The organism is Haladaptatus sp. QDMS2 (assembly GCF_029338295.1).
Classification (GTDB): Archaea; Halobacteriota; Halobacteria; order Halobacteriales; family Halococcaceae; genus QDMS2.
Map to the genome: position 1 here is coordinate 1040364 of NZ_CP119791.1, position 55530 is coordinate 1095893.

57 protein-coding genes and 2 tRNA genes (2 of these 59 running past the window's edge) are annotated in these 55530 nt (G+C 62.3%); 42 read left to right on the forward strand and 17 right to left on the reverse strand.

Going from position 1 to position 55530, the window contains the following annotated elements:
• The 3 genes from P1M51_RS05780 to P1M51_RS05790 all read left to right on the forward strand — a co-directional run.
• Positions 1 to 129, forward strand: partial view of a DJ-1/PfpI family protein gene (locus P1M51_RS05780; RefSeq protein ID WP_276247233.1) — the final stretch only. The gene continues 396 nt to the left of window position 1, outside the view; 129 of the gene's 525 nt are visible here — the last part of the coding sequence; the start codon falls outside the window, past its left edge; its stop codon occupies positions 127 to 129.
• Positions 130 to 316: 187 nt separating this feature from the next.
• Positions 317 to 1564, forward strand: coding sequence for a type III ribulose-bisphosphate carboxylase (rbcL, locus tag P1M51_RS05785; RefSeq protein ID WP_276247234.1), 1248 nt, complete (start codon positions 317 to 319; stop codon positions 1562 to 1564).
• 81 nt (positions 1565 to 1645) lie between these two features.
• Entirely contained in the window at positions 1646 to 2845 is a 1200-nt protein-coding gene (locus tag P1M51_RS05790; protein ID WP_276247235.1) for a CynX/NimT family MFS transporter, read from the forward strand.
• Here P1M51_RS05790 and P1M51_RS05795 read toward each other — a convergent pair.
• Entirely contained in the window at positions 2842 to 4614 is a 1773-nt protein-coding gene (locus P1M51_RS05795) for an acyl-CoA dehydrogenase family protein (protein WP_276247236.1), read from the reverse strand. The two genes, P1M51_RS05790 and P1M51_RS05795, sit on opposite strands and share 4 nt — an antisense overlap.
• A 182-nt stretch (positions 4615 to 4796) precedes the next feature.
• Here P1M51_RS05795 and P1M51_RS05800 point away from each other — a divergent pair, with 182 nt between their 5' ends.
• Complete coding sequence (locus P1M51_RS05800) at positions 4797 to 5048, forward strand: MTH865 family protein (RefSeq protein WP_276247237.1); 252 nt, start codon at positions 4797 to 4799, stop codon at positions 5046 to 5048.
• Between the two features lie 69 nt (positions 5049 to 5117).
• Here P1M51_RS05800 and P1M51_RS05805 read toward each other — a convergent pair whose 3' ends face one another.
• A complete protein-coding gene (locus P1M51_RS05805; protein WP_276247238.1) occupies positions 5118 to 5579 on the reverse strand; it encodes a metal-dependent hydrolase in 462 nt (153 codons plus the stop codon).
• Positions 5580 to 5649: 70 nt separating this feature from the next.
• Here P1M51_RS05805 and P1M51_RS05810 point away from each other — a divergent pair, with 70 nt between their 5' ends.
• The 7 genes from P1M51_RS05810 (at position 5650) to P1M51_RS05840 (ending at position 10657) form a co-directional block, all read left to right on the forward strand.
• Positions 5650 to 5778, forward strand: a complete 129-nt coding sequence (locus tag P1M51_RS05810; protein ID WP_276247239.1) for a hypothetical protein — start codon at positions 5650 to 5652, stop codon at positions 5776 to 5778.
• Positions 5779 to 5803: 25 nt separating this feature from the next.
• Positions 5804 to 6370 carry a peroxidase-related enzyme gene (locus tag P1M51_RS05815; RefSeq protein ID WP_276247240.1) on the forward strand — a complete coding sequence of 189 codons (567 nt, stop codon included), beginning with the start codon at positions 5804 to 5806 and terminating at the stop codon, positions 6368 to 6370.
• Between the two features lie 104 nt (positions 6371 to 6474).
• Positions 6475 to 7167 (forward strand): metal-dependent transcriptional regulator, encoded by a 693-nt coding sequence (locus tag P1M51_RS05820; RefSeq protein ID WP_276247241.1) that lies wholly within the window; start codon positions 6475 to 6477, stop codon positions 7165 to 7167.
• Position 7168: 1 nt separating this feature from the next.
• Entirely contained in the window at positions 7169 to 8401 is a 1233-nt protein-coding gene (locus P1M51_RS05825; protein WP_276247242.1) for a multicopper oxidase domain-containing protein, read from the forward strand.
• Positions 8402 to 9613 (forward strand): ZIP family metal transporter, encoded by a 1212-nt coding sequence (locus tag P1M51_RS05830; protein WP_276247243.1) that lies wholly within the window; start codon positions 8402 to 8404, stop codon positions 9611 to 9613.
• 3 nt (positions 9614 to 9616) lie between these two features.
• The gene (locus P1M51_RS05835) at positions 9617 to 10024 is read left to right on the forward strand and encodes a plastocyanin/azurin family copper-binding protein (RefSeq protein WP_276247244.1); all 408 of its coding nucleotides are present in this window, start codon (positions 9617 to 9619) and stop codon (positions 10022 to 10024) included.
• A 42-nt stretch (positions 10025 to 10066) separates the two neighbouring features.
• Complete coding sequence (locus tag P1M51_RS05840; RefSeq protein WP_276247245.1) at positions 10067 to 10657, forward strand: AsnC family transcriptional regulator; 591 nt, start codon at positions 10067 to 10069, stop codon at positions 10655 to 10657.
• Position 10658: 1 nt separating this feature from the next.
• Here the strand turns inward: P1M51_RS05840 and P1M51_RS05845 are convergent, their stop codons facing one another.
• Positions 10659 to 10856 carry a heavy-metal-associated domain-containing protein gene (locus P1M51_RS05845; protein ID WP_276247246.1) on the reverse strand — a complete coding sequence of 66 codons (198 nt, stop codon included), beginning with the start codon at positions 10854 to 10856 and terminating at the stop codon, positions 10659 to 10661.
• 55 nt (positions 10857 to 10911) lie between these two features.
• Entirely contained in the window at positions 10912 to 11700 is a 789-nt protein-coding gene (locus P1M51_RS05850) for a class I SAM-dependent methyltransferase (RefSeq protein ID WP_276247247.1), read from the reverse strand.
• 152 nt (positions 11701 to 11852) lie between these two features.
• On the opposite strand from P1M51_RS05850, the gene P1M51_RS05855 reads away from it, so the two are divergent.
• Together P1M51_RS05855 and P1M51_RS05860 are read left to right on the forward strand one after the other, a co-directional pair.
• Positions 11853 to 14417, forward strand: a complete 2565-nt coding sequence (locus P1M51_RS05855; RefSeq protein WP_276247248.1) for a heavy metal translocating P-type ATPase — start codon at positions 11853 to 11855, stop codon at positions 14415 to 14417.
• A gap of 147 nt (positions 14418 to 14564) precedes the next feature.
• Positions 14565 to 16592, forward strand: a complete 2028-nt coding sequence (locus tag P1M51_RS05860; RefSeq protein ID WP_276247249.1) for an LVIVD repeat-containing protein — start codon at positions 14565 to 14567, stop codon at positions 16590 to 16592.
• A 3-nt stretch (positions 16593 to 16595) separates the two neighbouring features.
• Here P1M51_RS05860 and P1M51_RS05865 read toward each other — a convergent pair whose 3' ends face one another.
• Positions 16596 to 17639, reverse strand: coding sequence for a succinylglutamate desuccinylase/aspartoacylase family protein (locus P1M51_RS05865; protein ID WP_276247250.1), 1044 nt, complete (start codon positions 17637 to 17639; stop codon positions 16596 to 16598).
• Between the two features lie 121 nt (positions 17640 to 17760).
• Between P1M51_RS05865 and P1M51_RS05870 the strand changes: the two genes are divergently transcribed.
• From P1M51_RS05870 to P1M51_RS05885, 4 genes are all read left to right on the forward strand, one after another.
• The gene (locus P1M51_RS05870) at positions 17761 to 18393 is read left to right on the forward strand and encodes a uracil-DNA glycosylase family protein (RefSeq protein ID WP_276247251.1); all 633 of its coding nucleotides are present in this window, start codon (positions 17761 to 17763) and stop codon (positions 18391 to 18393) included.
• A gap of 72 nt (positions 18394 to 18465) precedes the next feature.
• Positions 18466 to 19509 carry an NAD(P)/FAD-dependent oxidoreductase gene (locus tag P1M51_RS05875; RefSeq protein ID WP_276247252.1) on the forward strand — a complete coding sequence of 348 codons (1044 nt, stop codon included), beginning with the start codon at positions 18466 to 18468 and terminating at the stop codon, positions 19507 to 19509.
• A gap of 60 nt (positions 19510 to 19569) precedes the next feature.
• On the forward strand, positions 19570 to 19848 hold the full coding sequence (locus tag P1M51_RS05880; RefSeq protein WP_276247253.1) for a MoaD/ThiS family protein: 279 nt from the start codon (positions 19570 to 19572) through the stop codon (positions 19846 to 19848).
• A gap of 42 nt (positions 19849 to 19890) precedes the next feature.
• Entirely contained in the window at positions 19891 to 20886 is a 996-nt protein-coding gene (locus P1M51_RS05885) for an MBL fold metallo-hydrolase (protein ID WP_276247254.1), read from the forward strand.
• A 2-nt stretch (positions 20887 to 20888) separates the two neighbouring features.
• Here P1M51_RS05885 and P1M51_RS05890 read toward each other — a convergent pair whose 3' ends face one another.
• A complete protein-coding gene (locus P1M51_RS05890; protein ID WP_276247255.1) occupies positions 20889 to 21083 on the reverse strand; it encodes a hypothetical protein in 195 nt (64 codons plus the stop codon).
• A 206-nt stretch (positions 21084 to 21289) separates the two neighbouring features.
• On the opposite strand from P1M51_RS05890, the gene P1M51_RS05895 reads away from it, so the two are divergent.
• Positions 21290 to 21757 carry an ester cyclase gene (locus P1M51_RS05895; protein ID WP_276247256.1) on the forward strand — a complete coding sequence of 156 codons (468 nt, stop codon included), beginning with the start codon at positions 21290 to 21292 and terminating at the stop codon, positions 21755 to 21757.
• A 78-nt stretch (positions 21758 to 21835) separates the two neighbouring features.
• Here P1M51_RS05895 and P1M51_RS05900 read toward each other — a convergent pair whose 3' ends face one another.
• Positions 21836 to 23365, reverse strand: coding sequence for an aldehyde dehydrogenase family protein (locus P1M51_RS05900; RefSeq protein ID WP_276247257.1), 1530 nt, complete (start codon positions 23363 to 23365; stop codon positions 21836 to 21838).
• A gap of 81 nt (positions 23366 to 23446) precedes the next feature.
• Between P1M51_RS05900 and P1M51_RS05905 the strand changes: the two genes are divergently transcribed.
• The 6 genes from P1M51_RS05905 to P1M51_RS05930 all read left to right on the forward strand — a co-directional run bounded on the left by P1M51_RS05905 (position 23447) and on the right by P1M51_RS05930 (position 29216).
• Positions 23447 to 24163, forward strand: coding sequence for a helix-turn-helix domain-containing protein (locus P1M51_RS05905; protein ID WP_276247258.1), 717 nt, complete (start codon positions 23447 to 23449; stop codon positions 24161 to 24163).
• A 177-nt stretch (positions 24164 to 24340) separates the two neighbouring features.
• Positions 24341 to 25663: an ABC transporter substrate-binding protein gene (locus P1M51_RS05910; RefSeq protein ID WP_276247259.1), complete on the forward strand. Its 1323-nt coding sequence runs from the start codon at positions 24341 to 24343 to the stop codon at positions 25661 to 25663.
• 37 nt (positions 25664 to 25700) lie between these two features.
• On the forward strand, positions 25701 to 26633 hold the full coding sequence (locus P1M51_RS05915; protein ID WP_276247260.1) for a branched-chain amino acid ABC transporter permease: 933 nt from the start codon (positions 25701 to 25703) through the stop codon (positions 26631 to 26633).
• A gap of 17 nt (positions 26634 to 26650) precedes the next feature.
• Entirely contained in the window at positions 26651 to 27709 is a 1059-nt protein-coding gene (locus P1M51_RS05920; protein ID WP_369685119.1) for a branched-chain amino acid ABC transporter permease, read from the forward strand.
• Complete coding sequence (locus P1M51_RS05925) at positions 27706 to 28509, forward strand: ABC transporter ATP-binding protein (protein ID WP_276274876.1); 804 nt, start codon at positions 27706 to 27708, stop codon at positions 28507 to 28509. Before P1M51_RS05920 ends, P1M51_RS05925 begins: the two co-directional genes overlap by 4 nt.
• Entirely contained in the window at positions 28506 to 29216 is a 711-nt protein-coding gene (locus P1M51_RS05930) for an ABC transporter ATP-binding protein (RefSeq protein WP_276247263.1), read from the forward strand. The genes P1M51_RS05925 and P1M51_RS05930 overlap by 4 nt, the downstream gene beginning before the upstream one ends.
• A 24-nt stretch (positions 29217 to 29240) precedes the next feature.
• On the opposite strand, the gene P1M51_RS05935 is transcribed toward P1M51_RS05930, so the two are convergent.
• The gene (locus tag P1M51_RS05935) at positions 29241 to 30710 is read right to left on the reverse strand and encodes an HTTM domain-containing protein (protein ID WP_276274877.1); all 1470 of its coding nucleotides are present in this window, start codon (positions 30708 to 30710) and stop codon (positions 29241 to 29243) included.
• 110 nt (positions 30711 to 30820) lie between these two features.
• Here P1M51_RS05935 and P1M51_RS05940 point away from each other — a divergent pair, with 110 nt between their 5' ends.
• Positions 30821 to 31321 (forward strand): cupin domain-containing protein, encoded by a 501-nt coding sequence (locus P1M51_RS05940; protein ID WP_276247265.1) that lies wholly within the window; start codon positions 30821 to 30823, stop codon positions 31319 to 31321.
• 112 nt (positions 31322 to 31433) lie between these two features.
• Here P1M51_RS05940 and P1M51_RS05945 read toward each other — a convergent pair.
• Positions 31434 to 31506 (reverse strand) — tRNA-Arg (locus P1M51_RS05945).
• A gap of 62 nt (positions 31507 to 31568) precedes the next feature.
• Positions 31569 to 31913: a twin-arginine translocase TatA/TatE family subunit gene (locus tag P1M51_RS05950; protein ID WP_369685088.1), complete on the reverse strand. Its 345-nt coding sequence runs from the start codon at positions 31911 to 31913 to the stop codon at positions 31569 to 31571.
• Positions 31914 to 32057: 144 nt separating this feature from the next.
• Here P1M51_RS05950 and P1M51_RS05955 point away from each other — a divergent pair, with 144 nt between their 5' ends.
• The 7 genes from P1M51_RS05955 to P1M51_RS05985 all read left to right on the forward strand — a co-directional run bounded on the left by P1M51_RS05955 (position 32058) and on the right by P1M51_RS05985 (position 37494).
• Entirely contained in the window at positions 32058 to 32531 is a 474-nt protein-coding gene (locus tag P1M51_RS05955) for a redoxin domain-containing protein (RefSeq protein ID WP_276247266.1), read from the forward strand.
• A 50-nt stretch (positions 32532 to 32581) separates the two neighbouring features.
• A complete protein-coding gene (locus tag P1M51_RS05960) occupies positions 32582 to 33400 on the forward strand; it encodes an HD domain-containing protein (RefSeq protein WP_276247267.1) in 819 nt (272 codons plus the stop codon).
• Positions 33401 to 33460: 60 nt separating this feature from the next.
• The gene (locus P1M51_RS05965) at positions 33461 to 34426 is read left to right on the forward strand and encodes an ABC transporter ATP-binding protein (RefSeq protein ID WP_276274878.1); all 966 of its coding nucleotides are present in this window, start codon (positions 33461 to 33463) and stop codon (positions 34424 to 34426) included.
• Positions 34427 to 34428: 2 nt separating this feature from the next.
• Positions 34429 to 35193 (forward strand): ABC transporter permease, encoded by a 765-nt coding sequence (locus P1M51_RS05970; protein ID WP_276247269.1) that lies wholly within the window; start codon positions 34429 to 34431, stop codon positions 35191 to 35193.
• 39 nt (positions 35194 to 35232) lie between these two features.
• Positions 35233 to 36411, forward strand: coding sequence for a threonine synthase (gene thrC / locus P1M51_RS05975; protein ID WP_276274879.1), 1179 nt, complete (start codon positions 35233 to 35235; stop codon positions 36409 to 36411).
• Positions 36408 to 37052, forward strand: coding sequence for a cyclase family protein (locus tag P1M51_RS05980; protein ID WP_276247271.1), 645 nt, complete (start codon positions 36408 to 36410; stop codon positions 37050 to 37052). The genes thrC and P1M51_RS05980 overlap by 4 nt, the downstream gene beginning before the upstream one ends.
• Positions 37053 to 37113: 61 nt before the next feature.
• Positions 37114 to 37494, forward strand: coding sequence for a hypothetical protein (locus P1M51_RS05985; RefSeq protein WP_276247272.1), 381 nt, complete (start codon positions 37114 to 37116; stop codon positions 37492 to 37494).
• Here the strand turns inward: P1M51_RS05985 and P1M51_RS05990 are convergent.
• Both P1M51_RS05990 and P1M51_RS05995 read right to left on the reverse strand, forming a co-directional pair.
• The gene (locus P1M51_RS05990; RefSeq protein ID WP_276247273.1) at positions 37491 to 38261 is read right to left on the reverse strand and encodes a PHP domain-containing protein; all 771 of its coding nucleotides are present in this window, start codon (positions 38259 to 38261) and stop codon (positions 37491 to 37493) included. The genes P1M51_RS05985 and P1M51_RS05990 overlap by 4 nt on opposite strands.
• A gap of 377 nt (positions 38262 to 38638) precedes the next feature.
• A tRNA-Gly gene (locus P1M51_RS05995) sits at positions 38639 to 38709 on the reverse strand.
• Between the two features lie 205 nt (positions 38710 to 38914).
• On the opposite strand from P1M51_RS05995, the gene P1M51_RS06000 reads away from it, so the two are divergent.
• Positions 38915 to 39316 carry a universal stress protein gene (locus P1M51_RS06000; protein WP_276274880.1) on the forward strand — a complete coding sequence of 134 codons (402 nt, stop codon included), beginning with the start codon at positions 38915 to 38917 and terminating at the stop codon, positions 39314 to 39316.
• Here the strand turns inward: P1M51_RS06000 and P1M51_RS06005 are convergent.
• The 4 genes from P1M51_RS06005 to P1M51_RS06020 all read right to left on the reverse strand — a co-directional run bounded on the left by P1M51_RS06005 (position 39303) and on the right by P1M51_RS06020 (position 44311).
• Complete coding sequence (locus tag P1M51_RS06005; protein WP_276274881.1) at positions 39303 to 39947, reverse strand: class I SAM-dependent methyltransferase; 645 nt, start codon at positions 39945 to 39947, stop codon at positions 39303 to 39305. The two genes, P1M51_RS06000 and P1M51_RS06005, sit on opposite strands and share 14 nt — an antisense overlap.
• Positions 39948 to 39986: 39 nt before the next feature.
• A complete protein-coding gene (locus tag P1M51_RS06010) occupies positions 39987 to 42077 on the reverse strand; it encodes a type II secretion system F family protein (RefSeq protein ID WP_276247276.1) in 2091 nt (696 codons plus the stop codon).
• Positions 42074 to 43729 (reverse strand): type II/IV secretion system ATPase subunit, encoded by a 1656-nt coding sequence (locus P1M51_RS06015; protein WP_276274882.1) that lies wholly within the window; start codon positions 43727 to 43729, stop codon positions 42074 to 42076. The genes P1M51_RS06010 and P1M51_RS06015 overlap by 4 nt, the downstream gene beginning before the upstream one ends.
• A gap of 81 nt (positions 43730 to 43810) precedes the next feature.
• Positions 43811 to 44311 (reverse strand): hypothetical protein, encoded by a 501-nt coding sequence (locus tag P1M51_RS06020; RefSeq protein WP_276247278.1) that lies wholly within the window; start codon positions 44309 to 44311, stop codon positions 43811 to 43813.
• Between the two features lie 100 nt (positions 44312 to 44411).
• Here P1M51_RS06020 and P1M51_RS06025 point away from each other — a divergent pair, with 100 nt between their 5' ends.
• The 6 genes from P1M51_RS06025 (at position 44412) to P1M51_RS06050 (ending at position 51320) form a co-directional block, all read left to right on the forward strand.
• Positions 44412 to 44870, forward strand: coding sequence for a DUF5793 family protein (locus P1M51_RS06025; protein WP_276247279.1), 459 nt, complete (start codon positions 44412 to 44414; stop codon positions 44868 to 44870).
• Positions 44871 to 44920: 50 nt separating this feature from the next.
• Entirely contained in the window at positions 44921 to 46273 is a 1353-nt protein-coding gene (locus P1M51_RS06030) for a phosphopentomutase/phosphoglucosamine mutase (RefSeq protein WP_276274883.1), read from the forward strand.
• 63 nt (positions 46274 to 46336) lie between these two features.
• On the forward strand, positions 46337 to 47452 hold the full coding sequence (locus tag P1M51_RS06035) for a BMP family ABC transporter substrate-binding protein (RefSeq protein ID WP_276247281.1): 1116 nt from the start codon (positions 46337 to 46339) through the stop codon (positions 47450 to 47452).
• 66 nt (positions 47453 to 47518) lie between these two features.
• Positions 47519 to 49066: an ABC transporter ATP-binding protein gene (locus P1M51_RS06040; protein ID WP_276247282.1), complete on the forward strand. Its 1548-nt coding sequence runs from the start codon at positions 47519 to 47521 to the stop codon at positions 49064 to 49066.
• A 29-nt stretch (positions 49067 to 49095) separates the two neighbouring features.
• Entirely contained in the window at positions 49096 to 50250 is a 1155-nt protein-coding gene (locus P1M51_RS06045) for an ABC transporter permease (protein ID WP_369685120.1), read from the forward strand.
• Positions 50247 to 51320: an ABC transporter permease gene (locus tag P1M51_RS06050; protein ID WP_276247284.1), complete on the forward strand. Its 1074-nt coding sequence runs from the start codon at positions 50247 to 50249 to the stop codon at positions 51318 to 51320. The genes P1M51_RS06045 and P1M51_RS06050 overlap by 4 nt, the downstream gene beginning before the upstream one ends.
• A gap of 22 nt (positions 51321 to 51342) precedes the next feature.
• Here P1M51_RS06050 and P1M51_RS06055 read toward each other — a convergent pair whose 3' ends face one another.
• Entirely contained in the window at positions 51343 to 52098 is a 756-nt protein-coding gene (locus P1M51_RS06055) for an SDR family oxidoreductase (protein WP_276247285.1), read from the reverse strand.
• 353 nt (positions 52099 to 52451) lie between these two features.
• Here P1M51_RS06055 and P1M51_RS06060 point away from each other — a divergent pair, with 353 nt between their 5' ends.
• The 3 genes from P1M51_RS06060 to P1M51_RS06070 all read left to right on the forward strand — a co-directional run.
• On the forward strand, positions 52452 to 54293 hold the full coding sequence (locus P1M51_RS06060; protein WP_276274884.1) for a collagen-binding domain-containing protein: 1842 nt from the start codon (positions 52452 to 52454) through the stop codon (positions 54291 to 54293).
• 296 nt (positions 54294 to 54589) lie between these two features.
• A complete protein-coding gene (gene cdd / locus P1M51_RS06065; RefSeq protein WP_276274885.1) occupies positions 54590 to 54976 on the forward strand; it encodes a cytidine deaminase in 387 nt (128 codons plus the stop codon).
• Positions 54973 to 55530 carry the 5' portion of a nucleoside phosphorylase gene (locus P1M51_RS06070; protein WP_369685318.1) on the forward strand. It continues 261 nt past the right edge of the window, so 558 of the gene's 819 nt are visible here — the first part of the coding sequence; its start codon is at positions 54973 to 54975; its stop codon lies off the right edge, out of view. The genes cdd and P1M51_RS06070 overlap by 4 nt, the downstream gene beginning before the upstream one ends.

Genomic DNA, 55530 nt, shown 5'->3' on the forward strand with positions numbered 1-55530 from the left:
TGCACCGCCTACCCGGCGCTCGAACCGGAAGTCCGCTCTGCGGGGGGCGAGTGGGAAGACGGCGTGTCGACGGACGGCAACCTCGTCGCGGGGCAGGCGTGGCCGGACCACCCCGAGTGGCTCGCGTAGTTCTTAGACGTACTCGGGACGGAAGTCGAACACGCGAAACCTGCCGCGGCGGACGATTGAGCGGTCAATTTTCTCGTTTTTTACCGATGAGACGAGTCTCACGGCTCCGTTCACACCCAGGTTATCGGAGAAAAATGAGACAGCGTCGCAACAAACGCTATACACTCGGCGGTAGAATGTTAGGGGTATGACAGGGATTGAGTACGCAGACTTCCTGGATCTCGACTACGAACCCGTCGCAACCGACCTCGTCTGTACGTTCACGCTCCGTCCCGGGGAGGGGATGAGCATGGAGGACGCCGCCGGCCGCGTCGCCTCCGAGAGTTCGAACGGCACGTGGGCCGAATTACAGGTCGAAGAAGGCGTCACCGAACTCAGTGCAACTGCCTTCGACATCGACGGAAACACGATTCGCGTCGCCTACCCCGAGGCACTGTTCGAGGCGGGCAACATGGCCCAGATTCTCTCCTGTATCGCGGGGAACATCATGGGGATGAAGGCGGTCGATTCCATCCGCCTCGAAGACTGCGAGTGGCCGGAAGCCCTCGTCGACGGCTTCCCTGGTCCGCAGTTCGGGTCGTCGGTGGCGACGGAACTGCTCTCCGCCCACGGTCGCCCGGTCACCGCGACGGTGCCAAAGCCGAAAGTCGGCCTCCATACCGAATCGCACGCGCAAATCGGCTACGACGCTTGGATGGGCGGGGTCGACCTGCTCAAGGACGACGAGAACCTCACCGACCAGTCGTTCAACCCGTTCGAAGCGCGCGTCGCACGGTCGCTCGAACTGCGCGACAAGGCACAGGAGGAGACCGGCGAACGCAAGGACTACCTCGTGAACATCACCGCAGAGACCGACGAGATGCTCCGACGCGCGGAGTTCGTCGCGGACCACGGCGGCAAGTTCGTCATGGTGGACGTCGTCACCGCGGGCTGGTCGAGCGTCCAGACCGTGCGCCGGCGCTGTGAGGACCTCGGCCTCGCAATCCACGCCCACCGCGCGATGCACGCCGCCTTCGACCGCCACCCTAACCAGGGCGTCTCGATGCGCGTCATCGCGCAAATCGCCCGACTGGTCGGCGTCGACCACATCCACACCGGCACGGCAGGCCTCGGGAAACTCGAAAACGAGGACACTGCGGGTATCAACGACTGGCTCACCTCGGACCTCTACGGTATGAAGGACGTCCTTCCGGTGGCCTCTGGCGGCCTGCATCCGGGTATCATCGATGAACTCATCAACCGCCTGGGGCCGAACCTCATCATCCAGGCCGGTGGTGGCATCCACGGCCACCCAGACGGAACCGCAGCGGGTGCGAAGGCGTTCCGACAGTCAATCGACGCCTCAGTCGAGGGAATCTCTCTGCGCGAATACGCGGAGACCCACCCCGAACTGAAGGTTGCCCTCGAAAAGTGGGGCACACAGACGCCACGCTGACGCGTCTCCAGCCACTGACACACACCCCCGCCTGCCGCCAACCGCTCTTTGATTAGGCGAGCCTCCGAGGTGTGGATACGAATGGCACAGTCGGCCTCCACACGACGCTCGTCGCTGCTCCTCGCGCTCGGCAGCGTCGCCTACCTCGCGCTGATGTTCGTCTGGTTCTCCCTGCCCGCGTTCTTGCTCCCGATTACCGCAGACCTCTCCCTGACAACGGCGCAGGCTGGTTTCCTGACGGGTGCGATTCCGCTCTCGTACATTCCCCTCTCGGTGGCGAGTGGCGTCATCGTCGACCGCATCGGTCCTCGGCGGAGCGTCGGCATCGCCCTGCTCATCTTCGGCGTCGCGCAGATTGCACGGGGCTACGCGACTGATTTCTGGTCGATGTTGCTCCCGACGCTCCTGCTCGGCGTTGGGGGGACGGGCATCACGTTCGGTCTGCCGAAGCTCATCTCCGCGATATATCCGGCCGAACGGGTCGGGTCCGCCTCTTCGGTCTACATGATTGGGTCGTACCTCGGCGTGGCCACCGCCTTCTCGCTCGGGCGTGGCGTGCTCGGCCCAGTGCTCGGTGGCTGGCGACCTGTGTTTCTGTGGGGTGGCGTCGCCGCATTCGCGTTCGGCGGCTGCTGGTTCCTCGTGACTCTCCGGGTGGCTGGCGACGGCCTCGATGCGCCGCCCGAATCCGAGCGAACCGCCGCGGGAACGAACGTCCGCGCCGTGCTCACGACGCCCGGCATGGTGAGCGTCATCGTCATCGGAACGATGTACCTGCTCATCCTCCACGGGATTCAGGGGTGGCTCGCGACGGTTCTCGAAAGCCGAGGCGTCGCGCCCGCGATGGCCGCCACCATCACGAGCGGTATGGTCGGTGCGCAGATACTCGGCGCCCTCGCCATCCCGCTGGTCGTCTCGCGGACGAGTTATCGGGCAATCGTCCTCGGCTGTGGGGTGCTCGCGACGGCCGGCACGCTCGGTCTCTGGCTGCCAGGTCTCGGCGGTTCGGTTGCCGTCGTCGGGTCGGTGGTCGTCGGCATCGCCGTCGGCGCGCTCTCGCCGCTCGTTCGGGCGATTCCGGTCGAACTGGACGGCGTCGGACCGGAGCTGACTGGGACGGCCGTTGGACTGGTGTTCACCGTGGGTGAAATTGGCGGCTTCCTCGGCCCGTTCCTCATCGGGTCGCTCGAAACTACGACCGGGTCGTTCGCGCCCGGCCTCGCGCTGCTCACGGTGGGCAGCCTCGTCATCCTCGGAGCCGGGGCGACGCTCTCCACTTAGTCGTCTGCGGGCGCGGCGTCTACGAGCGCCGTCGGTTCGACGGCTCCGTACCTGACGATGGCGTCGAAGTGCTCGATGGCGAATTTGCTTCCCGAGGTGATGCCGCGGGCGGGTCGGGTGTCGAAGCGCGTCTCGACGAATCGCTCCGCGACGAGCGCCTTTCTCGCGTTGCCTTCCTCGTCGAGTTGCCACTGGGCTTCCGAGAGGAGGAGCGCGGCGGTCACCACGTCGAAGATGTAGTCGGCGAGGCGCTTTGCCTGGAGTTGGGCGTAGTCCTCGTCTTCTGTCGCGAGCGTGTCGAGCGCCGCCTGTAGGTGCTCAAATTCGGATTCGACGGTCGCTTTGAGGCCTTCGAGGTGGGTGTGGTCCACGTCGTCGAGCCACCCCTGAACCAGTTCGATGACGCCCTCGTGGGACTGCTCGCGGGCCATTCCGCGGAGCACGTCGAGCGAGAGGATGTTCGAGGTGCCCTCCCAGATGGGGAGCACCTGCGCGTCCCGGAGAAGCCGCGGGGTGACGAACTCCTCGACGTAGCCGTTGCCACCGAGCACCTCGCAGGCGTAGGAGGCGGTGTCGACCGCCATGCGCCCCGTCTTGTACTTTGCAATCGGAGTCAGCACGCGCAGGGCTTTGAACGCGGCTTCTGCTTTTTCCCCGTCGCTTCGTTCGCGAATGTCGAGTTGCCGGGCGGCCTCGAAGGCGAACGCGGCGGCCGCCTCGTGGTCTACGGCCATGTCCACGAGGTCCCGGCGCATGAGGGGGTACTCGTCGATGGTGGACCCGAACGCCTCGCGGTTCGCGGCGTGAATTTTGCTTTCGAGCAGGCACCGCCCCATCACGCCCACGGAGGCGAAGGCGTTCGAGAGGCGTTCTAAATTGAGCATCTCGGTCATGTAGCGAAAGCCCGATTCCGGCTTCCCGATGAGGTAGCCAGTCGCTCCGTGGAACTCGACTTCGCCCGTCGGCACGCTTATCGTCCCGAGTTTGTCCTTCAACCGGCGGTAGACTGCGTCGTTGAGTTCGCCGTCGTCGAGGCGGTGGGGGACGAGAAACAGCGAGAGTCCCTTCGTTCCCTCTGGTGCGTCCGGGCGGCGGGCCAGCACGAGCGTGGCCTGTGCGTCGATGTTCGAACAGAACCACTTCTCGCCCGTGAGTCGGTAGGTTCCGTCCTCCGCTTCCTCCGCGATGGTGGCGTTCGCGCCCACGTCGCTCCCACCCTGCTTTTCGGTGAGGAACATTGCACCCTCCAGCAGTTTCTCGGGGTCTTTGCTCGTCAGGCCTTCGTAGAACTGTTCTGTGTCGCCGTCGCCGAACTTCTGGAGGACGAGTGCGACCCCCGCAGTCATCGCCACGGGGCAGGTAAAGCCGGGGTCTGCGTACGACAGAAGGAGGTCCATCGTCAGGTTGTGGGTGAGGCCGAGCGCCGAGGTGCGTTCGTCTGGAGCCTCGAAGGAGTCGGCCACGATGCCTGCGCCGTAGGCGAGACGTTCGTTTTCCGCCTGTTCTGGGTGGTACTCGACGTCGTTTACGACCTCGCCGTGTTTCGAGAAGGTGTGGAGTTCCGGGCCGTGTTTGTCGATGACGTCTGCGTTGTCGGCGATCGTGTTCCCGACGACAGCGCCGAAGTCGGCGAGGCGAGGTTCGGCCCACTCGAAATCGGCGTCGGGATACGTCCGGCGGGCCTCGAACTGGACGGTTCGGTCCAGCTCCCAGTAATTCACGTGGCGACCCTCCTCGAGTTTCGAATAGTCGATGGGGGATTCGGGCATACGATATGCTACCGGGTGTGTTACCAAAAATCATGGTAAACGACTGTCGAGTTGTTGGAAATTCTGAAGATTCTCACGGGCGCTCTCGGAAGTGCGACGAGGGCTCGAAACAACTCGAATGAACGGGCAAAAGTGGGGTACTCGAATGTTTTTTCATGCGGGAGTGCCTCTGTGAAATTGCTATGGCTGACCGAGCAGAACTCAGACAGCAGATGATCGATGCGTTCGAAGGTGCAGACTACCCAATCTCCAGCCCGATGGAACTCGTCCCAGCGCTGCCAAACGGCCCAGCGACGAAGTTCGAATCCGGCGACTTCTCCATGACCGCCATGGAGCTCAACACGAAGATTAGCGGCGGGGACTTCCCGTACGAGAGTCCGGAAGCCTTCGTCGACGACGTCCTCGACAAACTCGAAGAACAGGACTACATCTGAACGCACCCGGGATTTCACGGCGTTCTCTCGATTTTACGACCACGAGCGGCCGTGCTCTCCGCCACCCGGTTACTGCAAGTAAAGCACCGAGACAGCCGTCACGAACACGCCGAGGCCCAACAGCAGGTAGTTCGCGACTGGATTCTTCGCCGTCGTCAGGTCGAGTGAGTACCTTCGCCGCGAGAACGGCCAGAACGGTTTGATTCCCATCGGCGTAATCCAGTCGGCGAGGAGGTGGGACGCGATGGAGAGGACGCCGACCCCGAAGGCGAATCCGGCGAGTATCGGCGTGGTGAGTCTGAGGGCGACCCAGCCGAGTCCCGCACCGACCAGCAGCGCGAACAGGATAGTGTGGGTCGGTCCCCGGTGGGGGATGAGCGGCGTCTTGATGTCGATGTCTGGCAGCGTCGAGAAGGCGAGCATGAGGCCGCCGCCGACCACTGCGAGTTCGAACTGACCAGAGAGCGTGAGGGCGACGCCGACGGGGGCGTACACCAACAACGCAGCACCATAGTGGCCAGTCGCGTACATACTCGCCGAGTAGTGCGTCACGAAGATAAATTTCCGGGCTGACTTTCACGCTGCAACCCAAAGCAGGCGTATGGCTGGCATCATCGAAACCATTCTCTCCACGTTCGGCCCCTTCGCGATTGCCGCCGCCCTCTTCGCCGGTGGCCTCCTCGTCTACGGGCTGTTGCTCGCTGTGAACCGATTCCGGGGCAAGGGCTAAGCCGCGCGCAGTTGGCAGTACGTGTATGCCACAGGAACCCATGACTCGGTTTCCGGTCCCGGACGAAACCGACCTGCCAGAAGACCTCCGCGAACGCATCGACGAAGAAACCGAGAAGGCGGGATTCACGCCGAACGTGTTCATGGCGTACGCCTACCAGCCAGCCCAGTGGCGGGCGTTCTTCGAGTACTACGACGCGCTGACGCAGGATACGGACCTCACCCGCGAGGAGATAGAGATGATAATCGTCGCCGTGAGCGGCGCGAACGACTGCTATTACTGTATCGTAGCCCACGGCGCGCTCTTGCGGTTGTTCAGCGAACAACCGCTGCTCGCAGACCAGGTCGCCTCGAACTATCGCAACGCCGATATTTCTGCCAAACACATGGCCATGCTCGACGTCGCCGTGAAACTCACCGAACGACAGGCCGAAATCGACGAGGCCGACTTCGAGAAACTGCGCGAGGCTGGATTTTCCGAGAAGGCCATCTGGGATATCGGCAGCGTCACGGCGTTTTTCAACCTCTCGAATCGCATGGCTCACTTCGCCGACATGCGCCCGAACGACGAGTTCCACACGATGGGGCGCTAACGCGGCCCGCTTCGCTCTTCTCGGGCATTCTCTCGGTCGTTTACCGAACTGTGGGAGAATGAACCACCGACACATATATTATTTAGGTCCGTCTAATTTCTCGTATGTTGAGTGCCAAGATGGAGGATTATCTCAAGGTCATCTACCAGCTCCAGCGGGAGTCTGATGGCCCCATCTCCACCTCCGCTATCGCCGATGTGCTGGGCGTGAAACCGCCCACTGTCACGAGCATGGCGAAGAAACTCGAAAAACGTGAACTCGTCGAACGCGAAGAGTACAAGGGCGTCCGCCTGACCCCCGAGGGGGAGACGGTGGCGCTCGAAGTACTCCGCCACCATCGCCTGCTCGAAACCTACCTGACCGAACACCTCGGCTACGACTGGGCGGCGGTTCACGACGAAGCCGACCGGCTGGAACATCACATCAGTGAGGAGTTCGAGCGACGCGTCGCCGAGATGCTCGACAACCCGACGGTGGACCCTCACGGTGCGCCGATTCCGAACGCGAATCTGGACCCAATCGAGGATGCGATGGGGACCGCACTCTCGGCGTGTGAGGCTGGCGACGAGGTCGTCATCCGGCGAGTTCGGGACGGCAACGCTGCCGAACTCGAATACCTCGCGGACGCGGGGATTCTCCCCGGGACGCCGGTCACCATCGTGGAAGTCGCGCCCATCGGCCTCGTGACGGTTCGGCTTCCCGACGGCGACGAGGTCGCTCTCTCAGAGCGCATCGCGGACGTTATCCGCGTCACTGAAGTCGATTCGATGACAGAAAACGCGACGGAGATGGCCTGAGATGCCGTCCCACGACTACAGGACGGCTGGCGCGATGACGAAGACCCTCGAAGAACGCCTCGTCGCCGCGCTCAAGGGTGAATCGATAGATAGACGGTCGGTTCTCGGCGGTCTCGGCCTCGCCGGTGCGGCGGGCATCGCTGGCTTCAGCGGCGGTGCAGTAGCTGACGGAGACCACGATGAGAACAAGTCCCACCACGGCACCTTCGGTGCTGTTGGCGAGTACTCCTCTTCGCTGTTCGACCCACACGAGTATCTCTACGAGTTCAACACCGGCGAGGTCTACATGGAGGGCGACCAGCGGATTCGTCGCTTCGAGATGAACGCGGTGGATACTGAAATCGAGATTGCGCCGGGCATCACGTTCACCGCGTGGGCCTACGACGGGCAGGTGCCCGGCCCGACGCTCCGCGTGACGGAAGGCGACATCATCGAAGTCGAGTTCACGAATCGAGGTCGTCACGCCCACACCATCCACCCGCACGTGAAGAACATCGACCCGGCGATGGACGGCGTTCCGACCAACGGCCCGGGCGTTCTCGATACGGGCGAGTCCTACACGTATCGGTGGAAGGCCCAGCCGTGTGGCGTTCAGTTCTATCACTGCCACTCCCTGCCGCTCAAAGAACACATCCACCGCGGCCTCTACGGCATGATTATCGTGGACCCCGACCCGGAACGGGTTCGGGAGAACCCCCGGAAGTACATCAACTACGACGGCCCGATGACCGACGAACTGGTGGACCAGCTCGTCGCCAAGGCGGAGAGCCGGAACATCGAGTACGCCGCAAACGACGAGGTAAACGAGATGGTGATGCTGATGAACGCCTTCGACACCAACTTCGACGGCGAGAACGAGGTGTACGCCGTCAACACCCGGGCGTTCTGCTACGGCGTCGGCGACACCGACGGGAAGGGCAACTGGGAGGCCGGCGAAACCAAGCGGCCGATTCAAATCGATGGCGAACAACTTCAGCGCGTCTACCTCGTGAACGCCATCGAGTTCGACGCCATCAACTCGTTCCACACGCACTCGAACTTCTTCGACTACTACGACCACGGCACGACCCTCACGCCCACCCTCAAGACGGTGGACACGGTCATGCAATGTCAAGCACAGCGCGGGATTCTGGAAATCGACTACTCGGACCACGAACCCGGACTGTACATGTTCCACGCCCACCAGTCTGAGTTCGCCGAACTTGGCTGGATGAGCTTCTTCGAGGTGGTCTAGATGGCAAAAACTGACGGCGGAACGGGCACGGTGAACCAACCATTCGGCCTACCGCGCTGGGTCGCCGCAATTCTCCCGATTGCGCTCCTCGCGCTCGTCATCGCCGGCTTCTTCGTGATGACGCCGTTTGCGGGGCTCGAAGGCTCCGGTGCGCCGCTTCCGGACGTGACCGTCACTCACCACACGATTCCGAACGACAACACCCTCGTGCTCCACGTCGTGAACAACGGCCCTGAAACAGTCACCATCTCGCAAGTACTGGTCGGCGACGCGTACTGGAACCACCAGGTGATGCAAGGCGGGGTCGAAGACCCAACAATCGGGCCGCGAGAGTCGGCCCGCGTCGTGATTCCGTACCACTGGAATCCCGGCTGGGACCTGGAAACGGCGCTCGTCTTGAACGACGGGACGACCATCCACCACACCATCGTCGCCCCCGAACAGAGTCCAGGCGTGAGCGGTGACGTCCTCTGGACGCTCGCCATCATCGGCCTGTTCGTCGGGGTCATCCCCGTCGCGCTCGGGATGCTCTGGTTCCCGTTCATGCAGTCGATGAGCGACCGGGCACTGCACGCCATCCTCGCCTTCTCGGTGGGGATTCTCGTCTTCCTCGCGTTCGACGCCGGGTTCGAAGCGTTCGAACTCGCGGAGGCAGTTCCGGGGGCCTTCGAGGGGCAACTGCTCGTCATCATGGGCATCCTCGGCGCGCTCTTGCTCGTCCAGGCCGTCACGAAGTGGCGGTCCGCTGGTACGGGCACGCCCTCTGGCCTCTGGATTGCCTACATGGTCGCCCTCGGTATCGGGCTTCACAACCTTGCGGAGGGCCTCGCCATCGGGAGCGCGTTTGCCCTCGGCCGGGTTTCGCTCGGCGCGTTCCTCGTCATCGGATTCATGCTTCACAACGTGACCGAAGGGCCGGCCGTCGTGGCTCCCGTTACCCGCGGCGCTCGCCCGTCGCTTGGGCACTTCATGGCCATGGGCGCGCTCGCCGGTATCCCTGTCATCTTCGGCGGCTGGATCGGCAGTTTCGCCTTCTCGCCGACGCTCGGGGCGTTGTTCCTCGCCATCGGCGTGGGTGCAATCTTGCAGGTCGTCTGGGAAATCGGCGGTCTCATCTCGCGCAACGGGCAGGTGGGCAGTTCGTATAACTTGCTCGCGTTCTTAGCCGGTCTCGTCATCATGTATGCGACCGACTTGCTGGTGGTGCTCTAATCGATGCGACGGCGCGACTTCCTGTGCAGCGGTGGGGCCGCACTGGCCCTTGCGCTCGCTGGCTGTTCCGCGACTGGTGGTAACGGCGGCGACGGCGACACCGTCGGGATGCAGAACTTCAAGTTCAATCCGAAGACGCTCACCGTGGACGCGGGCACGACGGTCACCTTCGACAACGACAGCGAAACGGACCACACCGTCACCGCCTACGAGCAGAAGATTCCCGCTGACGCAGCGTACTTTGCGAGTGGCGGATTCGAGACCGAACGGGCCGCCCGCCAGAATCTCACTCAAGGGCTCATCAAACCCGGCGAGACCTACGAACACACCTTCGAGGTCGCCGGGCGACACGAGTACTTCTGCATCCCGCACGAGGGGACGGGGATGAAAGGCACCATCGTGGTCGAATAACCCGCCGAAACTGGTTTTTTCGTCGTCCGCCTCTGTTGGCACATGGCTTCACTGGACGACATCGACCGAACGATTCTGCGCCTGCTGGTCGAGGACGCTCGTCGCCCGTTCAGCGAAATCGCAGAGCAGGTAGACCGCTCGCCGCCGACGGTCGCAGACCGCGTCGAACGACTACAGGACCTCGGCCTCATCACTCGGTTCACCGTTGCACTCGACCGCTCGCGCCTGAGCGACGGCCTCCCGATGCTCGTGGACCTCGCAGTCAAACCAGGAGCCACCGAGCGAGTGCGTACCGGCGTCCTCGACCTCGACGGGGTCGAACACATCTTCACCACGGCCGAAGGCCACGTCGTCTTTCAGGGACACCTCGGCGACAGAAACGTCGAATCGCTGCTCTCCGGCGTCGTCTCGCTCGAGGACATCCACTCGTACGACGTAGACCTGCTCTCTGACGTATCGTGGCAACCTGCCGTCGGCGAGGCGGCGTTCGCCCCGGAGTGTGCGGAGTGCGGGAACACCGTCACCGCCGAGGGTACCTCTGTCGTCCTCGATGACGACCGCTACCACTTCTGCTGTTCGTCCTGTGAAGTGCGGTTCACCGAAACGTACGAAGAGCTAAAACAAGGCGCCTGAGTTACGCGGAGGCGTCGTAGCCCGCATTTTCGACCGCCGAGACGAGTGTTTCCACGTCGGCGTCGCCCTCGATTGTCGCCGTATCTGTCTCCCGGTCTGCCGTCGCGTTCGTCACGCCAGCAACACCTTTCAGTGCCTCCTCGACAGTTGCCTCACAGCCGCCACAGCTCATCCCGGAAACGGTCAATTTCGTCGTCATACTCGTATTTAGGTGGGCAGCGTTTTGTCGGTTGCCCCTTCGAATCGAAGGCGCGCTACCCCTTTCGCGCCGTGATGGTGGTCACCTCGACGTGCTGGGTGAACGTCTCGCGGTCGAAGTGTGCGAGTTGCTCGCGGATGGCCCGCTCCAACTCTGTGGCCGCGTCCCCGAGCACCGCCGGTGAGCAGTACGAGAGGGAGAACACGTAGCCGACGATGCCGTCCGGCGTCCACTCGTGATCGAATTCGAGGTGTTCGATTTCGAGGCTTTCAAAGGCCGACTCCGCGAGCACGTCCTGGTGTAACCGGGCCGGGTCGTCGGTTCCGTCGGTGGAGTCGGGTACGGCTCGGAATTCTGCGGCGAGACTGGCGACCGAGCGTTGCCACTCGGCCTCGGGCAACGCCATCCAGTCGCCGTCGGTGAGCACCGCCACGCCGCCGCCGGGATTCGTCAGATCGGAGAGCGTGGTGAGCGTCCGGTCGCGGTCCATCCAGTGAAAGGACCGCCCCATCACGGTGAGGTCGAATGTGCCGAGCGATGCGTCTATCGTCGCGTCCGACCCGACGACCCAGTGGACGTTGTCCGCGCCAGCTTCGTCTGCCAGTCGTCGCGCCTCGCAGAGCATCTCCTCGTTCGGGTCCATGCCGACCACCTCTCCGGCGTGGGCGGCGAGTGGAATCGCGAGATGACCCGGCCCGCACCCGAGGTCGAGCACCCGCGACGGCTCGTCGAGGTCGAAGTTCGTGACCAACTGCTCGATGGCCCGCTCGTCGTACCGTGGACGATGACGTGCGTAGTACCGCGCCGTGCTCTCGAACAGTTCGGACGCATCTCGCGGTGGCATACCGGCCCGTTGTGTGCACTACGTTATGTCGATGTTGCCTTGCTTTCGGTACGACACTCCTCGTCCCGCCTTGGAATATAAACTCTTGGCCTCGATAATCGTCGGATTCCGAGGGACAAACCGCTTCAATCTCTAGTGCGTACTGTAGGACAATGGCTACCCGACGGGTTCAGTTCGCGATTTCCGGGATGAGTTGTGCGAACTGTTCGAAGACGATAGACACTGCCGTCAGGAACATAGACGGCGTCACCGAGGCGAGTATCAACTACGCCACGGACGAGGGCACGGTCGAATATGACCCCGAGCGCGCGTCACTCGCCGACATCTACGACGCAATCGAGGATGCGGGTTACGAGGCGGCCCGCGAGTCGGTCACTATCGGCATCACCGACATGACGTGTGCAAATTGCGCCGCGACGAACGAGCATGCCCTCGAACGGGTCCCCGGCGTCATCCGCGCGAAGGCGAACTACGCCACCGACGAGGCGCGCGTCGAGTACAATCCGGCAGAGGTCTCCCTCGCCCAACTCTACGACGCCATCGCGGAGGCTGGGTACACGCCGGTCCGCGACGAGGACGGCGAGGGTGAGTCGGAACGTGACCGGCGCGACGCGGCCCGGCACGCGGAAATCGACCGCCAGCGACGACTCACGCTGTTCGGTGGGGCACTCTCCGCGCCGCTGTTCGGCATGATGCTCGCCCACCTGTTCGCGCCGGGTCTCTTGCCGGAAACCGTCGCGGGCGTCCCGTTCGGCTGGGTCGCGTTCGCGTTTGCGACCCCCGTCCAGTACTTCTTGGGCAAGGAGTTTTACGAGAACTCGTACACGGCGCTCGTGAAAAATCGCACGGCGAACATGGACGTCCTCATCGCGCTTGGCTCTTCGACGGCGTACTTCTACTCCGTCGCCGTGCTGCTCGGCCTCATCGGTGGGGCGCTCTACTTCGACACCGCCGCGTTCATCCTCGTGTTCATCACGCTCGGGAACTACCTCGAAGCGCGTTCGAAGGGGCAGGCGGGCGACGCCCTTCGCGAACTACTCGAACTTGAAGCCGACACCGCGACGCTCGTAGACGAGGACGGCACCGAGCGCGAGGTTCCCCTCGAAGACGTGTCCGTCGGGGACCGGATGAAGGTCCGCCCCGGCGAGAAGATTCCAACCGATGGTGTGGTCGTCTCCGGGGAGAGCGCCGTGGACGAATCGATGGTCACCGGCGAGTCCGTGCCCGTAGAAAAGGCAGAAGGGGACGAGGTTGTTGGTTCGACCATCAACCAGAACGGCGTGCTCGTCGTGGAAGCGACGAAGGTCGGCGAGGAGACGGCGATTCAACAAATCGTCGCCCTCGTCTCCGACGCCCAGAGCCGCCAGCCGGAGATTCAGAACCTCGCAGACCGCATCAGCGCCTACTTCGTGCCCGCTGTCATCACGAACGCGCTCGTCTGGGGTCTCGTCTGGTTCTTCTTCCCCGAGGCGCTCGCCGGGTTCGTCCAGGGCCTTCCGCTCTGGGGGCTGGTCGCGGGTGGCCCACAGGTAGCCGGCGGTAGCGTCTCCGTCTTCGAGTTCGCTGTCATCGTCTTCGCCTCGGCCGTGCTCATCGCCTGTCCCTGTGCGCTGGGTCTCGCGACGCCCGCGGCCACCATGGTCGGGACGACCATCGGCGCGCGAAACGGGGTGCTGTTCAAGGGTGGTGACATCCTCGAACGGGTCCGCGACGTGGACACCGTCGTCTTCGACAAGACGGGCACGCTCACGGAAGGTGAAATGCGCCTCACCGACGTGGTCGCGCTCTCGGCGACCGACGGCGGCCAGGTACAGCGGGAAGCGAGCGACGAGGAGTTCGTCCTCTCTGTCGCTGCGAGCGCCGAGTCGGGGAGCGAACACCCCCTCGCCGAGGCCATCGTCGACGGTGCAAAAGAGCGCGACCTCGACGTCTCGACTCCCGAATCGTTCGAAAACGTTCCCGGCCACGGCGTGCGGGCGACCGTAGACCGCGGCGAGGTGCTCATCGGGAACCGGAAACTCCTCGCAGACGAGGGTATCGACACCGACCCCGCAGCGGAGACGATGGAGCAACTGGAACGCGAGGGGAAAACCGCGATGCTCGTCGCCCTCGACGGCCGCTTGCTCGGGGTCATCGCTACTGCAGACACGGTGAAACCGGGCGCGAAAGATGCCGTCTCGCAACTCCACGAGCGCGGCCTCGACGTGTGGCTCATCACGGGCGACAACGAACTGACCGCGCGCGCCGTGGCCGAAGAAGTCGGCATCGACCCGAACCACGTTCGCGCCGAGGTGTTGCCCGAGGACAAAGCAGAAGCCGTCGAGTCCATCCAGGCGGATGGCCGAACGGCGATGATGGTCGGCGACGGCGTCAACGACGCGCCAGCACTGGCCGCCGCGTTCGTCGGAACCGCCCTCGGCAGCGGGACCGACGTGGCGATTCAGGCGGCGGACGTGACGCTGATGCGCGACGACCCAGTGGACGTGGTGAAGGCCATTCGCATCTCGGAGGGGACGCTTCAGAAGATAAAACAGAACCTGTTCTGGGCGCTCGGCTACAACACGGCGATGATTCCTCTCGCCTCCCTCGGCCTGTTGCAACCGGTGCTCGCCGCGGGCGCGATGGCGTTTTCGAGCGTCTCGGTGCTCGCAAACAGCCTCGCCTTCCGACGCTACACGCCCGACCACGACTACGAACTACTGGGTCGGTTCCGGTAACCGCCGAGAGTGCACATCGCTGTGCACTGGCCGACAGTTTTCCCCTGAATTCAACGAGTCCACTCGTCGCACTCCTGTCTGTTTTCGAGACGTTTTGACGATTCTGTCACAAGCTTTTGGTAACGAAGTAGTGTGGCTGGAGATAGCATGGCATATTCTAACTCCTTCGGCGAAGCGACACGACGGACGGTACTCAAGGCGACTGCGGGTGCACTCGGCGTCGCGGCGGTTTCGGGGACGGCAGCGGCGAGCGACGGCGAGTACGACCCGTATCAGCCGGAAACGATCGGTAAGTCGAGCGACAACGTCTCGAACGCCGGCTATCACAGCATGGGAGCCATCGGCTCTGAGAGCACGGCTGGCAGGCCCGAGAACCCCCACTACGGCGGCATCACGGAGGTTCGCGTCCACGGCGACTACGCCTTCGTGGGGCTGTTTTCCTCGCGCGACGAAACTGACGGCCGCGGCGTCGCCATCGTCGATATCAGCGACTACAACCGCGCAGAGACGGAGGCCGACTTGGACCAGGCCGAGATGACGGTCCTCTCGTTCTTCGGCAACCAGAATCCGGGGACGGCCATCATGGACGTGAAGGTCTCCGCGGACGGGAACTATCTGTTCCTCGGCACACAGCCGATTACGGCCCTGTTCGGCGAACTCACCACGAGTACGGACTCGGATGCAGACAGCACGTCCGGGACGAACACCGGCGGCGTCGTCGCCGTGGACGTAACCGACAAGGGCAATCCCACCATCGCGGGGACGTTCGACGCCTTCACGACGGGAATTCATAATCTGTTTCACCACCGCATTGGCGGAAACGACTACGTCTTCGCGTGCAAGGACATCGAGTACGCGGGCGACGCCGGGATGTACGTCTTCGAGTTCCACCGAGACACCGGCCTGCTCGAACTCGTGAATCGCTGGACGGTGCCGGAAGAACCAAACACGGACGCCGCGCCGTTCCCGTTCTTCTACTGTCACGACGTGGAAGTGCAAGACGACCCGAAGACGGGGACGCCAACGGCGTATCTCTCGTACTGGGACGCCGGCCTCCAAGTGCTGGACGTGAGTGACCCGACCAGCATCACGCGCATCGGCCGCTTCGAGATGCGCCAGGCACACTTCGCGACGCCAGCGCCAGACCTCGTGGACGGAAAGCGCGTCTGCATCGCCAGTCACGAGGAACCGTCGGGTGACTACGACGACGGCATGGAGGAGAAATCGAATCCAAAGTCCACTGGGACGGTATTCCTGGTGGACGCAGACGGCATCTACGAGGACCCCTCCGTCACGACGGACCTCCCGCTCCTCGACGACTGGACGTGGCAGAACGCCACGACTATCGAGGGCGTAGACGACATCGAATTTACCGACTTCGCGCTCAGTCCGCACAACTCCACCGTCGAGAAGCACGTGGACCCGAGGTCCGGCGCGGTCGAATTCTACGTCCACCAGGCTCACTACCACGGCGGCCTGCGCTACCTCAACATCGACACGGGTGACTGGTCGCTCGTCGAGACCGGGTGGTCGCGCCCACAGTACGACGTTCCAGAAGCCTCGATGATGGAAGGGTTGAACGCGACGTCGCCGAACATCTGGGGGGCCGATGTGAGCAACGGCGTCACCTTCGCCGCGGACATCAACCAGGGCATTCACGCCATCTACAACACAGATCTCCCGATTAGCGGCGCGACGCCGGTCGTGGCGCTCGAACGGTCCGACGACGGCTCCGTGTTCACAGGTGGCCAGACCGACCACGTGACGCTCACGCTGCAGTACGCAGAGAGCGACGTGCTCATCCGCGACCGCCTGCCCGAATCGTGGACGGTCGCAGACGGCGACGACCACACGACGTACCTCGAAGGCGGCGCGCGCATGGTCGAGTTCACGAACCCCGTGAGCGAGGCCGACCCAGAGCGCAACTACTTCGCCGAAGTGCCGTCCGGCGCGGAGACGACCGGCGACTACACCTTCGGCCCAGTCGAGTTCAGCCACGACGGCGGCGACACCTGGCACGAAATCGAGGCGACGACGGAGGTCAACACCGTCTCCGGCACGTCCACGAACACGAACTCGCTGACGCTCGGCACCATCGGCGGCGCGGCCGGTGTGTTCTACCACCAACGCGAAAAAGTTCTGAACACGGTTCGCGGTGTGTTCGGCGACGAGTAGGGTTCAGTACCCTTCGAGCACCGCGTTTCTGCGCTGAATCCGGTCCTGTTCTGATTCGATAACTTCGCGCGTGCGGTCGTCCACTTCGACGAGATGACAGAGCGGGTGGCCCGGCGCTGCGACCGGGTTCTGGAGCAAGCCAACGAGGAGTCCGGTGAACGGCGCTTCTACGTCGTGGACCTCGTCTTTGAAGTGGTCGGTGATGGTCGCGATGACTTCGCCTTCGTAGACGAGTTCTCGCCGCCCGTGGTGCATCTCCACGAGGCCGCCGACGTCCGCGCGCAGCCAGGTTTTGTCGCTGTCGCTCCCGATGACCTTCGTCCAGCCGGGCCAGTGGATGGCCGCGTCGGGAAGCATCTCGTACTCTGCGAGGATGCTTTCGACGCCTTGCAGGCCACGTTTGATGAGGCGACGCTGGAACCGGTGGGCTTGCCCCATCTCGATGGTGATGGTCGGCACGCCAGCACTCGTCGCCGCCCCGCGCAGCGACCCGCCATCGCCCCCACCGCCGAGGATGACGTTCGCACCGAACGACCGGGCGAGGCGTTCGACTTCGGGGTCGCTCATGTCGGCGCGGACGTGAAACATCGTCGTCCGATTGCGCGTCGAGGTGTGGAAATCGAGGCCGAGGTCACATTGCTTGATGAAGGTCGAAAATAGGTTGTTCGCCATGCGCTCTGCGGTGTTCGACCGCTCTTTCCCCGGGAACGATCGGTTCAGGTCGAGGTCGTAAATCGGGATGTAGCGTTGCTGGGCGAGGTACCCCGGAATGTTGACGACGTGGATACAAACGAGCGTCCCGTGCAGGTTGCCCGGCTTGTACGTCGAGGCGGCTTCCTGGACGACTTTCACCCCGTTCAGTTCGTCGCCGTGGATGGCGGCGGTCAGGAAAACCGACGGCCCGGGCTGGCGGCCGTTGATGATGGTGACTGGAATCTCGACGGGGTCGCCGAGGTAGGTTTCGCTGATTTCGTGTCGGAGCGTCCGAACCTCCCCTGGTTCGACCGTTTCCCCGTTGTAGTGAAAGGCGTTCGAAAATTCGGCCATATCGGAGTGTCTCAGGGTGACGCAAAGTAGCTTCCCCCGGCCGTGAGAAATCGTGTAAAACCGAGAGAGGAGGCCTCTGTGGACCGTTGGCGTTTTATCGGAGAACCGTCTATCGGGGTGCGTGCAGAATATTACCGACCGGACGCGCAACCCCTTCGGCATGCGCACGCCACCGGAATACGCCGAGACGGCCGCCCAGACGGTGTTCGGCTACGGGGACGCGAACGCCGACTTCCACCTCATCGGCGACCACCCGGGCGTCCACGGCGGTCGGAAGACGGGCGTCCCCTTCACGGGGGGAGTCGCCGGCAAGCGCCTCCAGCCGATTCTCCACGAACTTGGGTTCCTCGCGGACGCCTACGACGACGAGCCACGCCCGACGAACCTCTACTGTTCGTACATCCACATGTGCACCGTCGACGACGGCGAGACACCGACGCGAGCGCAGTACGACGCACTCGAACGCTACTTCGACGCCGAGTTGCGAGCCATCAACGGACACATCTTGATGCCCGTCGGTGAGCAGGCGACCCGGCACGTCGTGCGCGAGTACACCACCCAGGAGCGCCACCTCGATTTCGACATGGCTGCGCTTCACGGAAACGACGTGCGCGGCGGTGGCTTTCTCGTGTTTCCGATTCGTGACCCGACCGAGTGGGAGGACGGCGACGCCGAGTATCTCGAAACGAAACTCCGCGCTCTGCTGAACTCCGACTACCGCCAGACGAAAGGCGTGGCGACGATGATCGGGTGACGTTGCTTCTCGCTGACTGAATTACCTTCCCGTTACCGGCGTATTATGAGGCTCTGGCGACTACGCAGTTCCATGAATGAGACGCCCGAGTACGACGTGACCGTTGTCGGCGGTGGTCCCGCCGGTCTGACTGCTGCGCTCTACACGACCCGTCTGTCGCACGACACGGCGGTCATCAACCGCGGCGGCGGCCGCGCGGCGATGATGATGGACACCCACAACGTCCTCGGCATCACCGAAGACGTATCCGGAAACGAGTTTCTCCAGACCGCAGTCGAACAGTTGGAGGGCTACGGCACAGACTACTTCCGCGATACGGTGACGGCCATTACGGCAACCGAGGACGGCCCGCGACGCTTCCTCGTCGAGGCAGGCGACGTCTCCGTCTACACCGACTACGTGGTCGTGGCAACCGGGTTCACCGACAAGCGCCCGGAGCCACCGCTTCCCCGCACCGGTCGTGGCCTCCACTACTGTCTGCACTGTGACGCCTACATGTTCGTGGACGAACCGGTGTACGTGATGGGGCACTCGAACAGCGCGGCCCACGTCGCGATGATTATGCTGAACTTCACCGACCGCGTGGACATCCTGCTCCGGGGTGCAGAGCCAACGTGGTCCGAGAAAACGGACACACTCGTTCGCGCCCACCCGGTAAACATCATCGAGGCGGACATCGAATCGAAGTTCCCGGACGAAGACGACCCCTCCTGGCTCGGCGGCTTCGAGTTCGAAGACGGCACCCGCCGCGAGTACAAGGGCGGATTCGCGATGTACGGCTCCGAGTACAACACCGCCCTCGCCGAATCGCTCGGCGTGGACCTCAACGACGACGGAACCATCGCGGTGGACGACCACGGGAAGACGAACGTCGAAGGCGTCTACGCCGTCGGCGACGTGACGCCCGGGCACAACCAGATTCCCGTCGCGCTCGGCGAAGGGGCAAAAGCCGGCATCTCCATCCACTACAGCGCTCGGACGTTCCCGATGTCGCTCGACGAAATCGAGGAGCTGGGCGGCGAAATCGACGCGGCGCACGCGCCCGCCATCTCCGAAAAACTCCGCGACGCGGCAGTCAAACACGAAGCCGGCGAAGTCGTCGCCGACGACGACTGAACATCGCCCACCGGTCGGTTCACACGCGAATTTTTCACTCCGGGTCGCCAATGTGCGAGCATGCCCGTTACCCTGGACCTCGCTTCGAACTACGCCGACGCCGTCGGTAACGACCACCTGACCGAACCGCTCGCAGAGGAGACGACGGTGTACGCCCTTCTGAACGAAATCGCCGAGGCACATCCCCCCGTCCACGCCCTCTGGTTCCGGGCGAACGGCCAGTTGCGCGGCCACGTCGAGATAAACGTCGATGGCACGGACATCCACGACCTGCAAGGTCCCGAGACGGTCGTCACCGACGGCGCGAGGATTACAGTGCAGCCGGCGATGGGGTGCTGAGAAACCAGAAACAGTGATGTGTCCGCCCACTCGACTGTGCGTGTGAAGCAGATTCAACTCGAGTGTACGGTGTTCGAGGGGGAAAACAGCGTGTACCTGCTCGGGACCGACGACCCCGAGGCTCCCGTCACGCTCGTGGACACGGGCGTCGCGGTGGACGAGGTGCGCGAGCAATTGCACGACGCCCTCGCCGCCGAGGGACTCGCGTTCGCGGACGTAGACGAAGTGCTCCTGACCCATTGGCACGAGGACCACAGCGGCCTCGCCGGGTTCGTCCAGGAGCGAAGTGGTGCGACGGTTCGCGCCCACCACGCTGACGCCGACCTCATCGAACGCGACCCGGCGGCCTGGGACGACCTGTTCGACAGTCAGCGGTCGAAACTCGACGAGTGGGGGATGCCAGAAGACAAGCAGGCAGAACTCCTGCCCATCATCGAACGCGACGAGGCGATGGCCGAGGGCGCACCCGAAGTCACGCGCTTCGAGGCGGGCGACCGCTTCGAGATTGGCGACCTCACGCTCGAAGTCGTCCATCTCCCCGGACACACCGAAGGTCAGTGCGGGTTCGTGTTCGAAGGCGAGGAGGGGGCGGAACTGTTCTCCGGCGACGCGCTGTTGCCCAAGTACACGCCGAACGTCGGCGGAGCGGACGTGCGCGTTGACGAGCCACTCGCCAAGTACCTCGACACGCTCACCAACATCGTAGACGCAGACTATTCGGTCACGTGGCCGGGCCACCGCCAGCGTATCGACGACCCGGCGGCGCGGGCGAAGTACATCGTCGACCACCACCGCGAGCGCACCGAGAAGGTCCTCGCGGTTCTGCGCGAACACGGCCCTGCGGACGCGTGGACCGTGAGTGCCCACCTGTTCGGGGAACTGCGCTCGATTCACATCCTGCATGGACCGGGCGAGGCGTCCGCTCACCTCTCGCACCTTGAAGCGGACGGCGTGGTCGAACAGACCGAAGAAGGGTACGCGATTGTGGAAGCTACGCCGGAGTTAGACGACCTGTTCCCGGCCGTCGAACTGGCGTAGATTCACTTCGTGGAGAGTTGGCTCTGATTTTCCGCGTCAACGAGGTTGCGCAGGCGGTTCCTGCACGTCGTAGAGAAGGTTCGCTGGGCCTGTTGCCAGGCTGGCCGGGTCGGTTCTGTCGTGGTTTCTGGTGTCGGTTCGGTGGGCGAAGCCCACTTGTCGCCGGGGAAGGTGTAGGTCTCCTGGTTCGTGCTCATGTCGATGGTGGATTGCAATTTGTTCGATAGCGAAACGCGGACGTGCTGGCTTTGCGTGCGAGACCTACGGGAAGGTGATGAAGTGTCATCACTCCTTCCTGCGACCCAGACTATCATAAACGTTCATGTTGAACGCAACTGTTGCCTGCGCGCTCGTATGCTACCTTATCTCGTGAGAACTCGTAGCTCTATTTGGGGTGAAACCCATGGCAGCAACAAGTGGCCTCACCATTGACCAGAACAGGGAACGGGCACGACAGTACCTGAAAGCAATTGAAGACCACACTGACGGCCGTATCGAGACGTTGACCGACCTCGTTGCGACGGACGTCGTGAACCACGCGCCGGTATCGAGTGACGAACTCAGCACGGGGGAAATGCGGGGCATCGACGCCTTCCGCGAACACGCAGAATCCGTCACGCACGCCTTCCCAGACGTGCGATTCGATATTCACGACATGCTCGCAGAGGACGACCGCGTGATGGTGCGGTTCGACCTCGTTGGTACACACGACGGTCCCTTCATGGGGGTCGACGCAACGGGCAAGAAGATAACCGTATCTGGCATCGTCGTCTACCGGTTCGAAGATGGAAAGATAGTCGAACGATGGAGCGAAGCCGACCTCGTCGGCCTGCTCCGGCAAGTCGGCGCGTTACCCGAATCGCTCGCGTAATTTCGCGCCCTCATTTTTGACAGCGTAAAACCGATGGCTCATCGGAAAGAAAAATATAAAACGTAGATTCGAGGGCGCTCAGTCGTCCTGGGTCTTGATGTCCGCAGAGAGGCCCTGAGCCATCTGGATGTCCTTCGAGTTGTTGAGCGTCCACGCGGTGCGCTCGGTGACGGCTTCGATGATTTCGCGGGCCGAAGGATAGCCGTTGCCCGACTTCTTGACGCCGCCGAACGGGAGGTGGACCTCTGCGCCGATGCACGGGAGGTTCCCGTAGGCGAGGCCGACTTCTGCGTGGTCGCGGAAGTAGTTGATTTCGCGGTAGTCCTCGGAGATGATTGCGCCGGCGAGGCCGTACTCGGTGTCGTTCTGAATCTCGACGCCTTCCTCGATGTCACCGGAGTACTTGAGGAGCGCAACGTGCGGGCCAAACACTTCCTCGTGGGTGCAGCGAAGTGGCTCGTAGGGGTCTGCTTCGTAGACGAACGGGCCGACCCAGTGACCGTCTTCGTGGCCGTCTGGAATCTCGCTTTCGTCGAGTTCGGTGCGGTCTACGAGCACGTTCACGTCCTCTTTGCGGGCGAGGTCCGCGTAGGAGAGGACCTTTTCCTTGTGGCCTTCCTCGATGAGCGGGCCCATGAAGGTGTTCTCGTCGAGTGGGTCACCGACGGAGACCTGCTCTGCGAGTTCGACGAATCGCTCTTTGAACTCGTCGTAGACTTCCTCGTGGACGACGAGACGCTCTGAGGAGACACAGCGCTGGCCGGTCGTCTTGAACGAGGACATCAGCGCGGAGTGGACGGCGATGTCTAGGTCCGCCTTCTCCGTGACGACGATGTTGTTCTTGCCGCCCATCTCTGCGGCGACGAGTTTGCCCGGTTCGCCACCGACTTTGGAGGCGATTTCGTGGCCGACTTCGGCGGAGCCGGTGAACAGGACCGTGTCGATTTCGGGGTTGTCGACGATGGCCGCACCGGCGTCGCCGAAGCCCTGAATCATGTTGAACACGCCGTCTGGAATGCCCGCGTCCTCGAACATCTCCGCGATAATCTTCGCACACCACGGGGTCTGCTCTGCCGGCTTCCACACGACGGTGTTGCCTTCGACGAGCGCGACGGCCATGTGCCAGAACGGAATCGCGACCGGGAAGTTCCACGGCGTGATGCAGCCGATGACGCCGCGGGGCTTGCGGCGCATGTAGGCGTCCTTGCTCGGAATCTCCGAGGGGATGACGTCCCCTTTCGGGTGGCGGGCGTCGCCTGCGGCCCACTCCACCATGTGGTAGGCTTCGATGACGTCTGCGCGACCTTCGGAAATCTCCTTGCCGCACTCTTTGGTGACGATTTCGGCGAGTTCCTCGGTGCGTTCTCGCATCTCGTGGTAGATGTCCCAGAGGTACTCTGCGCGGTCGATGTGCGAGAGGTTGCGCCACTCCTCGAAGGAGTCTTCTGCGATGTCGATTGCCGATTCTACGTCCGCTTCGGTTCCGCGGCGGAACTCGCCGAGAACCTCTCCCGTTGCCGGGTTCTTGCTTTCGAAGGTGTCGTCACCTTCGCCGTCTGTCCACTCACCGTTGATGTAATGCTGAAAGACGCTCGTCTCCTGAGCCATATTTACAATCTATCGAAGATTACGGTATAACCCAACCCGCCCATGGAAGGGTACAAGTGGATACTCCCCTAGACACCGATAATGAGCCAGACCAGACAGCACACGGGCACGCGGCTGACGCTCACCCTCTGGCACCCCGACTGCTGGGCAATCGAATCGACGGAAAAGACCGGTGGCGGCGTCCTTGGGCACGCGGTGTACAGTTCGCCAAAAACCACGGACACCGAGATAAACGGGCTGTTCACCGCCTACGGCGAGAGTACGGCGCAGGTCGAAGCCTTACTCGAAACCATCAAGGAGTCACCGCACGCCGGGCAGGTTCACGAATTGCAGGAGCGATTCGGGAAACAGAGTTCGACCAGCGTCCCCGGAAACGTCGCCCGCGAGTTCTTCGTGGAGTACAACCCGCAGGATATGGTGTGCCCCACGCTCCTCAAGTACGGGTTCGTCCACAGTGCCCCGGTTCGCATCGAGGACGGCCGCGAATACTGGCAGGTCGTCTTCGCCGGTGAACGGAGCGAAATCGAGTCCCAGCTCGATGGCGTCCGCGACGAAGCGGGAGCCGAGGTCACCGTCTCGCGCATCTCCGCCTCGCCGCCGGCAGAACCAGAACGCAAGCGTCGCGTCGAGACGCTCACGTCGAGCCAACGAGAGGTGTTCGACCTCGCGCGCAAACGCGGTTACTACCAGTGGCCACGGGGCGTTTCGACCCGTGAACTCGCCGCCGAACTCGACGTCTCGAAGACGACGCTCCTCGAACACTTGCGCAAGGCCGAGGCGAAACTCTTAGACCCCTAAACGGGCGTCAGTTCGGACGCGCGCCCTGCTATTTTGGTTTACTTTCGAACAAGTACTGGGTAAATTCGGTTCGGGCGGGAAGATAATTGGTGCCACCGAGACGGGAACTTTACCGAGTACCGACCATGGGCGGTGATAGATATAACCAATGGTAGTAGTAAGCAGAGAACAGTTCACATGATACCAAATGACGGGCGTGAACCGCTCACTCGCAGAGATCTTCTGAAAGTATCGGGGGCCGGTGGCCTCGCACTCATCGCGGCGACAGCAGGTTGCCTCGAATCGGGCGACGACGGCGGCGACGGTGGTAATGGCGGAGACGGTGGCGGCAACGACGGCGGTAACGACGGCGGCGGTAGCGGAACCGGCGGCAGCGACACGCTGACTATCGGGATGGTCGACTCCATCACCGGGTCGCTCGCACCCTACGGCGAGCGCAACGAACGCGGACGGACGCTCGCGCTCGACGCCGTAAACGCGGCGGGTATCGGCGAGAACGGTGCGAAACTCGAAATTACCGTCGAGGACGACGAGAGCAAAAGTGCGCCGGGGGTCAACGCCGCGCGCAAACTCGTCAATCAGGACGGCGTCCCGTTGCTCATCGGCTCTGTCGGGTCGGGCGTCTCCATCGCCATGCACGATTCCGTCATCTCGGGGACGGACGTGGTCCACATCAGTCAGAACTCCACGAGTCCGAAACTCACCGACAAGCCGGACCTCCTGCGGATGAGTCCGAGCGGTGCAGCGAAGGGCAAGGCGCTCGCCGAACTCATCGGCCGCGACCACGACAACGTGGCAGTCACGTGGATTAACAACGACTACGGGACGGGACTCTCTGAGGTGTTCGAAGCCGAGTTCGCGGGCACCGTTTCCTACAACTCGCCGCACGACCAGGGGCAGGCATCCTACCGCGGCGTGCTCACCGAGATGGCCGACACTGACGCCAGCGCGTGGCTGTTCATCACCTACGCGAACGAGTACACCAACATGGTCAACGAGGCGTACGACCAGGGCTACCACGAGCAAGTGGACTACTACGGTGCGGAGAGTACCATCGCCGACTCCATCATCGAAAACACGGAACCGGGTAGCCAGAACGGCATGACCGGCATCACCGAGAGCGCACCGAGCGACCAGGAGAGCTACAAGCAGTTCAAGAGCGACTTCGAGGCAGAGTTCGACACCTCACCGACCGTCTGGGCCGCCTACGCCTACGACGCAGTGACCGTCGCCGCAATCGCCATCGAGGCTGCAGACGACTTCTCGGGGGCGGCAATCTCCGAAGTCGTCCGCGACGTCACGCGTCCAGAAGGCACGAAGGTGTACTCCTTCGAGGAGGCGAAACAGGCGCTCGCAGACGGCAGCTCCGCCGCCGACATCAACTACGAAGGCGTCAGTGGCCCAGTCGACTTAGACGAGAACGGTGACCCACCTGGCTTCTACCAGATTTACCGGGTCACGGACCACGAGTACGAGTTCGGCGACTTCATCACGGGCTAATCTATGCCCGTATTCTTTCAGCGTGGAGGTGTGAGCAATGGCTAACGTCGCCCAGGTGCTCGCTGATGGCCTCGTCTTCAGTTGCATCATCATCCTCGGAGCGATTGGCCTCTCGCTCATCTACTCCATCGCCGACTTCGCGAACTTCGCCCACGGCGACCTGATGACGGTCGGCGCGTTCGGCGCACTCGTCGGCGCGACGGAACTCGCCAAAGTGCTCCCCGGCGAGAGCATCGTCTTCTTCGAGTTGCCACTCTCGCTCTACGGCGGTCTGGTCATTGGCATGGCAGTCGCCGCCGCCGTTGCGCTCATCACCGAACGCCTCATCTACCGGCCGCTCAGCGATGCCGGCTCTATCGAGTTGCTCATCACGAGTATCGGGATTGCACTCGCCTACCGGGCAATCATCCAACTGGGCTTCGGTGCCGACCAGGAGCGGTACGACTTTTCCTCGCAGGGCCCCATCGACTGGCTCCTCGAGTTGACGCAAGGAATCGGCGGCGTCGCACTCACGCAACGCGACGTCATCATCCTCGTGTTCACGATACTGCTCGTCGCCGGCCTCCACGCGCTGTTGCAGTACACGACCCTCGGCCGGAAGATGCGAGCGACCGCGGACAATCCGAATCTCGCTCGCGTGAGCGGCATCCGCACCCGTGAGGTCGTTCTCGCGATGTGGATTATCGGTGGCGCACTCGCCGCTGCGGGCGGGATCTTCCTCGGTATCGACACCCTCGTCCGCCCACGCATGGGCTTCGACCTGCTCTTGGTCGTCTTCGCCGCGGTCATCCTCGGCGGCATTGGCTCCGTCTACGGCGCGATGCTTGGCGGGCTCGTCATCGGGATGGCCCACGAGATGACGATTCTGGTTCCGTTCGTGCCAGTCGAGTACGCACCTGCCGTCGCGTTCGCGCTGATGATTATCATCCTACTCGTCCGTCCGCAGGGCATCATGGGGGAGGCCGTATGAGCGACGATTCGTCTCCGATGGACGCCGTATCGGCGCGCTTTGACCGAACAGAGATTGGCGTGATTATCGGCGTCCTCCTCGCGATGGGTGCTGCGCTTCTCATCTTCGAGTTGAGCTTCGTGCTCCCGACGCTCGCGGTAGCGGGAATGTGGATTCTCCTCGCACTCGGTCTCAACGTCCAATGGGGCTACGCGGGCCTCATCAACTTCAGCGTCGCCGCGTTTTGGGGCATCGGAATGTACTCCGTCGCGCTACTCTCGGCTCCCGGGTCGCCACTCGGCTTCGAATTCGGCCCGGGGGTGGCGCTCCTCGGGGCCATCGTCGTGAGCGCGCTGACCGCGCTCATCATCGGGATTCCGACGCTCCGCCTGCGTGCTGACTACCTCGCGATTGCGAGTATCGGGTTCGCAGAGATTATCCGAGAAGTCGTGAGCAACGAGCGGTGGCTTACAGCAGGAACGCAGGGTGTAAGCATTCCAGCCCTCCTGCCCGAACTGGCCACGACGCTCGACGCGCTGTTCGCTCCAGACGCACCGGCGTTCCCGTACCGGGGACTCGTCGACCTGCTGCTGGTGGCGATTGTAGTGTTCGCCGTCTACTTGCTCCTCCGACGGGTGCACCTCTCGCCGTGGGGGCGCGTTCTTCGGACGATTCGCTCGGACGAGGACCTCGCAAAGGCGCTCGGTAAGGACACCTACTGGCTGAAGATGCAGGCGTTCGTCCTCGGGAGCATCCTGATGGCAGTCGCTGGATTCTTCTACGCCTACCAGTTCCGCTTCGTGCTGCCGGAGACGCTCGAACCCATCAACACGTTCTACGTGTGGGTCGCCGTCATTCTCGGCGGAACGGGGAGCAATCGAGGCGCGATACTCGGTGGCCTGACCATCGTGGCGATTCGGGTACTCCCGAGTTTCTTCATCGACTTCCTCTCGCTCGATGTGAACGTCGGTGCCGTTCGCCTGCTCATCGTTGGGCTACTCATCATCGGCATCATCCGCTTCCGCTCGCAGGGCATCTTGCCCCCGCGTTCGGAACTCATCTGGCCGGCTGCGCGGGACAGAGGTGAGAAACAATGACCGAGATGATTTACGAAGGTGCGAATCTCGACAAGCAGGACCCGGTACTCCGGACGGAAGGGCTCAAAAAATCGTTCGGGGGCCTGACCGCGACCAACGACGTCACCATCCAAGTCGAGCGCGGTTCGATTACGGGGATGATTGGCCCGAACGGCGCGGGCAAGTCCACGCTGTTCAACCTCATCTCCGGATTCTACGACCTCGACGCAGGCCGCGTCTGGGTTAACAACGAGGAAGTCACGGACGCAGAGCCACACGAGACGGCTCGTACTGGCCTCATCCGGACGTTCCAGACGCCACGCCGCCTCGAAGGCATGACCGTTCGAGAGGCGATGCTGGTAGGGCCAGGCCCACAGGTGGGCGAGTCCATCATCCCGCTGTTCCTACGACCGGGGACGGTCAAGAAGCAGGAGCGGGCGAACATCGAAGAGGCCGAGCGACTGCTCGAACGGTTCGAAATCGACCACCTCATCGACCAGCCATCGACCGACCTCTCTGGTGGACAGCTCAAGCTGGTGGAACTCGCTCGGGCCATTATGACTGAGCCGGACATCCTCCTGCTGGACGAACCGGTCGCTGGCGTCAATCCGACGCTCGCAAACGATATCAAGCGGTTCATCAGGGAACTGAATGAGGAGGGACAGACCTTCCTCATCATCGAACACGATATGCCGTTCATCATGGACCTCGCAGACCCGATTATCGTCTTAGACCAGGGCCGCGTTCTCATGGAGGGGACGCCGGAGGAAGTCAGAAACGACCAGCGCGTCATCGACGCGTACCTCGGAGGTGCCGAATGAGCGACCGCGCGCTCACCGTCGACTCCGTCGATTCGGGATACGGCGAGGCGCAGGTTCTCGACGACCTCTCGCTCTACTTAGAACAGGACGAAATCGTCTGCATCATCGGACCGAACGGGGCCGGGAAGTCCACCGTCCTCAAGACGGTATTTGGTCTGCTCGAACCGTGGGAGGGGGCCATCCACTTAGACGGCGAGGACATTACGGGGACGCCGCCGGAGGACCTCGTCCGTGAGGGCGTCGGCTACGTCCCGCAGGTGGACAACGTGTTCGGGTCGATGACCATCGAGGAGAACCTCCGCATGGGCGGCGTCGCCCGTGACGGCGGCTTGGACGAGATCATCGCGGAACTCTACGACCGATTCCCCGTCCTCGACGAGAAGCGGGAGGCCAAAGCCCGGACCCTCTCGGGCGGACAGCGACAGGTGCTCGCGTTCGCCCGGGCGCTGGTGATGGAACCCCACGTCCTGCTCATCGACGAACCGTCTGCGGGTCTCGCGCCCAACATCGTCCAGGACGTGTTCAGGGACGTTCAGAAGGTGAACGACCTCGGGACGGCCATTCTCATGGTCGAACAGAACGCCCGCGAAGGCCTCGCCATCTCGGACAGGGGCTACGTGCTGGACCAGGGGGCGGTGGCCTACACCGACGAGGCAGACGCGCTGCTCGACAATCCGGAAGTGTCTCGGCTGTACCTCGGCGGATAGCACGGCACAGGTCTCATTTTTTAGTCACGACTGCGGTACGCAAGACTGATTCGCGACGACCGTCCGCGAACGAGGCTTCTCGCTGTCTGCCTGCGCCGAGTGTTCTAACTGGACGACCGACACAGTTTGCAGCGTCGTGTCGTGGTTCGCGTTCCAGCGATGGCAGAGATACGTCGCCAGATTTCCGGGGTCGCTGACCTCGCGGTTCTCTACGTGTTCGAGGTACTTTCGCCAACGCGCGCTCGGGTACGCGCCCGAGACCTCCACGGGTCGAGTCCACGAAACTGCCCCCTCCTGAAAGGCGTCCACTTGTCCACCGGATTCGAGTCTCCCGGGAGCGACGAACCAGCTATCTTCGTTCGGTGGTGTGGGCGCGAACATCCGCCATGGGGTCGAATCCGGTGCGACGGCTTCGCCGCGCTCTGTCGGGATGGCGACGACGCCTAACGCCGTTGCGTTTACCAGCAACATCACGACGATGACCAGTGTCGCGAGAATCGTCACGGCCCGAGTTCGCAGTGGGTGGGCCGTGGTTTCCGGTTCGTCGTGGCTTGAGAGGTCGGAGCGGCTCCCGCGACTGCGCGACACCATCGTCGCTGTCGTCCGTTCGACCTGGTTCCAGACGCCAGCGGGAAAGAACACCAACAGACTCGCAATCGAGACGAGCGGGAACAGGCCGATTCTGAGCGTCAGGGCCATTCCAACGTGCATGCCGACGAACAACAGTGCGAGGGCGGTTCTGGCCCGCCCGCGGAGCACAACGAGCAGCGGCGCACAAATGACCAATACGAGCCAGAGCGTGCCGAGAACCGAGAGCAGAGTGGGAAACTGTGCGAGTTCGTCGCCGAGGAAAACCGTGAGATAATCGACCTGAAACACGGACTGAATCGCCGTGCCCGCGGTCCATGCGTCCCCGCGGAGTTTCAGAACCGCGTTCACCGAATAGACGACGATGGTCTGGACCAGCAGACCAACGGTAGCCATTGAGACGACCCGACTCGCCTGCGGCGCGGTGAGTTCGCGAGAATCGACCGACCACCGCGCACCGAGCGGGAGGAACAGGCTCCAGAACAGCAGTCGGCGCAGGAGTACGTCGCCCGCACTCAAGACGAGTGGATTGCGAATGTGCAGCGAGACGAGCAGGAGCAACAAACAGAGCGTCGCCACTCGGGTTCGATACCCGACGAGCAACGCGAGCGCGGCCACTCCGGCCACAAAAAACAGGACGCCCTGCATCCAGGCGCTTCCGGAGAGAGCGTGCAGCGAGAGGTGCGAGAGACGCGGATACATCGTCTGGAGGGCGCTGCGCGGGAGGACGCCGGCGTCGGTGTAGAAGGCAACGAGATGCCGGGAGCGCAGGCTCAAATCGGCGAGCAAGAGTACCCCGAGCGAGATGCGGAGGGCGGCGAGCGCGCGCACGTCGATGCCGACGTGCTCGGCGAGGCGTCGCCACCCGACAGAACGGCGTGAAGCGCGGAAGAATGGGGGAGTCACACATCACCGCAATCATGTCAATGATAAATGTCTTGTGTAGATAGTTTTCGGTGACGGCAACAGCCGAACGCTGGCACACGCTTTTACGTTTCTACCCGGTACGAACGCGCATGAAGAAAGTCGCCATCGACGAGGTCAACGTCGTCACCAACCCGATGAACGTCCACAGCATCCGTCGCCCCGTCTCCCGCGCCCTCGGGACCGAGGAGTTCGCGATGAACTACTTCGAACTCGAAACCGGCGAGTCGTTCTCCGGCGGCCTGCACACCCACTACGACCAAGAGGAGGTGTTCTACGTCCAGTCCGGAACCGCGACGTTCGAGACGAAAATCGATGGCGAGCGCGACACCGTCACCGTGGACGCGGGCGAGGCCATTCGCTTTGCCCCCGGTGAGTTCCAGCAGGGACTCAACGGCGAGGACGAACCGGTCGTCGGCTTCGCCTTCGGCGCACCCGGCGCGACCCACGACTGGGACGAAATCGAGTCCATCACCTACTGCCGAGACTGCGAAGAAGAGACACCCCACGGCCTCGACCTGACCGAGAAGGGTGGTTTCAAGATGGATTGCAAGGAGTGTGACATGACGTTCACGATTGAACGGTCTGACTAGTCCACGAGCGCGGACGATTCTGAGAACGATAGTTTTTGAAGATGATGGGCGTGACGGGAGTGAGCAAACGCTTCGCGTTTGCGAACGCCGTCGCGCCCGCGAATGAAATGAGCGGGCGTGACGGGATTTGAACCCGCGATCGAGAGGTTAGGAACCCCTCGCCCTATCCACTAGGCCACACGCCCTCACGGGAGACACCGACGTGTCTACGTACAGGTGGAGGGCGCGAGAGAAAAACGGTTACTCTTTACTTCTCTTTCTCGGTTTCGACGTCGTCTTCGTCGTCGGCACCGATTTTGGGTTCCGATTCGGACTCCTCGGCCGCGGCCGTCGCCTCTGCCTTGTCGGCGTCGGCGTCGGTGGTGTCCGTCTCGGACTTCGTTGCGCCTTCTTTGCTCTTCTTGCGCATCTCTTCGAGTTCGCCTTCGACTTCTTCGCGGCCTTTCTGGAACTCACCCATCGCTTGCCCGGTCGAACGGGCGAGTTTTGGAATCTTGTTTGCGCCAAACAGGAGGATGGCGATGAACAGGATGACGAGCAGTTCCGGCCCGCCCGGGATTCCCGGGAACAGCGGAGTGATTGTATCGAGCATCTCTACCCCATGCTTGCCTACTGTTTAATATAGGCTTTTTGCTCAACCGATAAGACCCTCTCAAAACCGGAAGACTCGGGGATGGCGGGTCCGTTAGCCGATAGCGCAAACGTCTTTTGGGTGTCTCCGTAAGCCACAGACGCAATGGTCAACACTGGCGACGACGCACCAGACTTCAGCGCACCGGTAGCAAACGGCGATATCGAGCAGTTCGACCTCGGCGAGCGCCTCGACGATGCGCCCATCGTCCTCGCGTTCTTCCCAGGCGCGTTCACGAGCGTTTGCACGGACGAGATGTGCACGTTCCGCGACAACCTGAGCGACTTCGAAGAGGTCGGCGCAGAAGTGTACGGCGTCAGCCGCGACTCGCCGTTCACGCTCAACGAGTTCCGCGCCCAGAATGACCTCAACTTCGGCCTCATCTCCGATTTCAACAAAGAGGTCATCGACGCCTTCGACGTCGAGATGGACTTCGCGGACCTCGGCGTCTACGGCGTCGCAAAGCGCTCCGTGTTCGTCGTCGACGGCGACGGCGATGTCACCTACTCGTGGGTCAGCGACGACCCCGGCGTCGAACCCGACTACGCCGAAGTCGCGGACGCCGCAGCAGAGGCGTAAGTCGATACGGGCCCGAGGTTTTTTTCTCGCTGCGCCGCATTCACGTAGGTATGAGTGACGTTTCAGATGTCGATAGCGAGAGCCTTTCTTACGACCCCAGCGCCGACCACGCCTTTCCTGACGAAAAACTGAACCGGGTTCTCGATTTTATCGAACGAGACGAGGAGATTCAGGCACTCCTCGAAGCCCAGAACGTGAACCCCGTGGCGCGAAAGCGGTACAACGACCACGGGGCAAAACACATCGAAATCGTCCGCGACCGCGCACTCACCCTCTACGACCTCTTGAAACGTGGGGGTATCCCGTTCAACGGCGCACGCGACCAGGGCTTAGAAGAAGAAGACGAGGCCGTCATCATCGCGTTCGCGGCCACCCTCCACGACATCGGCCACATCGTCCACCGCGACGACCACGTCTACTACTCGATTCCGCTCGCCTCTGACGTTCTCGACCGCGTGCTGCCCGAGTTCTACGACACCATCGCCGAGTGCGTGCAAGTGAAGGCAGAAGTGCTTCACGCGATTCTCTGTCACCACACTGTCGAAGACCCCCTTTCGCTCGAAGCAGGCGTCATCCGCGTCGCGGACGCCCTCGACATGGAACACGGCCGTTCGCGCATCCCGTACGAGAGTGGCGGGCGCGGCATCAACACAGTCTCCAGTCAGGCGATTCGGAAGGTAACGCTCCAGGAGGGCGAGGAGGCCCCCGTCACCGTCGAAATCGAGATGACAAACGCCGCCGGTGTCTACCAGGTAGACAATCTGCTCAAGGCGAAACTCCGTGGTTCGGGCCTCGAAGACTTCGTCCGCATCGTCGCGCTCAACACCCACATCGACGGCGACCAGATCGTAGAGCGCATCGAACTTTGAACCGGCAGTTCTGTCGCAAGTAGTACCGTTTATCCGCGCCCGACCGTTTCCTGCTGGTAGATGGTTCTCGCGATAGAAACGACGGATCTCAGAAAGTCCTACGGCGACGTGGAGGCGTTGCAGGGCCTCGACCTCGCCGTCGAGGAGGGGGAGTTCTTCGGCCTCCTCGGCCCGAACGGGGCTGGCAAGACGACGTTCATCTCGATTCTCACCGGTCTCGTGCGTAAATCCGGCGGCGATGCCAGTGTGTTCGGCTACGACGTGGAGACAGACTACCAGCAAGCACGCGACGCGATAGGCGTTGCGCCCCAGGAGTTTAACGTAGACCGCTTTTTCCCCATCAAGGAAGTGCTGATGCACAAAGCCGGCTATCACGGTATCGGGAAAGAGGAAGCCTCTCGACGCGCGGATGCGGCGCTCAAGAAAGTCGGCATCTACGACAAGCGCGACACCCGCTTCGACTGGCTCTCCGGCGGGATGAAACGCCGCCTCCTGCTCGCCCGGGCCATCGTCACGGAACCGGACCTCCTCATTCTGGACGAACCCACAGCAGGCGTGGACGTGCAACTCCGTCGCGACCTCTGGAACATCATTACCGAGATGAACGAGGAGGGGACGACGATTCTGCTCACCACTCACTACATCGAGGAAGCAGAACGTCTCTGTGACCGGGTCGCCATCATGAACGAGGGGCAGAAGGTGACCGTCGCGAGTCCGGAGGACCTGATGGACGAGGGCGTGGACAACATCACGATTACGCTTCGCGACACACCGGAGACGGTCCCTGACCTCCGTATCGACGCGGTCCAATCGGCAGAGTTGAAGGCGGGCAAACTCGTGATTCGCGCCCAGCGTGCCGGGCGCGTTGCGCCCGAAATCCTGCTCGCGCTCGACGACGCCGGCCACGAAGTCGTCGACCTCGACATCTCTCGGACGTCGCTCGAAGAGGTGTTCGTCTCGCTCACGAACGGGAGCGAATCGACCAACGGGGACAAACCACGAGTTGCCCCACAGGAGGGACAGTAACGATGAGTAGCTACGTCCAACTCAAATCGCTGATTCAACGAGAGATACTTCGCTACGTCAGACGCCCGTACAACACGTTCCTGCCCCCGATAATTACGAATTCCCTCTATTTCGCGGTGTTCGGGGTGATTCTCGGTAGCCGAATTGGGTCGATTGCCGGCGTGAGCTACATCCAGTTCGTCTTGCCGGGGCTGGTCGTGCTTGGCGCAATCTCAGACGCGTTCGAGAACGCCTCGTTCTCCATCTTCCACGGCCGGTGGAACGAGTACATCGACGAGGTAATCACCTCCCCGATGTCGAATCGAGATATCGTCGCCTCCTACGTGACGGCAAGCGCAATCAGAGGCATTCTCACCGCGCTTCTCATCGTCGGTGTCGGCCTCGTCTTTACGTCGGTCAGCCTGTCGCATCCGTTCTATCTGGTCAGTTTCCTGCTCGTCATCACCGCGCTGTTCGGCGGCCTCGGCATCATGGGCGGACTCTGGGCGACGGATTTCGACTATTTGACCGTCCTCAACCAGTTCATTCTGCGCCCGCTCGTGTTCTTCGGTGCGGTGTTCTACTCGCTCGACGTCCTTCCCCCACTCTGGCGGACGGTTTCGCTGTTCAACCCGATGGTCTACATGGTCAACGGTGTCAGATACGGGATGATCGGTGTCACAGAAGTCGACCCAAACCTCTCGCTCGCCATTCTGTCCGCCGCAACCGCGGTCGTCCTCACAATCGATTATCTATTGTTCAAACGCGGGTACGGTATCGCCGACTGAGGCGAACCCCTATGCGGGTGGTTCGCGTACTAGTTTCTAATGAACACTCGCTGTTACGCCTGCGACAGTGTGTACGACGCCTCGCGCGTCCGCTGTGACTGTGGCGAACCCGTCTGGTTCGACGTAGACGCCACCGCGTTCGCGTGGCCGATGGGCGACACGCGCAGGGTCTGGCGCTACGCTGACCTCCTCCCTGTGGACCCGGCGAACGGGCTTGGCTGGGCGGCCGGCGGCACGCCCCTCCTTCGGCTGGACCGACTCGACGAATACGCCGGGTGTCGCGTCTGGGTGAAAGACGAGACGGCCAACCCAACCGGGACGTTCAAAGACCGCGGCAGCGCCGTCGCCGTGGCCGCCGTCGCAGAACGTGGGGGTCGCCACATCGGGACCGTCTCGCATGGGAACATGGCGATGAGCACGGCGGCCCACGCCGCGGCCTGCGGCCTCGAGTGCGTTGTACTCGTTCCCAAGGACATCTCCGAGAAGCGACTCGCCGCCATCGGCCAGTACCGGCCAACCATCGTTCGCGTCGATGGGGACTACGGGCAACTCTACTACGACAGCCTCGACATCGGCCGGGAGTTCAGCATCGAATTCGTCAACTCTGACGTCCCGCTTCGAGTGGCCGGTCAGAAGACTGTCGCCCTCGAAATCGTCGAGCGATTCGACGGCGTCCCGGACGCTATCTGTCTCCCGGTGAGCAGCGGCGGCCAGGCGAGCGGCGTCTGGAAGGCCCTCCGCGAACTCGAAACGGCGGGTCTCATCGAGTCGGTCCCCCGCCTCTACTTCGTGCAGGCGGCCAACTGCGACCCGATTGCACAGGCGTACGAGGCGGGGCACGACGTCGAGCGAATCGAGCCAAAATCCACGGCCGCCTACTCCATCGCGAACGCGAACCCACCGAGCGGAAACCGCGTCCTTGCGGCCGCCGCAGAGACCGACGGGGCGGTCCTCTCGGTGAGTGAGGATGCGATTTCGGAGGCGACCCGTCGGTTTGCCGAGCTGGCAGGGTTGTGCGTCGAACCCTCCTCCGCCGTCGCGCTCGCGGGTTTGCACGACCTCACCGCGGCCGGTGAACTAGACGAAGACGAATCCGTCGCGCTCATCCTCACGGGAACCGGATTCAAGGAATTGAGCCGTGACTTCGCTGACTCGCCCATCGTCCCGCTCTCCGGCCTCCACGAGTATTTCGAGTCGGCCCTCGGTGCCCACTTATGACGATTATCGACCTCACCTACCCGCTCGAAGACGAAATGTCCGTGTACCCGGGCGACCCGTTGGTCTCGATTCGCGACCACGACGTGTACGAACTCGACGGCTACCGCGTGACCGGCCTGTCACTTGGCACGCACTCGGGAACCCACATCGACGCGCCGAGTCACACCGAGGCGGACGGGAAGTCCCTCGACGAATTTCCGATTACGACCTTCATCTTCGAAGCAGAGCGGGTCGATTGTCGCCACCGTGGTGCCCGTGAGCGGATTCGGCTGGAGGACTTGCCGGAGACCGTAGACGGCGACCTCCTCGTGTTTCAAACCGGGTGGGACACCCACTGGGGAACCGACGCCTACCTCGACCACCCCTACCTCGACGTCGGCGTCGCGAAGTGGTGTGCAGAGCGGGGCATCCACGTCGCCCTCGACGCCTTCGGTCCGGACCCGACGCCGAGCGACAACGCACGACCGAGGGAACCGACCGACAGCCCTGCTCACCACGCGCTGCTCAGTAACGACTGCCTCATCATCGAGAACCTCCGCGGGGTGGACCGCGTTCCCGACCGATTCGTCCTGGAGGCCTTCCCGCTCGCCATCGCTGGAGCAGATGGGGCTCCGGTTCGGGCCATCGCCCGATTCGCCTGACGGCGGCAAAGGACGACGGCGACCACCGCGTTTATGTGGGTAAATCATGATGGTACAGCCAATGGAAAACGCACTCCTCGCTTCCGACACGGCCGAGACCATCGTCACGACGTGCCGAACCGCAATGGGCGACAGTCTCCGGTCGGTTACCTACTTCACGCGCGACGACTTCGACCAGCTCTACCTCCGCGACGATTTAGAACAGGACGCAGACCTCACGGGCTTTATCGGCAACGAGTGGCGCAGTTTCAAGACGACACGGGAGGCCTATCGCGGGTCTGAACTCGGCGACTACAAGTACACCATCCGCACCTTCGAAAACGGCTTCTTGCTCCGAGTGACTACCGACCGCGAGGGTGTGTTCGCCACGACGGACGGCCTGACGATTCAGGCGTTCGACAACGTCGCGACGGCGATTCGAAAAGTCCTCGGCGAGGCTTAAACGACGTACAGCGGGTCCAGTTCCTGTTCTTCGAAGAACTCGCGCAGTTTCTTGACTCGAGGAGCGATTTCTTCGGGACGGTGTGAGTCCGACCCGACGGTGAACCGAACCTCATGTTCCAGAAGCACGTCGAGGAATCGCGGGACAGGGTGGAACTTTCCGTAATCAGTGAGCACGCGCCCGGCGTTGATTTCCGGAACCGTCCGCGACCGCTTGAACGCTCGGGCGGCGGCGTGGTAGTGGTCGTCGGTCGCCAGGTCACGGAAGGCGGGATTGCGTTCGAGCAGGTCCACGTGCGCCGCGATGTCGAACAGTTCTGACTGGGCGAGGGAGACGAGTTTCTCGAAGTATTCGTCCACGAGTTTGCGGCGTTCTGCCTCCGACTTCTTCGCGAAGTAACTCTCGATGTGGACGTTCACTTCTTCCAAGTGGTGGACGCTCCCGATGGTGTAGTCGAAGTCAGTCTGATTGAAGAAATTTCGAATCGCGCCGTGGTCGTCCGGGTCGTAGTCCATCTCGACTGCGTTGTAAATCTCGATATCGAACTGGCGAGAGAGGCTCCGTATCGCCCGCAGTCGGCGGTCGTACGTCTGGTCGAGATTGAATCCAAGGAGGTGTTTCAGGTCCTGCATTCGCTCGCGATCTGAGACGTTGCAGTGGTCTGCGAAACCGACGCCCTTCAGCCCAGCCTGCTCTGCGGATTGCAGCATCTGGAAGAGGAATCGCCCGTCCGAGTAGTTCGAGTGGACGTGGTAGTCGTGGAGCATTCGTTAGTGCAGTGTAGTGAGTCATTCGGGATAACTGTGTGGCCGCCCGCCCGCAGTGCACGAGTGATAGCCCCGTGTCACCGACGCGATTCAGAAACCGGCGAATATCCTACCTATCAAAATAGGTAACTGTCTCGTCTCCTCGTACCCAGGTGCGAGTGGAGGATGGCGGGCACGCACACGTCCGTCCCACGGATGGAGCCCAGGCTGCATCCCAGACGGGTTCCCGGGCATCTGATCAGAGGTGCCACCGTGTCCGCGTTTTTCACTCGCATTCATCCAACGCACCTGCGAGTACGCGAGAGGTCGCTACTCACCGCACAGAGGGCCAGAGGAACGTACCGCTGCATACGACACGCTCACGAAGAATTGTGAAGTGCGGGGTGCGGGAATTGAACCCGCGTCGAAAGCTTGGAAGGCTTTAGTCATACCACTAGACCAACCCCGCGTGTTACGGTTTTGGCGCTCACACGACACGAAAGCGCGTAGTCGAGCCAAAGCCCGAGTACGCGAACGATATGATCCACGCCGTGTCCGACCCGCCCAGGTCGGACGCGGTAATCGTGTGTCGCAGATAGGTCTAAACCGTGCCCCGTTAAGGGTGTTTCTTTTTTCGCACGAACGTTTTGTACGTGGCAATCGTCTACTGAGGTATGCGAATCCTGGTCGCCATCGACAGTTCCGAGTGCAGTTTCACCGCGCTTTCGTACGCACTGGACTTCTACGAGATGGGCGGGGTCGAACTCGACGTGGTCCACGTCACGGATTTCAAGACCGACGCGACCGAGGCGCTCGTCGCGAAGGCACGCGAGATGCTCGCCGACGCCGGGATCGATACTGAACCGGAGGTCGTCACCAATCTCGGACTCGATACGCCGAAGGCCTCTGTTCGCGTGGGGCAGCGAATCGTCGAACTCGCGACCGAGCGCGGCGCAGACCAGATTGTCGTCGGGCGGCACGGCGAAACCGGTATGTTAGAGAAGATAATTCTCGGCAGCACGTCAGAGACCGTCGTCAAAGGGGCGGAAATCCCGGTGACGGTCATTCCGGCGTGACGACTGTGTAGCAGTTGCCACTAGAGAGTTCGTTCGACACTACGCGAAGGTCGCTCGCCGCGAAGTCGGCATCGAATTCGGCCGGCGCGTAGATGTGGTAGAATCGCGGGACAGTCTCGCCACCGGGCAGCGTCCAATCGACCAGGGTATCGAAGCCTTCCGGGCCGTCGTGGTCGAAGGCGTCGTGGGCAGTCGACCAGACGCTCACGAGCGCCCGGGCCTCCGGTTCGAGGACGCGAGCGAGTTCGTCGAGACTCGCCCGGCGCAGCGAGCGTTCTGGGAGGTGGTGCAGGGTCGCAACGTAGAGTGCGAGGTCAATGCTATTTGCGGCGAACGGGAGGCTGGCGGCGTCGCCGGCGACGAACGCGGCGTCGAACCCGCGGTCTGTGGCCCGTGCTCGCGCCTCGCCGAGCAGGCCGATACTCGCGTCGAGACCGATGGCTCGCGTCGCCTTCTCCGCGAGCAGTTCCGTGTGTCGGCCGTTTCCACAGCCGATGTCGAGGGCCGTCTCGGCGGGTGGCTGGGCGTCGAGAAACGACGCCACCTCCGGCCAGGCGTACTCGCGAGTTTTCGAGAAATGGGCCGCGATGCGGTCGTAGGTGTCTTTGACCGCCTTGCGTGACCGGTCCATGAGCAAACCAACTTCTGGACAGCCTTCCGTGTTGCCTTCTCAGAGGACGAGAAACATCCCGTAGGCGATGAGCAGCATGATGGTGGCGTGTTTCGCACCGGCCCTGACCGTCCCCTCGCTCATTTGGCCAGCGACGAGTCCCGAGAAGAACCCCTGTAACAGCGCAGCGTGGAAGAAAATCATCTCGTACTGCAGTTTCTCTGCGTCGGTGATGCCGGCGGCCTGACCGGCCAGTCCCACCGAGTTGACGAGGTCGCCCGACGGGATGCTCGGGATGAACACGCTCACCATCACGTAGACGATGGTGAGGAAGACGAGAAACGAGATGTACGTGATGATGAGGTAAACCATCATCTCCTGTTCGCGTTTTTCTTCTAACTGCTGAATCGACCGCGCCTCGTCCGCGGCGATTCTGAGCACGGGCGCGATGTCACCGCTCGCGCGAATGGCGTTCGAGATGAGCGTCACCGCTCTGGTCACGCTCGGTGCGCGCACCCGGTATTCGAAGCGATGGAGGGCCGTCTCCACGTCCGCGCCGTAGTTGATGTCGTGCCAGATGCGCGTCATCTCTGTGTCAAGCGCACCAAGGTCGTTCTGGCGGATTTTTTCGATCCCACCGACGACCGAGATGCCCGCCTCGTTGAGGCTGGCGAGGCGTTCGAACAGTTCGGGGATGGCGTTCTCGATGGCGGCCCGCCGACGGGCGTGAACCTCCCAGACGATTGCAAACGTCGCGATTACGAACAATACGCCCTGTATCAACACGTCGTCGAGGCCGGCTACGGCCACCGTGCCGCCGAGCACTGCGGGCCAGATAATAATCATCACCCAGAGCGCTGCGAGCGGCATCGTCGCGTAGAGGAGGACGAACGGCCGCTCGAACACGGTCTGTACCGGACGTTCGAGGGTCCGGGCGACGGTCCGGAACCGTTCGTACAGTTCGAGTTGCGCGAGGAGTTCTCGGTCGCGCGGCGAGTGCGCGTAGCCACCGTCGGTCAGTGGCCGGGCCGCGTCGGGTGAGCGGGTCGTTCGAACGCCGGTGACGGCGAGCGGCTGGGTGGTCGAATCGTGGGAGATGCGTGGACCGCCCGTGGCGGTGGTAAACCGGTCGAGGTAGAGGATGAACGCTATCGTCGCCAGTGGGACGAGGACGTAGACGACCACCTGCAAAGCGAGCAGCGTGCCGCCACTCACGAGACCGATGATGAGCAACACGGTAATTAGGAACAGCGGTCCGACGACCAGCACCGACACGTACCCCTCCGCGAACGCGGCGAGCAGTTCGAGGAACGACGACTGTCGCGACTCCGCTTCCTGCTTTCGCCGTTCGTACTCTTCACGGAGGAAGTCGGGAACGTGCTGACCGCTCTGCAGGACGCTCGAAACGTTCTCCAGAAACGTCTTCAACTCCGTGCTCGGCGTCCGGCGAGACACCCGCTGAATCGCAGTGAGAATGTCCGCGCCAAGCAGGTCCATGTCGCGGGTCGCGACGGCCAGCTCCTCCGCCGATTCGCCGTACACCGAACTGTTGTCTCTGAGCGCGCGCAGAATCTTCGGAAACGCCATCCCACCCCGAGAGAGGGCGTACATGAACGCGACGGTCCGAGCGATGCTCTCGTCGATTCTGCGCTCGCGGCCGTCCGCGTGGGCGGCGGGAACACCCCAGCGAAGGCGGTAGGTGACGAATCCACCGAGAAGCGCGGCGGTGGCGCTGAGGGCGAACAGGACGACGAACCGCCGAATCTCGGGAATCTGCACGCCGGGAATACGGCTGAGCATCCCCAGTGCAGGGACCTGTTCGACGATGAGGCCACTCGACACGGAGATGACGAAGAGCACGAAAACGGCGACGTAAATCCCGAGAATCGCAGACACGACGGCGATAGTGCCACTGTAGAGCAGCGTCTTCGAAGCGAACACCCGGTAGGGGATGTCGATTTGCGCCCGCTGGAGGGTTCGGCGTCGTGCCAGCCGATTGCCGACGTTCTGGACGTAGTTCCCGAAGGTAGCGAGCGCGAGCCGCGTGAACAAGCGGTCGAGCCAGTTACTGTAGGGCGTCGCCACGAGCATCGCGAGGAGGGCGACGCTGCCGACCAGCGGCGCGACGGAGAGCAGAGTCTTGAGCATCATTCTGCCGAGGGGGCGGGTGCCTTCTCGGCGTCGATTCTCGCCAGAACCGCTGCCTTGTCGGCGTAGTACTCGTTGACCTCCGCGGTGAACTGCCGGTAGTCGGACACCCCCTGTTCGCGCAGGTGTTCGAGGAAGCGCCGCCGATTCCTGAGCTCCGAGAGCAACTGCGCCTGTGACCACCCGCGCTCGTCGCGTATCTCGTCGAGCACAGTGCTCGTCCCCTCGGTGACGGTGTCGGTGCTCGGATTCCAGGTGTACGCCGTCGAGTAGTCGAGTTCGCCGGTTCGCTGGTTAATTCCCTCTATCTCTGCGATGGTCCGGTTACGTCTCGAGCGCTCGCCGTCGATTCTGACGAGCGACTGGATACAGAGTATGTCGAGCGACTGGACCATCTGCCGGGGGACGTTGATGGGTTCGTTTTCGAGACGGTTGATGACCGTCTGGACGCTGTCTGCGTGCATCGTCGAGTAGGTGGTGTGGCCGGTGTTCATCGCCTGAAACAGCGTCATCGCCTCCTCGCCGCGCACCTCGCCGACGATGATGTACTCGGGGCGGTGGCGCAACGCAGAGCGCAACAGGTCGAACATCGTGATGTCGGCTCCCGCGTCCAGTCGGTCGCGGGTGACCGAGGAGAGCCAGTTTTCGTGGTACAGCGCGAGTTCGTGAGTGTCCTCGATGGTGAGCACCTTCGCTCGCGGCGGGATGAACATCGAGACGGCGTTCATCGAGGTGGTCTTCCCGGAGGCCGTCCCGCCAGCGAAGATGAGCGATTTGCCGCTCTCGATACCGAGCCACAGATAGGCCATCTGGCGGAGCGTGAACGTCCCGTAGTTGATGAGGTCGATGGGCGTGAGCGGGTCTTCGGCGTAGCGCCGAATCGTGAACGCAGAACCGCGCGGCGTCACCTCCTGGCCAATGACGAGTTCGGCACGACTGCCGTCGGGGAGCGTGGTACCCACCACCGGCGACCCGATAGAGATGTGCTGGCCCGAGCGCTGGGCGAGTTGGATAACGAAGTTGTCGAGTTCGTCGCGCTGGAAGCTGATGCTCGTCTCGATGTTGTCCTGTTGGTCGTGGTAAATGAACAGCGGGATGTCGTACCCGTCACACGAGATGTCCTCTACGTGGGGGTCGTGCATGACCGGGTCGAGCTTTCCGTAGCCCAGAAACGAGCGATAGAGGTAGTAAAAGAGGCGGTAGAACGTCGCCATCTCGACGGAGACGCCGTACTCCTCCAAGCGTTTTCGCAGTTCGTCTTTCAGCACGTCTTCGGGCGAGTGTTCGCCGGTCTTCCGGTACAGCAGCGGGTCACGGATGTCGTCGACGAGCGTTTCGAGCAGGCGCGCTTCGACTGACGAGAGGTCGGGTTCGACGACGTGATAGCGGTGGTCGTTCGCCGCCGGGTTGAACAGAATCGTGACGAACGCGAACGGAGCGTTCACCCAGTAGCGGTCGATTTCTTCCCAGCCATCCAGGCCGTCGTAGGTGACGAGCGGGCCATCCTCGTTCGGGTCGTAGTTTTCGAGTTCGAGCGACGACCCGGAAAGCATCTTCGAAGCGCGTGACAGCCAGTTTTGAAACTGGCTCAGGGCACTCGATTCGGGTTCGTAGGCGTCGTGTGTGTCCGTGTCTGTCGGTCGTTGTCCTGCCATGAAATCCCCACTGACGCCCCGCACGGGCGGTCGGTTACTGTCATGACTGTGCGGCGGAAACTACATAAATCCGACCCAAAATCAGGCCCGCTCGACCCGCAGCAGTGTCGCCCCGAAGACGAGGAAAAACAGCGCCCCGAGGGGGACGGCGATGCCGATGAACGACTGAAAGAGGAGTGCCGTCGCCACGGTGAGCACGAGGCCCGTAACGAGCAACAGGCCGCCGATGGCGCGAACGGGGTCCACTGGTCCCGCTTCGACAGTGTCCTCAGCGAGGTAGAGCGCGATACTCACGACGAGCGCGAGGAAGAACACGAACGCACCGACGAGCCAGATTTGCTGGGCAAGGATGGTCTGTGCGTTCTCGTAAAAGGACTGCAGTTCGAGAACGGTAAACAGAATCTGTTCCTGTTCGCCAAAGGAGATGCCGAAGATGTACTGTACGTGGAAGAATAGGAACCGAATGACGACGACGGTCCCGATGTCGAGGGAGGCGACCGAGAACGACCACGGCATCAGCGCCGACAGCCACGTCGCCAGCACCGCGAGTTCGTTCGCGTAGTCCTCATTTACCCAGGCCATTACACAAATCGGCACTGTCCATCGGGTAAAAACTACCGCAAGACGGGCGTCTGACGGAGGCGGTACGTACTTAGGGTGTGCGTCCATATAGCACACGAAGATGAGGCGTGACTATTTCGGGGCGTCATTTTCGAACCTCGATGGTGGGTCCCCAGACGACCAACCAACGCTCTCGATTTCCTTCACCGGACCCCGGGAGAAGTTCGACGACCGGCTCTCTGGCCGCGACGACGCGCCGTTCGACCAGGACAGCATCGACGTATCGTTCCGACTCAGAAATCCACTCGAAGCCGACGACACAGCGGGCGTGCTCGCCGTGTCGAACCGAACGACAGGCGAGTTCCTTCTCGAAGTGAACGTCGCGACGGAAGGGGTCCTCCGGTTCATCCGTGCGGCCCGTCGATACGGCAACCTGAGCGACGGCGACAGCAATTATACCCTCGTCGTGGACGTCGGGGACGACCGCATCGAGATGGACAAATCGACGTTCCTCGTTTACGGCCACGCGGGTGACCTCCTCCACCAGCACAGCCTCATTCCGAGCGGTGTCGAACTCTGAGGGCGACGGAAACTGCGTGGAAATAAATAGCCACCGCGGGAATTCGAGGTATGGAACTATTCGGAACGGCGGGGATTCGCGGAAGTGCCCGCGACCGAGTAACGCCGTCGCTGGCGCTCGCAGTCGGCCGCGCCGCCGGTGACGAACACGACGAATTCGTCGTTGCGCGTGACGGCCGAGAGACGGGTCCCGCGCTCGCCGCCGCCATCGAGGCGGGTCTCGAAAGCGCGGGTGCGACCGTCTACCGGGCCGGACAACTCCCGACTCCGGCACTCGCGTTCGCCTCACAGGGCCGTCACGGCGTGATGATTACAGCGAGCCACAATCCGCCCCAGGACAACGGCATCAAACTCTTTCGTGACGGCGTCGAGTACGACCGTGACGCAGAGCGGCGCATCGAAGAGCGCGTCGAAGCGGGCCAGTCGCCGGTCGAGTGGGACGAGTGGGGCACCGCGAGCGCCATCGAACCCCTGTCGGCCTACTGTGACGCCGTCGTCGAATACGCGAAGGTGATGGGCGAGCCGCTCGACGGGCTCAAGGTCGCCGTCGATTGTGGCAACGGAATGTCCGCCCTCGCGACGCCGCAGGTGCTCCGCGAACTCGGTGCGCACGTCGTCACCCTGAACGGAAACGTGGACGGGCGCTTCCCGGGTCGCGAGAGCAAGCCAACGCCGGAGACGCTAGCCGACCTGCGGGCGTTCCTCGCTGACGGCGACTTCGCCTTCGGCATCGGGCACGACGGCGACGCCGACCGCGCCGTGTTTCTGGACGGCGACGGAGATATCGTCCACGAGGACACTGTCGTCGCCATCCTCGCAGAGCACTATGTCCGTGCGAGCGACGTCGCCGACTCAGTGGTCGTGACCACGCCGAACGCCTCCGCGCGCATCGACGAGCGTGTCCGCGAGGCCGGAGGCCGCGTCGAACGGGTTCGACTCGGCGCACTCCACGAGGGCATCGCGAGCGCACTCGACGCCGGCGAGGACGGGACGAGCGTCGTCTTCGCCGCAGAACCGTGGAAACACATCCACACGCAGTTCGGCGGCTGGATAGACGGCCCAGCGAGTGCGGCGGTGTTCGCCCGTCTCGTGGCGGCACACGGCCTCGACGCACTTCGCAAACCGGTCACAGAACGGCCGTACCGCAAGGTCAGCACTGAGTGCCCGGACGACCGGAAAGCTGCGACGATGGGCCAGCTGGCAAAGACGCTACCCGCGGCATTCCCCGAAGCGACGGTGGATACAGAATACGGCGTCCGCCTCGAACGAGAAGACGGGTCGTGGGTGCTCGTGCGCCCGAGCGGGACCGAGCCGTATGTCAGAGTGTACGCAGAAAGCGACGACGTAGACACCCTTGTTTCTGAGGTTATCGAAATCGTAAAAACGGCGGTTGCAGGGCGCTAATCTGCGACAGCGCGCACATTCAAAACGAACGATTTATACAGTTCTTGCCTGCTTTTGTGAGATATGCCTGTCGACCGACGACGATTCCTCAAAGCAACGGGTGCACTCGGGGCAGTGGGCCTCGCTGGGTGTACGACAAATCCGAACAACGACGCGGGTGACAACAATAACAACAACACGGGCAACGGAGACGGCGACGGCGGCGAAGACCCCGTCAACGTTGGGATGGTCTACGCCACGGGCGGCCTCGGTGACAAGTCGTTCAACGACATGGCCCACCAGGGCGTCCAGCAGGCGGCAAAGGAATACAACGTCGAGTACCAGAACGCAGAGCCAGAAGAGGCCTCGCAGGTCGGGAGCCTCCAGAAGCGCTTCGCACAGGAAGGAACCTTCGACCTCATCACGGGCGTTGGCTTCGTCCAGAAAGACGGCATGGTCACGAACGCCCAGGAGTTCCCCGACCAGAACTGGATTCTCATCGACGAGACCGCTCAGACCGAGGACGGAAAACTCTTGGAGAACGTCGCAAACTACCGCTTCAAGGAACACCAGGGCTCGTTCCAGATTGGCTACCTCTCTGCACTGCTCTCCACCCAGGAGTTCAGCGCCGGTGAGAGTTCGACGAAACCAGACCAGAAGTCCGTCGGCTTCGTCGGCGGGTTCGAGATTCCGCTCATCAAGAAGTTCCTCGCTGGCTTCCAGGCTGGCGTCGCTCACTACGACGACAGCATCGAAGTCCAGTCCGCCTACGCGGGTGCGTTCAACGACCCTGCGACGGGGAAAGAGATCGCGCTCTCGATGTACGACAACGGTGCGGACATCGTCTACCACGCGGCCGGTGGCACGGGCCTCGGCGTCTTCCAGGCGGCCCGTCAGGTTGGTGGCTTCGCGATGGGCGTCGACGCAGACCAGTCGAAATCCAACGCGGAGTACAAGGACGTCATCCTCGCGAGCATGGTCAAGCACGTCGACCTCGCCGTCTACGAGTCGGTCGAGGCCGTCGTCAACGGTAACTTCAAAGGCGGCGTCGAGAACCGCCTCGGGCTCAAGGAAGAAGGTGTCGAGGCCGTCTACGGGCAGGAACTCGGCAGCGCCATCCCAGAGGACGTAAAGAGCAAGCTCGAAGAGAGCAAACAGCAGATCATCGACGGTGAGATTACGGTTCCGTCAGAGCTGTAATCGGAAACCGTACAATACTTGCCCGAACCTTCCGAACCCTCGGGCAAAGCTGCGCAACCTATTTCAATGAGTGAGACACCAGCAGTACGACTAGCCGGGATTACGAAGCGGTTTCCGGGCGTAGTTGCCAACGACAATGTCGACCTGACCGTCGAGCAGGGGAGCGTTCACGCGCTTCTCGGTGAGAACGGGGCCGGAAAGACGACCCTGATGAACGTTCTCTACGGGCTGTATCGACCGAATGAGGGGGCCGTCAGCATAAACGGCACGCCCCGCGAGTTCTCCTCCCCACGCGATGCCATCGACGCCGGCATCGGAATGATTCACCAGCACTTCATGCTGGTCGACCCGATGCCCGTCGCCGACAACGTCGTCCTCGGAAACGAGCCCAGAAAGTGGTTCGGGCTCTCGATGGACCGACAGCAGGCAGTCGCAGAGGTCACCGAACTCGCAGACAGATACGGCTTCGACGTAGACCCCACCGCGACGCTCGAGAACGTGAGCGTCGGAGAACAACAGCGCGTCGAGATTCTGAAGGCTCTCTACCGCGGCGCGGACATCCTCATTCTAGACGAACCGACGGCCGTCCTCACGCCACAGGAGGTAGAGGAACTGTTCACCGTGTTCGACGAACTGACCGCCCAGGGCAAGACGATTATCTTCATCTCGCACAAACTCGGCGAGGCAATGGAGGCCGCAGACGACATCACCGTCCTCCGCGACGGGAAGAACGTCGGCAGCGTGGACGCGAACGCGACCAGCCGCGAGGAACTCGCGGAACTGATGGTCGGCCGTGAGGTCATGCTCGAAGTCGACAAGACTGCTGCCGACCCGGGTGAGCAGATTCTCGGCGTCGACGACGTGCACGTTCGCGACGACCGCGGCGTCCCGAAACTCTCCGCCCTCGACTTCGAGGTGCGGGCGGGCGAGGTGTTCGGCATCGCCGGCGTGGACGGCAACGGTCAGTCGGAACTCATCAACGCCGTCACCGGGCTCTCGTCGGTCGACGAAGGAACCATCGTCTATCAGGGTGCGGACATCACCGACATGCCACGGCGCGAGCGCATCGCGCAGGGCATGTCCTACATCCCGGAGGACCGCCAGGAGAGCGGTGTCGTCATGGACTACGATCTCGTTCAGAACGCGGTCCTCGGCAACCAGCACACAGAACCGTTCTCGCGCGGCGGGCGAATCGACTGGTCGTACACGGCGCAACACGCAGGTGACATCATCGACAAGTACGACGTGCGACCGCCAGACAAGCGGGCGACCGCCGAGTCGCTCTCCGGTGGGAACCAGCAGAAGTTCATCGTCGGGCGCGAGTTCGAGCGCAACCCCGACTTCGTGGTCGCGGCCCACCCGACACGCGGCGTGGACGTCGGTTCCATCGAGTTCATCCACGACCGGCTCATCGACCTGCGAGACGACGGAACGGCGGTGTTGCTCGTCTCCTCGAAACTCGAAGAGGTCACGCAACTTTCTGACCGACTCGCGGTGATGCACGACGGTGAATTCATGGCAATCGTAGACCCAGACGACGTGACCGAAGAGGACCTCGGCTTGCTCATGGCAGGGGAGTACCCCGCCGGATTCGACGGAGGTGACCAGCCGTGAAACAGCAGTTCGAGGCCGCCGTCGCACGCATGACGACCGCCTCGAATCTCGAACGCATCGCCATCAGCATCGCCGCACTCGTCGCGTCGATTCTCGTCGGTGGCGTCGTCGTACTCGTCGCCGGGTTCGTCGCGCAGTGTTCTCAGCCGGTTCTGTTCTTCCCCGGCGTGGGCTATTCCTGTTACAACCCGGTCTCGGTGTACGTCGAACTCTTCCTCGGCCCGTTCTCTGGACCGGGCGTGTTCGGTGAAACGCTCCAGCAGACGACCATCCTCCTGCTCACGGGGCTGTCCGTGGCCATCGCGTTCCGCGCTGGCCTGTTCAACATCGGGACGCAGGGACAGTTCGTGATGGGGTCGATGGCGACGGCCATCGTCGTCCCACTGCTCGCGCCGGCTGTCCCAGCGAATGCCGTGGGTGCGCTCATCCTGATTCCGCTTGGTCTGCTCGCAGGCGCGCTCGTCGGCGGCCTGTACGGCGCGATTCCCGGCGCACTCAAGGCCTACGCAGAGGCAAACGAGGTCATCACGACCATCATGCTGAACTTCATCGCGACGTTCCTCGCCCTGCTCATCGTCTCGACGTGGTTCAAGGACCCGAACAGCACGAACAACACGCAGACGGCGAAGGTGCCGGACTTCGCGATGCTCGACTCCTCTGTGTTGCCGGGGGACTTCTCGTTCATCGCCCTCGCACTGGCGCTGGCGCTTGTCGCCACGATTAGCTGGCTGCTCGTGAAGACCGCGTTCGGCTACGACCTGCGAATAAGCGGCATCCAGGAGGGAGCGGCCGCCTACAGCGGTGTCAGCGCGAAGAAGATGACCGTGCTGTCGATGGCCCTCTCGGGGGCGCTCGGTGGCATCGCCGGAGCCGTCTACATTCTGATGGTGACCGGCCGCTGGCTGCCAACCGCGCCCGCGTTCGGCTTCGACGGCATCACCGTCTCCATCCTCGCAGGCAACAACCCCGTCGGGGCCATCTTCGCGGCGTTCCTCTTTGGCATCCTCAAGGTAGGTCGCATCGCAATCGACTTCAACCTCGACGTTCCCTCGCAGTTGGTGGGCGTCCTCCGGGGGCTCATCATCCTGTTCGTCGCCATGCCGGAGTTCTTCCGCATGTTCGGCACCCGCTTCAACGTCGGTTCTGACATGGCCGTCACGACCGACGGAGGTGAAGACACATGAACCGACTGAACCATCTCGACACTCGCAGCAAAGTCGGGCTCGGCGCACTGGCACTGTTCTTGCTTGCGGTCGCCGTGCTCGCGATTACCGCCCCGGAGACCGCAGGCGACGTGTTCGGACTCATCGACGGCAATCTCGCTTCGGCCGCGCTCCGGACGGCGGTTCCAATCGCCTTCGCCGCTCTCGGTGGCCTGTTCGCTGAGAAGTCCGGCGTCATCAACATCGGACTGGAGGGCCTGCTCATCGTCTCGGCGTTCGCTGGGGCGGCGAGTATCGCCCTACTGACCGGCGACCCCGGATCCGCCTCCCAGAGCATGGTGTGGGTCGGTTTCCTCATCGGCGTGCTCGCGAGTGTCCTGCTCTCGCTGTTGTTCGCCGTGGTCACAATCGACTTAGAAGCCGACCAGATTATCGCCGGCCTCGCCGTCTGGCTCATCGCCCTCGGACTCGGCCCGTTCGCCGCACAGGTGTTGTTCAGCCAGTTCGACTCGCCGTCCGTCTCGACGCTGAACACGGTAGCGATTCCGGGGCTCTCGCAACTTCCGGTCGTCGGGCCGATTCTGTTCGACGCGAATCCGACGGTGTACATGCTGCTCGTCGCCGTGCCCGCTTCGTGGTACTTCCTGTATCACACCGCGTTCGGGCAGTGGATTCGCGCGAGCGGCGAGAACCCGAAGGCTCTCGACACCGCCGGCATCGACGTGCGCCGAGTGCGCTACGGCAGTGTCCTGCTCTCGGGTGCGCTCACGGGTATCGGCGGGGCGGCGCTCTCGCTCGTTCTCGTCGGGAAGTTCACCGGTGGCGGCGCGACCATCGTCAACGGTCGCGGCTTCATCGCGATTACCGCCTACCTGTTCGGGAACTACAACCCGGTCGGCGCGTTCGGGGCATCGCTGCTGTTCGCGACGCTCGAAGCCCTGCAGTTCCGCCTGCAGATTCTCGGCATCGGGATTCCGAAGTCGCTCATCCAGATGATTCCGTTCGTCCTCGTCATCGTCGTGCTCGCGCTCGTCGGACGCACGCGCCTGCCAGCGGCGGCCGGCGAGCACTACGATTCCGGCGAAGACTGAAAAAATCAGGTTTTCCGGTCGTTCAGATGGACATGAGCCCACCATCGACCGGGAGTGGGTGTGCCGTGATGAACGACGCGTCGTCGCTGCAGAGGTAGACGACGGCGCTCGCAATCTCTTCGGGTTCTGCCATCCTTCCGAGCGGTTGCATGGCGACGAATTGTTCGATCTGCTCCGGGGTTTCTTCACCCGCACGCTGGACCATGGGAGTGTCCACGACGCCGGGACAGACTGCGTTCACCCGAATTCCCTGTTTCGCGTACTCGACGGCGGCGACCCGGGTGAGGCCGATGACGCCGTGTTTGCTCGCGACGTACGGTGCGCCGCCCGCGGCCATGAGTCCGGCGACGGACGATGTGTTCACGATGCTCCCACCGCCGCGGTCTACCATCACCGGGATTTCGTGTTTCATACAGCGCCAGACCCCGCCCAGGTTCACGTCGATGACGCGACTCCAATCGTCGTCCGCAGTGTCGGCGAGCGGAGCCATCTCTCCCTCGATGCCGGCGTTGTTGTGCGCGAAGTCGAGTCCGCCGTAGGTGTCGAGCGCCGTCTCGACCATGGTTTTCACGTCCTCGTCGCTGGTCACGTCTACGCGGACGAACGTGGCGTCGCCGCCCGCATCGGTGATGCGTTCGATCGTCTCACGACCCCCGTCTTCGACAACGTCCGCGACTATGACTTTGGCCCCTTCGGCCGCAAAGCGTTCTGCGGTCGCCCGACCGATTCCCGAACTCGCGCCGGTGACTATTGCTACCTTCCCCTCGATTCCGTTCATTTCGTGGCTACCTCCACGTTAACAATGGACATGTATGCCTATGAGTATTCGCAGGGATTCGATTCCGCAAATCGGGCCTCCGTCTGACGTTCGAGAAGTTTCGATAACGGCAACATCTGACTGAAAATTTACTATTTCATGCCTTATCGAGAGACTACTGGGGCACTCTCTAGAGAATATTACTTCGGTGGATCGAATGCACAGAATAGGGCATATGTCGCTATTCGAGGTGTCTCAGTCGATTGGTTTTCGTTCGACTTTGTGGCTCGACTCCCGCAATCACCAGCCAATTAACCGTACGGTAGGTTTATATTATCAGTCAGCGTTTGGGACAGTCGGGAAAGGGGGAACATATGGTTCGCATTAACGTCCTTGGGGGAGGATTGAGCCTCGCGGCTATCGCGAGTAGAATTACGAAGTACGTACCCACGAGTGTGCGTATCGATTTTGACGACAGAGCGATATCGCCGATTATCGGTATCGTGCTCGTGTTTGGGATGACCATCGCCGGGTCTGCAGCGGTCCTGTACGTGGGGTCGCCTGCGTTAGAAAATATGCAGGGCGAAGCCGACGTCAGCAAGGTAGAGATTGGGATGGTTCAGATTGCGAGTCGCGTCGAAACCGTCGGCATGAGTGACGAACGCATGAGCGTTGCGCTCGCGCAAAGCAAGGGTCAGTACTACGTCGATGAAACGGCGGGTCACATCACGATTCGCCACCTCGACTACGATGGAGAAGGGGGAGACGCAGACATCTATACGTCCGATCTTGGGGCCATCATTTACGTCACTGACGAAACAGAGATTGCCTATCAGGGCGGCGGTGTCTGGCGGTTCGACAAGAGCGGAAGCTCAATGATGATCTCTGCTCCTGACATTGGCTACCAGTACCAGACGCTTAAATCCGACTCCGGTTCTGAGGAAGACGAGTATACACTCATCGTTCCAGTGACGAAAATCGAGGGTACTGCAGCTGTTTCGGGTGCAACGACGGCAGCGGTGACGAAAACAACGCGCTCGCAGGCAATCTATCCAAATAAGATGGCAGTCTACCCGAACGGTCAGGAGTTCCGAAATCCAGCATTCAACGGCACGCTCGAAATCGAAATCCAGAGTGAGTACTACGAGGCGTGGGGCCGTTACCTCTCTGCAGAACTCGGTCAATCTGCTGAGTACAACCACGACACGAAAACTGTCCGCGTCTCACTCACACCGTACGACCGTACCGCAGTGGCAGTAGGCGGAAGCGACCCACGCATCAATGTGATCACGGCCGCGCTGTACTCCGACACGATGTCACAAACAACGCACCTCAACTCGCAATCAACGATTGATAGTTACGATTCGCGGGTCGGTGACTACGACTCGTCGAATATGACGAGCGGGGCAGACGTCGTTATCGGTGGACCGTTGAAATTAAACAATCCTGCAGGTGTGTATGGAAACGTCACTGCGGCTGTTGTGGAGAATAACAATCCTGGTGACATTACCGGTGCCATTGACACTGAGTTCACCTCCGGACTGCCGACGCTCGAACCAATCGATGCGATGATTGTGGGGCACATCACTCGCATTCAAGAGGACAATGATAATGACAATGCTAGCAGTATTACGGTCTATGCCAACGATATAGAACTTGATTGCACGAACGACTGTGAACTCTCTGCAGGGAGTTACTACGTCAATCAGACCGTGAAAGTGAAAAAGACGATGACGCTCGACACGACGAAGGGGGACATCGAACTCGCAATCGATGACGGCATGAAATTCGAGGCAGACAAAGGAACGATACAGATCATCGGTGACGGAAAAGTGTTCATCTACATGGCCGGCGGCGATATCGGCATCAAACAAAGCACCGTCGAAATACCGAACGACAATGCAATCCAGTTCTGGATGTTCAACCTCGATTCAGCTGCTGTGACCTTCGAAGGAGGTTCAGAATTTACGGGCATCGTCTATGCTCCTGGGGCGACCATCATCATCAAGTCTGACACGCACGTCTACGGTGCAGTGGTGGGTTATCTTGCGGACCTCCAGTCAAACGCCGGTATCCACTTTGACCGGGCACTCCTTGGTGGAACTGCCTACAAGGCACCGACCTACGAATGGGATTACGTCAAACCGAACACGACGCTCCCGCCGGTAAAATTCCTGCTTGGCACGGAACGCACCGTCACGGTCGAACTCGAATAAGCGACCACGCGCACCAGTTTCACCAAACTTCACGAGGTCGCCACAGGAACCAATCCAGTGGCGACGCTCGACATTCGCACGAGACGTCTCGGGAGTCAATCAGCTCTACGAGACGGCCATAAAATCCCTTTCGGGAACGACGCTCCGGGAGCGAAACCTCCACGGGGCGGCCATTGATTTCTCTCCGGCACGCCGCCGGGTGGGTTCACCCGGTCGGCGGCCACTGGTGCGCTCAGCGCACCGATTTGCGACTCCATTACAGAGGCTATTTTTACCGCCTCACCCAACGTCAGTTCATGAACGCCCTCATCGAAGCGGCCCGCGATATTCAGGCGGCCGCGCACGTGCCGTACTCCGACTACCGCGTGGGTGCGGCTCTCGAAACCGCGGACGGGATCGTGTTCACCGGCTGTAATCTCGAAAATGCGAACTACTCGAACTCCCTGCACGCAGAGGAGGTCGCCATTGCCGAGGCCGTGAAGAACGGCCACCGCGAGTTCGCTCGCATCGCAGTCAGTTCCGGGCGACGCGACGGCGTCACGCCGTGTGGCATGTGCCGCCAGACGCTCTCTGAGTTCTGTGACAAGGACCTCGTCGTGCTCTGTGACGAGGGCGACAGTGTCTCCGAGTATACGCTCGGCGAACTGCTTCCGAACACCATCACTGAAGGGCATCTCAAATAATGGACGCAGAAGACCCCAACGACGACGTCCAATACCACATCGGCGTCGGTTCCGACGACGTGGCGAACGCCGTGCTCCTCCCCGGCGACCCGGACCGACTGGAGAAAATCACGACGTTCTGGGACGACGCGGAGATTCGCGGCGCACACCGCGAGTACCGCACCGCGACGGGCACCTACGACGGCGCACCGATTAGCGTGACCTCCACGGGCATCGGCGGCCCCTCTGCCGCCATCGCCGTCGAGGAACTCGCCCGCATCGGCGTGGACACCTTCATTCGCGTCGGTTCCTGTGGCGCAATCCAGCCCGAGATGGACGTCGGCGACCTCGTGATTACCACGGGCGGCGTCCGACAGGAAGGCACGAGCAAGGAGTACGTCCGCGAGGACTACCCCGCCGTCGCAGACCAGCAGGTCGTTATGGCGCTGATTGCCGCCGCAGAACGCCTCGGCTATGACTACCACACCGGCATCACGATGTCCGCGGACAGTTTCTACGCCGGACAGGGTCGGCCCGGGTTCGAGGGCTTCGAGGCTCGCGGTGCCGAGGAGATG

Bases quoted from the DNA above. Each gene is read 5' to 3' on its own strand.
- rbcL (WP_276247234.1), top strand. From the start codon at position 317: ATGACAGGGATTGAGTACGCAGACTTCCTGGATCTCGACTACGAACCC.
- P1M51_RS05790 (WP_276247235.1), top strand. From the start codon at position 1,646: ATGGCACAGTCGGCCTCCACACGACGCTCGTCGCTGCTCCTCGCGCTC.
- P1M51_RS05795 (WP_276247236.1), bottom strand. From the start codon at position 4,614: ATGCCCGAATCCCCCATCGACTATTCGAAACTCGAGGAGGGTCGCCAC.
- P1M51_RS05800 (WP_276247237.1), top strand. From the start codon at position 4,797: ATGGCTGACCGAGCAGAACTCAGACAGCAGATGATCGATGCGTTCGAA.
- P1M51_RS05805 (WP_276247238.1), bottom strand. From the start codon at position 5,579: ATGTACGCGACTGGCCACTATGGTGCTGCGTTGTTGGTGTACGCCCCC.
- P1M51_RS05810 (WP_276247239.1), top strand. From the start codon at position 5,650: ATGGCTGGCATCATCGAAACCATTCTCTCCACGTTCGGCCCCTTCGCG.
- P1M51_RS05815 (WP_276247240.1), top strand. From the start codon at position 5,804: ATGCCACAGGAACCCATGACTCGGTTTCCGGTCCCGGACGAAACCGAC.
- P1M51_RS05820 (WP_276247241.1), top strand. From the start codon at position 6,475: ATGTTGAGTGCCAAGATGGAGGATTATCTCAAGGTCATCTACCAGCTC.
- P1M51_RS05825 (WP_276247242.1), top strand. From the start codon at position 7,169: ATGCCGTCCCACGACTACAGGACGGCTGGCGCGATGACGAAGACCCTC.
- P1M51_RS05830 (WP_276247243.1), top strand. From the start codon at position 8,402: ATGGCAAAAACTGACGGCGGAACGGGCACGGTGAACCAACCATTCGGC.
- P1M51_RS05835 (WP_276247244.1), top strand. From the start codon at position 9,617: ATGCGACGGCGCGACTTCCTGTGCAGCGGTGGGGCCGCACTGGCCCTT.
- P1M51_RS05840 (WP_276247245.1), top strand. From the start codon at position 10,067: ATGGCTTCACTGGACGACATCGACCGAACGATTCTGCGCCTGCTGGTC.
- P1M51_RS05845 (WP_276247246.1), bottom strand. From the start codon at position 10,856: ATGACGACGAAATTGACCGTTTCCGGGATGAGCTGTGGCGGCTGTGAG.
- P1M51_RS05850 (WP_276247247.1), bottom strand. From the start codon at position 11,700: ATGCCACCGCGAGATGCGTCCGAACTGTTCGAGAGCACGGCGCGGTAC.
- P1M51_RS05855 (WP_276247248.1), top strand. From the start codon at position 11,853: ATGGCTACCCGACGGGTTCAGTTCGCGATTTCCGGGATGAGTTGTGCG.
- P1M51_RS05860 (WP_276247249.1), top strand. From the start codon at position 14,565: ATGGCATATTCTAACTCCTTCGGCGAAGCGACACGACGGACGGTACTC.
- P1M51_RS05865 (WP_276247250.1), bottom strand. From the start codon at position 17,639: ATGGCCGAATTTTCGAACGCCTTTCACTACAACGGGGAAACGGTCGAA.
- P1M51_RS05875 (WP_276247252.1), top strand. From the start codon at position 18,466: ATGAATGAGACGCCCGAGTACGACGTGACCGTTGTCGGCGGTGGTCCC.
- P1M51_RS05880 (WP_276247253.1), top strand. From the start codon at position 19,570: ATGCCCGTTACCCTGGACCTCGCTTCGAACTACGCCGACGCCGTCGGT.
- P1M51_RS05890 (WP_276247255.1), bottom strand. From the start codon at position 21,083: ATGAGCACGAACCAGGAGACCTACACCTTCCCCGGCGACAAGTGGGCT.
- P1M51_RS05895 (WP_276247256.1), top strand. From the start codon at position 21,290: ATGGCAGCAACAAGTGGCCTCACCATTGACCAGAACAGGGAACGGGCA.
- P1M51_RS05900 (WP_276247257.1), bottom strand. From the start codon at position 23,365: ATGGCTCAGGAGACGAGCGTCTTTCAGCATTACATCAACGGTGAGTGG.
- P1M51_RS05905 (WP_276247258.1), top strand. From the start codon at position 23,447: ATGAGCCAGACCAGACAGCACACGGGCACGCGGCTGACGCTCACCCTC.
- P1M51_RS05910 (WP_276247259.1), top strand. From the start codon at position 24,341: ATGATACCAAATGACGGGCGTGAACCGCTCACTCGCAGAGATCTTCTG.
- P1M51_RS05915 (WP_276247260.1), top strand. From the start codon at position 25,701: ATGGCTAACGTCGCCCAGGTGCTCGCTGATGGCCTCGTCTTCAGTTGC.
- P1M51_RS05920 (WP_369685119.1), top strand. From the start codon at position 26,651: ATGGACGCCGTATCGGCGCGCTTTGACCGAACAGAGATTGGCGTGATT.
- P1M51_RS05925 (WP_276274876.1), top strand. From the start codon at position 27,706: ATGACCGAGATGATTTACGAAGGTGCGAATCTCGACAAGCAGGACCCG.
- P1M51_RS05930 (WP_276247263.1), top strand. From the start codon at position 28,506: ATGAGCGACCGCGCGCTCACCGTCGACTCCGTCGATTCGGGATACGGC.
- P1M51_RS05940 (WP_276247265.1), top strand. From the start codon at position 30,821: ATGAAGAAAGTCGCCATCGACGAGGTCAACGTCGTCACCAACCCGATG.
- P1M51_RS05950 (WP_369685088.1), bottom strand. From the start codon at position 31,913: ATGCTCGATACAATCACTCCGCTGTTCCCGGGAATCCCGGGCGGGCCG.
- P1M51_RS05955 (WP_276247266.1), top strand. From the start codon at position 32,058: ATGGTCAACACTGGCGACGACGCACCAGACTTCAGCGCACCGGTAGCA.
- P1M51_RS05960 (WP_276247267.1), top strand. From the start codon at position 32,582: ATGAGTGACGTTTCAGATGTCGATAGCGAGAGCCTTTCTTACGACCCC.
- P1M51_RS05965 (WP_276274878.1), top strand. From the start codon at position 33,461: ATGGTTCTCGCGATAGAAACGACGGATCTCAGAAAGTCCTACGGCGAC.
- P1M51_RS05970 (WP_276247269.1), top strand. From the start codon at position 34,429: ATGAGTAGCTACGTCCAACTCAAATCGCTGATTCAACGAGAGATACTT.
- thrC (WP_276274879.1), top strand. From the start codon at position 35,233: ATGAACACTCGCTGTTACGCCTGCGACAGTGTGTACGACGCCTCGCGC.
- P1M51_RS05980 (WP_276247271.1), top strand. From the start codon at position 36,408: ATGACGATTATCGACCTCACCTACCCGCTCGAAGACGAAATGTCCGTG.
- P1M51_RS05985 (WP_276247272.1), top strand. From the start codon at position 37,114: ATGGAAAACGCACTCCTCGCTTCCGACACGGCCGAGACCATCGTCACG.
- P1M51_RS05990 (WP_276247273.1), bottom strand. From the start codon at position 38,261: ATGCTCCACGACTACCACGTCCACTCGAACTACTCGGACGGGCGATTC.
- P1M51_RS06000 (WP_276274880.1), top strand. From the start codon at position 38,915: ATGCGAATCCTGGTCGCCATCGACAGTTCCGAGTGCAGTTTCACCGCG.
- P1M51_RS06005 (WP_276274881.1), bottom strand. From the start codon at position 39,947: ATGGACCGGTCACGCAAGGCGGTCAAAGACACCTACGACCGCATCGCG.
- P1M51_RS06010 (WP_276247276.1), bottom strand. From the start codon at position 42,077: ATGATGCTCAAGACTCTGCTCTCCGTCGCGCCGCTGGTCGGCAGCGTC.
- P1M51_RS06015 (WP_276274882.1), bottom strand. From the start codon at position 43,729: ATGGCAGGACAACGACCGACAGACACGGACACACACGACGCCTACGAA.
- P1M51_RS06020 (WP_276247278.1), bottom strand. From the start codon at position 44,311: ATGGCCTGGGTAAATGAGGACTACGCGAACGAACTCGCGGTGCTGGCG.
- P1M51_RS06025 (WP_276247279.1), top strand. From the start codon at position 44,412: ATGAGGCGTGACTATTTCGGGGCGTCATTTTCGAACCTCGATGGTGGG.
- P1M51_RS06030 (WP_276274883.1), top strand. From the start codon at position 44,921: ATGGAACTATTCGGAACGGCGGGGATTCGCGGAAGTGCCCGCGACCGA.
- P1M51_RS06035 (WP_276247281.1), top strand. From the start codon at position 46,337: ATGCCTGTCGACCGACGACGATTCCTCAAAGCAACGGGTGCACTCGGG.
- P1M51_RS06040 (WP_276247282.1), top strand. From the start codon at position 47,519: ATGAGTGAGACACCAGCAGTACGACTAGCCGGGATTACGAAGCGGTTT.
- P1M51_RS06045 (WP_369685120.1), top strand. From the start codon at position 49,096: ATGACGACCGCCTCGAATCTCGAACGCATCGCCATCAGCATCGCCGCA.
- P1M51_RS06050 (WP_276247284.1), top strand. From the start codon at position 50,247: ATGAACCGACTGAACCATCTCGACACTCGCAGCAAAGTCGGGCTCGGC.
- P1M51_RS06055 (WP_276247285.1), bottom strand. From the start codon at position 52,098: ATGAACGGAATCGAGGGGAAGGTAGCAATAGTCACCGGCGCGAGTTCG.
- P1M51_RS06060 (WP_276274884.1), top strand. From the start codon at position 52,452: ATGGTTCGCATTAACGTCCTTGGGGGAGGATTGAGCCTCGCGGCTATC.
- cdd (WP_276274885.1), top strand. From the start codon at position 54,590: ATGAACGCCCTCATCGAAGCGGCCCGCGATATTCAGGCGGCCGCGCAC.